General features: G+C 56.3%; 53 protein-coding genes and 2 tRNA genes (1 of these 55 running past the window's edge). 28 read left to right on the top strand and 27 right to left on the bottom strand.

The genetic code is table 11. The annotated features are described in order from the left end of the window. Positions 1-2490 carry the 5' portion of a preprotein translocase subunit SecA gene (gene secA / locus GOW48_RS17545; protein ID WP_170755467.1) on the bottom strand. Its footprint begins 228 nt before the window's first position, so 2490 of the gene's 2718 nt are visible here — the first part of the coding sequence; its start codon is at positions 2488-2490; the stop codon falls past the left edge of the window. A gap of 176 nt (positions 2491-2666) precedes the next feature. Between secA and GOW48_RS17540 the strand changes: the two genes are divergently transcribed. The 3 genes from GOW48_RS17540 to mutT are packed head-to-tail and all read left to right on the top strand — an operon-like array spanning position 2667 to position 5142. Next, positions 2667-3515 (top strand): peptidylprolyl isomerase, encoded by an 849-nt coding sequence (locus GOW48_RS17540; protein ID WP_170755466.1) that lies wholly within the window; start codon positions 2667-2669, stop codon positions 3513-3515. Positions 3516-3520: 5 nt separating this feature from the next. Further along, positions 3521-4747 carry a bifunctional glutamate N-acetyltransferase/amino-acid acetyltransferase ArgJ gene (gene argJ, locus GOW48_RS17535; protein ID WP_170755465.1) on the top strand — a complete coding sequence of 409 codons (1227 nt, stop codon included), beginning with the start codon at positions 3521-3523 and terminating at the stop codon, positions 4745-4747. After that, entirely contained in the window at positions 4744-5142 is a 399-nt protein-coding gene (gene mutT, locus GOW48_RS17530) for an 8-oxo-dGTP diphosphatase MutT (RefSeq protein ID WP_170755464.1), read from the top strand. The genes argJ and mutT overlap by 4 nt, the downstream gene beginning before the upstream one ends. A 94-nt stretch (positions 5143-5236) precedes the next feature. Here mutT and GOW48_RS17525 read toward each other — a convergent pair whose 3' ends face one another. Beyond that, complete coding sequence (locus tag GOW48_RS17525) at positions 5237-5647, bottom strand: ester cyclase (RefSeq protein ID WP_170755567.1); 411 nt, start codon at positions 5645-5647, stop codon at positions 5237-5239. A gap of 353 nt (positions 5648-6000) precedes the next feature. Between GOW48_RS17525 and GOW48_RS17520 the strand changes: the two genes are divergently transcribed. The 10 genes from GOW48_RS17520 to GOW48_RS17475 all read left to right on the top strand — a co-directional run bounded on the left by GOW48_RS17520 (position 6001) and on the right by GOW48_RS17475 (position 16909). After that, the gene (locus GOW48_RS17520; RefSeq protein ID WP_170755566.1) at positions 6001-7944 is read left to right on the top strand and encodes an AMP-binding protein; all 1944 of its coding nucleotides are present in this window, start codon (positions 6001-6003) and stop codon (positions 7942-7944) included. Positions 7945-8023: 79 nt separating this feature from the next. Further along, positions 8024-8842, top strand: coding sequence for an ABC transporter ATP-binding protein (locus GOW48_RS17515; protein ID WP_170355671.1), 819 nt, complete (start codon positions 8024-8026; stop codon positions 8840-8842). Positions 8843-8871: 29 nt separating this feature from the next. Beyond that, on the top strand, positions 8872-9858 hold the full coding sequence (locus GOW48_RS17510; RefSeq protein ID WP_170755463.1) for a branched-chain amino acid ABC transporter permease: 987 nt from the start codon (positions 8872-8874) through the stop codon (positions 9856-9858). A 3-nt stretch (positions 9859-9861) separates the two neighbouring features. Beyond that, positions 9862-10119, top strand: coding sequence for a hypothetical protein (locus GOW48_RS17505; RefSeq protein ID WP_170355673.1), 258 nt, complete (start codon positions 9862-9864; stop codon positions 10117-10119). A 3-nt stretch (positions 10120-10122) separates the two neighbouring features. Next, positions 10123-11199 (top strand): branched-chain amino acid ABC transporter permease, encoded by a 1077-nt coding sequence (locus GOW48_RS17500; protein ID WP_170355674.1) that lies wholly within the window; start codon positions 10123-10125, stop codon positions 11197-11199. A 75-nt stretch (positions 11200-11274) separates the two neighbouring features. Next, a complete protein-coding gene (locus GOW48_RS17495) occupies positions 11275-12555 on the top strand; it encodes an ABC transporter substrate-binding protein (RefSeq protein ID WP_170355675.1) in 1281 nt (426 codons plus the stop codon). A 73-nt stretch (positions 12556-12628) separates the two neighbouring features. Continuing rightward, positions 12629-13462 carry an ABC transporter ATP-binding protein gene (locus GOW48_RS17490; protein WP_170755462.1) on the top strand — a complete coding sequence of 278 codons (834 nt, stop codon included), beginning with the start codon at positions 12629-12631 and terminating at the stop codon, positions 13460-13462. 19 nt (positions 13463-13481) lie between these two features. Further along, complete coding sequence (locus GOW48_RS17485) at positions 13482-14699, top strand: phenylacetate--CoA ligase family protein (RefSeq protein WP_170755461.1); 1218 nt, start codon at positions 13482-13484, stop codon at positions 14697-14699. A 119-nt stretch (positions 14700-14818) separates the two neighbouring features. Then, entirely contained in the window at positions 14819-16486 is a 1668-nt protein-coding gene (locus GOW48_RS17480) for an ABC transporter permease (RefSeq protein ID WP_170355677.1), read from the top strand. A gap of 72 nt (positions 16487-16558) precedes the next feature. Then, positions 16559-16909 carry a DUF2794 domain-containing protein gene (locus tag GOW48_RS17475; protein ID WP_170355678.1) on the top strand — a complete coding sequence of 117 codons (351 nt, stop codon included), beginning with the start codon at positions 16559-16561 and terminating at the stop codon, positions 16907-16909. Here the strand turns inward: GOW48_RS17475 and GOW48_RS17470 are convergent. From GOW48_RS17470 to GOW48_RS17460, 3 genes are all read right to left on the bottom strand, one after another. After that, on the bottom strand, positions 16906-17643 hold the full coding sequence (locus GOW48_RS17470) for a C40 family peptidase (RefSeq protein WP_170755460.1): 738 nt from the start codon (positions 17641-17643) through the stop codon (positions 16906-16908). The genes GOW48_RS17475 and GOW48_RS17470 overlap by 4 nt on opposite strands. Beyond that, positions 17640-19022 (bottom strand): leucyl aminopeptidase family protein, encoded by a 1383-nt coding sequence (locus GOW48_RS17465; RefSeq protein ID WP_170755459.1) that lies wholly within the window; start codon positions 19020-19022, stop codon positions 17640-17642. The genes GOW48_RS17470 and GOW48_RS17465 overlap by 4 nt, the downstream gene beginning before the upstream one ends. 63 nt (positions 19023-19085) lie before the next feature. Further along, positions 19086-19466, bottom strand: a complete 381-nt coding sequence (locus GOW48_RS17460) for a hypothetical protein (protein WP_414478922.1) — start codon at positions 19464-19466, stop codon at positions 19086-19088. Positions 19467-19619: 153 nt separating this feature from the next. Here GOW48_RS17460 and GOW48_RS17455 point away from each other — a divergent pair, with 153 nt between their 5' ends. Continuing rightward, positions 19620-20270: a carbonic anhydrase gene (locus GOW48_RS17455; protein WP_170355681.1), complete on the top strand. Its 651-nt coding sequence runs from the start codon at positions 19620-19622 to the stop codon at positions 20268-20270. A 63-nt stretch (positions 20271-20333) separates the two neighbouring features. On the opposite strand, the gene GOW48_RS17450 is transcribed toward GOW48_RS17455, so the two are convergent. From GOW48_RS17450 to GOW48_RS17435, 4 genes are all read right to left on the bottom strand, one after another. Further along, positions 20334-21944 carry a DUF4139 domain-containing protein gene (locus GOW48_RS17450; RefSeq protein WP_170756367.1) on the bottom strand — a complete coding sequence of 537 codons (1611 nt, stop codon included), beginning with the start codon at positions 21942-21944 and terminating at the stop codon, positions 20334-20336. 123 nt (positions 21945-22067) lie between these two features. Further along, a complete protein-coding gene (locus tag GOW48_RS17445; RefSeq protein WP_170355683.1) occupies positions 22068-23090 on the bottom strand; it encodes an aspartate-semialdehyde dehydrogenase in 1023 nt (340 codons plus the stop codon). A 111-nt stretch (positions 23091-23201) separates the two neighbouring features. Continuing rightward, a complete protein-coding gene (locus tag GOW48_RS17440; protein ID WP_170755457.1) occupies positions 23202-24236 on the bottom strand; it encodes a glycosyltransferase family 4 protein in 1035 nt (344 codons plus the stop codon). Positions 24237-24258: 22 nt separating this feature from the next. Further along, on the bottom strand, positions 24259-25431 hold the full coding sequence (locus GOW48_RS17435; RefSeq protein WP_170724650.1) for an MFS transporter: 1173 nt from the start codon (positions 25429-25431) through the stop codon (positions 24259-24261). Positions 25432-25572: 141 nt separating this feature from the next. Here GOW48_RS17435 and GOW48_RS17430 point away from each other — a divergent pair, with 141 nt between their 5' ends. After that, positions 25573-26715: a DUF3095 domain-containing protein gene (locus GOW48_RS17430; RefSeq protein WP_170755456.1), complete on the top strand. Its 1143-nt coding sequence runs from the start codon at positions 25573-25575 to the stop codon at positions 26713-26715. A gap of 3 nt (positions 26716-26718) precedes the next feature. On the opposite strand, the gene GOW48_RS17425 is transcribed toward GOW48_RS17430, so the two are convergent. Further along, entirely contained in the window at positions 26719-27489 is a 771-nt protein-coding gene (locus tag GOW48_RS17425) for an HpcH/HpaI aldolase family protein (protein ID WP_170755455.1), read from the bottom strand. Between the two features lie 177 nt (positions 27490-27666). Here GOW48_RS17425 and hpaR point away from each other — a divergent pair, with 177 nt between their 5' ends. Together hpaR and GOW48_RS17415 are read left to right on the top strand one after the other, a co-directional pair. Beyond that, positions 27667-28101: a homoprotocatechuate degradation operon regulator HpaR gene (hpaR, locus tag GOW48_RS17420; protein ID WP_170355688.1), complete on the top strand. Its 435-nt coding sequence runs from the start codon at positions 27667-27669 to the stop codon at positions 28099-28101. Positions 28102-28512: 411 nt separating this feature from the next. After that, positions 28513-29211: a fumarylacetoacetate hydrolase family protein gene (locus GOW48_RS17415; protein ID WP_170755454.1), complete on the top strand. Its 699-nt coding sequence runs from the start codon at positions 28513-28515 to the stop codon at positions 29209-29211. Positions 29212-29214: 3 nt separating this feature from the next. Here the strand turns inward: GOW48_RS17415 and GOW48_RS17410 are convergent, their stop codons facing one another. Both GOW48_RS17410 and GOW48_RS17405 read right to left on the bottom strand, forming a co-directional pair. Next, positions 29215-30426 carry a winged helix-turn-helix domain-containing protein gene (locus tag GOW48_RS17410; RefSeq protein ID WP_170755453.1) on the bottom strand — a complete coding sequence of 404 codons (1212 nt, stop codon included), beginning with the start codon at positions 30424-30426 and terminating at the stop codon, positions 29215-29217. A gap of 4 nt (positions 30427-30430) precedes the next feature. After that, a complete protein-coding gene (locus tag GOW48_RS17405; protein WP_170755452.1) occupies positions 30431-31456 on the bottom strand; it encodes a LacI family DNA-binding transcriptional regulator in 1026 nt (341 codons plus the stop codon). A gap of 114 nt (positions 31457-31570) precedes the next feature. Here GOW48_RS17405 and GOW48_RS17400 point away from each other — a divergent pair. The 4 genes from GOW48_RS17400 (at position 31571) to gntH (ending at position 36033) form a co-directional block, all read left to right on the top strand. Next, a tRNA-Arg gene (locus GOW48_RS17400) sits at positions 31571-31647 on the top strand. 416 nt (positions 31648-32063) lie between these two features. Then, on the top strand, positions 32064-32729 hold the full coding sequence (locus GOW48_RS17395) for a hypothetical protein (protein ID WP_170755451.1): 666 nt from the start codon (positions 32064-32066) through the stop codon (positions 32727-32729). Continuing rightward, positions 32719-33834 (top strand): phosphoadenosine phosphosulfate reductase domain-containing protein, encoded by a 1116-nt coding sequence (locus tag GOW48_RS22800; protein WP_170755450.1) that lies wholly within the window; start codon positions 32719-32721, stop codon positions 33832-33834. Before GOW48_RS17395 ends, GOW48_RS22800 begins: the two co-directional genes overlap by 11 nt. Positions 33835-34779: 945 nt before the next feature. Then, the gene (gene gntH, locus GOW48_RS17385) at positions 34780-36033 is read left to right on the top strand and encodes a guanitoxin biosynthesis MBL fold metallo-hydrolase GntH (RefSeq protein WP_170755449.1); all 1254 of its coding nucleotides are present in this window, start codon (positions 34780-34782) and stop codon (positions 36031-36033) included. 530 nt (positions 36034-36563) lie between these two features. Here the strand turns inward: gntH and GOW48_RS17380 are convergent. The 5 genes from GOW48_RS17380 to GOW48_RS17360 all read right to left on the bottom strand — a co-directional run bounded on the left by GOW48_RS17380 (position 36564) and on the right by GOW48_RS17360 (position 42034). Continuing rightward, positions 36564-37112, bottom strand: coding sequence for a tyrosine-type recombinase/integrase (locus GOW48_RS17380; protein WP_170755448.1), 549 nt, complete (start codon positions 37110-37112; stop codon positions 36564-36566). Between the two features lie 584 nt (positions 37113-37696). After that, positions 37697-38824 (bottom strand): glycosyltransferase family 2 protein, encoded by a 1128-nt coding sequence (locus tag GOW48_RS17375; protein ID WP_170755447.1) that lies wholly within the window; start codon positions 38822-38824, stop codon positions 37697-37699. 49 nt (positions 38825-38873) lie between these two features. Continuing rightward, on the bottom strand, positions 38874-39686 hold the full coding sequence (locus GOW48_RS17370) for an FkbM family methyltransferase (protein ID WP_269149619.1): 813 nt from the start codon (positions 39684-39686) through the stop codon (positions 38874-38876). 45 nt (positions 39687-39731) lie between these two features. After that, the gene (locus GOW48_RS17365; RefSeq protein WP_170755445.1) at positions 39732-40097 is read right to left on the bottom strand and encodes a hypothetical protein; all 366 of its coding nucleotides are present in this window, start codon (positions 40095-40097) and stop codon (positions 39732-39734) included. Between the two features lie 143 nt (positions 40098-40240). After that, positions 40241-42034 (bottom strand): ABC transporter ATP-binding protein, encoded by a 1794-nt coding sequence (locus GOW48_RS17360; protein ID WP_170755444.1) that lies wholly within the window; start codon positions 42032-42034, stop codon positions 40241-40243. Between the two features lie 462 nt (positions 42035-42496). Here GOW48_RS17360 and GOW48_RS17355 point away from each other — a divergent pair, with 462 nt between their 5' ends. Genes GOW48_RS17355 through glf form a run of 3 tightly spaced genes read left to right on the top strand, consistent with a single transcriptional unit; the run spans position 42497 to position 45315 of the window. Continuing rightward, positions 42497-43270, top strand: coding sequence for a glycosyltransferase family 25 protein (locus GOW48_RS17355; RefSeq protein WP_170755443.1), 774 nt, complete (start codon positions 42497-42499; stop codon positions 43268-43270). Then, positions 43267-44157 (top strand): hypothetical protein, encoded by an 891-nt coding sequence (locus tag GOW48_RS17350; RefSeq protein WP_170755442.1) that lies wholly within the window; start codon positions 43267-43269, stop codon positions 44155-44157. The genes GOW48_RS17355 and GOW48_RS17350 overlap by 4 nt, the downstream gene beginning before the upstream one ends. Further along, positions 44158-45315: a UDP-galactopyranose mutase gene (glf, locus tag GOW48_RS17345; protein ID WP_214648674.1), complete on the top strand. Its 1158-nt coding sequence runs from the start codon at positions 44158-44160 to the stop codon at positions 45313-45315. Positions 45316-45317: 2 nt separating this feature from the next. Here glf and arsB read toward each other — a convergent pair whose 3' ends face one another. From arsB to GOW48_RS17325, 4 genes are read right to left on the bottom strand one after another with little or no spacing between them, the layout of a single operon-like run. Further along, the gene (arsB, locus tag GOW48_RS17340; RefSeq protein WP_170755441.1) at positions 45318-46340 is read right to left on the bottom strand and encodes an ACR3 family arsenite efflux transporter; all 1023 of its coding nucleotides are present in this window, start codon (positions 46338-46340) and stop codon (positions 45318-45320) included. Further along, positions 46337-47602, bottom strand: a complete 1266-nt coding sequence (gene arsJ, locus GOW48_RS17335) for an organoarsenical effux MFS transporter ArsJ (protein ID WP_170755440.1) — start codon at positions 47600-47602, stop codon at positions 46337-46339. The genes arsB and arsJ overlap by 4 nt, the downstream gene beginning before the upstream one ends. After that, a complete protein-coding gene (locus GOW48_RS17330) occupies positions 47599-48597 on the bottom strand; it encodes an ArsJ-associated glyceraldehyde-3-phosphate dehydrogenase (protein WP_170755439.1) in 999 nt (332 codons plus the stop codon). Before GOW48_RS17330 ends, arsJ begins: the two co-directional genes overlap by 4 nt. Next, positions 48594-49427 (bottom strand): arsenate reductase/protein-tyrosine-phosphatase family protein, encoded by an 834-nt coding sequence (locus GOW48_RS17325; RefSeq protein ID WP_170755438.1) that lies wholly within the window; start codon positions 49425-49427, stop codon positions 48594-48596. Before GOW48_RS17325 ends, GOW48_RS17330 begins: the two co-directional genes overlap by 4 nt. A 164-nt stretch (positions 49428-49591) precedes the next feature. On the opposite strand from GOW48_RS17325, the gene GOW48_RS17320 reads away from it, so the two are divergent. Continuing rightward, positions 49592-49667, top strand: a tRNA-Thr gene (locus tag GOW48_RS17320). A gap of 19 nt (positions 49668-49686) precedes the next feature. Here GOW48_RS17320 and dxs read toward each other — a convergent pair. The 6 genes from dxs to GOW48_RS17290 all read right to left on the bottom strand — a co-directional run bounded on the left by dxs (position 49687) and on the right by GOW48_RS17290 (position 54944). Next, positions 49687-51615, bottom strand: coding sequence for a 1-deoxy-D-xylulose-5-phosphate synthase (gene dxs / locus GOW48_RS17315; RefSeq protein ID WP_170527711.1), 1929 nt, complete (start codon positions 51613-51615; stop codon positions 49687-49689). Between the two features lie 16 nt (positions 51616-51631). Beyond that, a complete protein-coding gene (locus GOW48_RS17310; RefSeq protein WP_170755437.1) occupies positions 51632-52498 on the bottom strand; it encodes a polyprenyl synthetase family protein in 867 nt (288 codons plus the stop codon). Beyond that, the gene (locus GOW48_RS17305; RefSeq protein WP_170755436.1) at positions 52499-52741 is read right to left on the bottom strand and encodes an exodeoxyribonuclease VII small subunit; all 243 of its coding nucleotides are present in this window, start codon (positions 52739-52741) and stop codon (positions 52499-52501) included. It abuts the gene before it with no gap. Continuing rightward, on the bottom strand, positions 52738-53664 hold the full coding sequence (locus GOW48_RS17300; RefSeq protein ID WP_170755435.1) for a histone deacetylase family protein: 927 nt from the start codon (positions 53662-53664) through the stop codon (positions 52738-52740). Before GOW48_RS17300 ends, GOW48_RS17305 begins: the two co-directional genes overlap by 4 nt. A gap of 69 nt (positions 53665-53733) precedes the next feature. Further along, positions 53734-54435, bottom strand: a complete 702-nt coding sequence (locus tag GOW48_RS17295; protein ID WP_170355711.1) for a response regulator — start codon at positions 54433-54435, stop codon at positions 53734-53736. Further along, positions 54432-54944, bottom strand: coding sequence for a MarR family winged helix-turn-helix transcriptional regulator (locus GOW48_RS17290; RefSeq protein ID WP_170755434.1), 513 nt, complete (start codon positions 54942-54944; stop codon positions 54432-54434). The genes GOW48_RS17295 and GOW48_RS17290 overlap by 4 nt, the downstream gene beginning before the upstream one ends. Positions 54945-55104: 160 nt before the next feature. Here GOW48_RS17290 and GOW48_RS17285 point away from each other — a divergent pair, with 160 nt between their 5' ends. The 3 genes from GOW48_RS17285 to GOW48_RS17275 all read left to right on the top strand — a co-directional run bounded on the left by GOW48_RS17285 (position 55105) and on the right by GOW48_RS17275 (position 57511). Further along, positions 55105-55971 carry a branched-chain amino acid aminotransferase gene (locus GOW48_RS17285; RefSeq protein WP_170755433.1) on the top strand — a complete coding sequence of 289 codons (867 nt, stop codon included), beginning with the start codon at positions 55105-55107 and terminating at the stop codon, positions 55969-55971. A gap of 116 nt (positions 55972-56087) precedes the next feature. Next, complete coding sequence (locus GOW48_RS17280; protein WP_170755432.1) at positions 56088-57038, top strand: AraC family transcriptional regulator; 951 nt, start codon at positions 56088-56090, stop codon at positions 57036-57038. A gap of 107 nt (positions 57039-57145) precedes the next feature. Beyond that, entirely contained in the window at positions 57146-57511 is a 366-nt protein-coding gene (locus GOW48_RS17275) for an SPW repeat domain-containing protein (protein ID WP_170755431.1), read from the top strand. The last annotated feature ends 160 nt before the right edge of the window (positions 57512-57671 follow it).

Here is a 57671-nt window from a genome sequence, read left to right as displayed (position 1 = left end):
CTCTTCTTCGGTCAGCGGGCGCACGCGTGACAATTGTTGCGTCACGGTTTCGCGAAGACTGTCCAACATGCTTTCGAACAGCTGGAAGCTCTCGTTCTTGTATTCGTTCAGCGGATCACGCTGGGCATAGCCTCGGAACCCAACGACCGAGCGCAGATGTTCCAGTGTCAGCAGGTGCTCGCGCCATTTGCCGTCGATGGTGTTCAGCAGAACCTGCTTTTCGATGTTGCGCATGTTTTCGGGGCCAAAGGCGGCGGCCTTTTGCGCCATCATCTCATCGGCGGCATTGACCAGACGCTCGCGCACCTGTTCGTCGTCCACGCCTTCCTCGGCGGCCCAGTCCTGAACCGGCGCGTCGATGGTCAGCTTGTCCTTGATCGCCTCATGCAGACCGTCGGTGTCCCACTGATCGGCATAGGTTTTGGGCGGCATGTATTCGTCGATCAGGTCGTCGATTACCTGTTCGCGCATGTCCGAGACGATCTCGGAGAGGTCATCCGCAGACATGATCTCGCGTCGTTGGCTGAACACCACTTTCCGTTGGTCGTTCATCACGTCGTCAAACTTCAGGACGTTCTTGCGCATGTCAAAGTTGCGACCTTCGACCTTGGATTGCGCGCGCTCCAGCGATTTGTTGACCCAGGGGTGGACGATGGCCTCACCCTCTTTCATGCCCAGAGTGGTCAACACCTTGTCCAGCCGTTCCGAGCCAAAGATGCGCATCAGGTCGTCTTCGAGGCTTAGGTAGAACACGGTACGGCCCGGATCGCCCTGACGGCCCGACCGGCCGCGCAGCTGGTTGTCGATGCGGCGGCTTTCGTGGCGTTCGGACGCCATCACGTAAAGGCCACCGGCGGCCAGTACCTTTTCTTTTTCCTCAGCGTGGCGCGCCTCTTCGGCTGCACGCAGTTCGGCCGGGTCGGCCTCGGGGTTTTCGGCCAGGGCCTGCAAAACCTTCATCTCGACATTCCCGCCCAACTGGATGTCGGTTCCGCGACCGGCCATGTTGGTGGCGATGGTCACTGCACCCAGACGGCCCGCATCGGCGACGATCTGCGCCTCTTGTTCATGCTGGCGGGCGTTCAGAACGTTATGTTCGATGCCTTCTTTCTGCAGCATCTGGCTGAGAAGTTCGGATTTCTCGATCGAGGTAGTGCCCAGAAGAACTGGTTGCCCCTTCTCCTGCGCCTCTTTCGTCTGCTCGATCATGGCGCCGTATTTTTCCATCGCGGTGCGATAGACCTGATCATCTTCATCCACGCGGGCAATCGGCTTGTTGGTCGGCACTTCGACCACGCCCAGACCATAGATTTCTTGGAATTCTTCGGCCTCGGTCAGGGCGGTGCCGGTCATGCCGCCAAGCTTGTCATACAGGCGGAAATAGTTCTGGAAGGTCACGCTGGCCAGCGTCACGTTCTCGGGCTGGATCGGAACGCCTTCCTTGGCTTCGATGGCCTGATGCAAACCCTCGGACAGGCGGCGGCCCGCCATCATACGGCCGGTAAACTCGTCGATCAGGACCACGTTATTGTCACGAACAATATAATCCTTGTCGCGCTGAAACAGCTTATGCGCGCGCAGTCCCTGGTTCACATGGTGCACCACGGTCGTGCTTTCGGGATCATAAAGCGAATGGCCTTCGGGGATCAGCCCGTTGGCGATCAGTTGCTGTTCCAGAAACTCATTGCCCTCATCGGTGAAGGTCACGTTTCGCGATTTTTCGTCCAGCGTGAAATGATCATCGGCCAGCGAAGGGATCAGCGCGTCAATCGCGGTATACAGATCAGATCGGTCCTGCGACGGCCCTGAGATAATCAGCGGTGTCCGCGCTTCGTCGATCAGGATCGAGTCGACTTCGTCCACAATCGCGAAGTTGTGGTATTTCTGGTAGATCTCGGCAAGGTCCGATTTCATGTTGTCGCGCAGATAGTCAAAGCCCAACTCGTTGTTGGTGGCATAGGTGATATCGCACCCATAAGCGGCTTTTTTATCGGCGTCAGGTTGCCCCGACCAGATCACGCCGGTTGTCATGCCAACCGCGGCGAACACCTTGCCCATCCATTCCGAGTCGCGCTTGGCCAGGTATTCGTTCACCGTGACCACATGCACGCCCTTGCCGGTCAGTGCGTTCAGATAGGCTGGGAAAGTGGCGACCAGGGTTTTGCCCTCACCCGTCTTCATTTCCGAGATATTGCCTTGATGCAGGAAGGTGCCGCCCATCAACTGCACGTCAAACGCCCGCAGACCCAGCGCGCGCTTCGCGCCCTCGCGCACATTGGCAAAGGCTTCGGGCAGCAAATCGTCCAGGCTTTCACCGTCCAGCGCGCGTTTGCGCAGTTCGGCGGTCTTTTCGATCAGACCTTCATCGGTGAGCTTTTCGAACTCGGGCTCCAGTGCATTGATCTTTTCGATCAGGGGGCGGGTCGCCTTGATCTTGCGGTCGTTCGGTGTTCCGAACACCTTTTTGGCGAGCGTTCCGAGTCCCAGCATGTTCACTCCAGCGGATCTGTTCTTGTCTTGGTTGCGACAGGCTTGCCCACCTTGCGCGCAACCCATAGATACGGGGGGTGAAAGGCGGCCCTGTCCAAGGCTTCAAAGCGATGTAAGCGGCAGGTTCCACAGTGTCAACGCTGCGCCCCGTCGTGGCAAAGAAATAGGATGATTCCATGCCCAAAGGCCTCACTTTTCTGCCATCGCTGGCTCTGACTGCCGTGCTGGCCCTGCCGCTGGCCGCCGAAACCAAGCCTGACGCCAGCACCGTGGTCGCCCGCGTGAACGGAGATGAGATCACCTTGGGTCACGTTATCGCCACTGTTGCGACCCTTCCGGCGAACTATCAGCAGATTGAAGACGACGTCTTGTATGACTTCATCATCGAACAGTTGATCCAGCAGCAGCTATTGGGTCAGCAACAGGACGAGCTGACCAAGCTGAACGCATTGGCGCTGGCGAATGAAACCCGCTCGTTGCTGGCCGTTCAGACTGTGAACGCTTTGATCGGCGATCTGGTCACCGACGAGGCGATTCAGTCCGCCTACGACGCGCGGTTCGCCGAGTTCGAAGGTGAAGATGAGTTCAACGCCAGCCATATACTTGTCGAAACCGAAGAAGAAGCCAACGAGATCAAGTCGCAACTGGATGACGGTGCGGATTTCGCGGAACTCGCCAAAGAAAAATCGACCGGTCCCTCTGGCCCGAATGGGGGCGAGCTGGGTTGGTTCGGAAAAGGACGAATGGTTCCGGAATTCGAGACAGCCGTCATAGGATTGGACAAAGAACAAGTTTCTGATCCGGTGCAGACTCAGTTCGGTTGGCACGTGATCATCCTGAACGACAAACGCAAAACCGAGGCACCCGAGTTGGACGCTGTGCGGGAAGAACTGGCTCAGACCTTGCAGAACGAAGCGATTCAGGCCCGCATTGATGAGCTGACGCAAAGCGCTCAGATCGACCGCCCTGAAATCGAGGGCATGACGCCCGGTATCGTTCGTCAGCTGGACCTGATTCAGGAGTAAACCCGGTGGCCACGATTACCAAAGTGTCCCCGCTGGCTCCGGCGGCATTTCCCGATCTGCCCGCGATTGACGGCGTGCGCTTTGCCACCGTTGAGGCTGGCGTGCGCTACCAGGGCCGCACCGATGTGATGCTGGCGGTGCTGGACCCCGGCACCTCGGTAGCGGGTGTGTTTACGCGATCCGCTACCCGCGCCGCTCCAGTGCTGGATTGTCAGGACAAGATCGGTGGGGCCAGCGATGGCCCGGCGGCCATTCTTGTGAACTCGGGCAATGCCAATGCGTTCACCGGGCATTACGGTCAGACCTCGGTGGCCGAAGTGACGCAGGCCGTGTCCAAAGCCACCGGCGTCACGGTCGAGCGGGTCTTTACATCGTCCACCGGCGTGATCGGCGAACCGCTGCCCCATGATCGTATCGTATCGCAGCTTGAGACGCTTAAGGCCGGTCTCAGCCGTCACGCGATCGAGGACGCAGCGCGGGCGATCATGACCACCGATACCTTCCCCAAAGGGGCGTCGGCGCAGGTCGAGATTGATGGTAAAACAGTCTCAATTGCGGGGATTGCCAAGGGTTCCGGTATGATCGCGCCGGATATGGCGACGATGCTGGTTTATATCTTCACCGATGCGCAGGTCGAACAATCGGCGCTGCAGTCCATGCTGGGCGCGCAGACGGATCGTACGTTTAACTGCATCACGGTGGACAGCGATACCTCGACCTCGGATGGTTTGCTGCTGTGCGCCACCGGGGCCTCGGGCGTGGATGCTACTGGCAACGCAGCCTTCGCGCAGGCGCTTGAAACGGTGATGCTGGACCTTGCGCAGCAGGTGGTGCGCGACGGTGAAGGGGCCACGAAATTCGTAGAAATTCGTGTGACAGGCGCGGCCTCGGACGCGGACGCCAAGGTGCATGGGCTGGCGATTGCAAACTCACCACTGGTGAAAACGGCGATTGCGGGCGAAGACCCGAACTGGGGTCGTGTGGTCATGGCCATTGGCAAATCCGGAGCGGCTGCGGATCGCGACCTGCTGAGTATTTCTTTCGGCGATATTCTGGTGGCCGAGAAAGGCTGGGTCAGCCCCGATTACCGGGAGGAAGACGCGGCCGCCTATATGAAAGGTCAGGATCTGGTGATCGCGGTTGATCTGGGACTGGGTGAGGGCGCATCGACCGTTTGGACCTGCGACCTGACCCACGGCTATATCGAAATCAACGCGGATTATCGCTCGTGAAGACTGTATTAGTGTCTGCTGTCGCCCTGATCGACGTCGAAGGCCGGGTGTTGCTGGCGCAGCGCCCGGAGGGGAAGTCCATGGCCGGTCTGTGGGAATTCCCCGGCGGCAAGGTCGAACCCGGCGAAACCCCCGAGGTCGCCCTGATCCGCGAGCTGGAGGAAGAACTGGGCATCAACACCTGGGCCTCCTGCCTCGCACCGCTGACCTTTGCCAGCCACAGCTATGACGATTTCCACCTGTTGATGCCGCTGTTCGCTTGCCGGAAATGGGAGGGGATACCACAATCAAAAGAAGGTCAGGCGCTGAAATGGGTCCGCGCTAATGATCTGCGGAACTATCCTATGCCCGCAGCGGATGTGCCGTTGATCCCGATTCTGCGGGATTGGTTGTAGTGTCGCGGCAGGGCGCATGCCCCCTGTGGCCAAAAGAGAGCACGCGGTGGCCGGAATTGCGTGATCTGTGACCTGTGCCCCTGTTCCGAAAGTTTTAGGCCCAGCCGAGCTGTTTCAAGGAATGCGCATCATTCCATATCTTGGTCATGTGTTTGATTTTGTCACCGTCAAACTCAATGGCATAGACGTATTCCGCGGCCAGAGTTTTTCCCGTAGCAGGCACTGGGCCATCCACGGAATGAGTTCCATGGAACACGGCAAATATGCTTGCAATTCCACGCTCTTCATCAACAGAAAATGATTTGAGCTCATAATGACCATCCGGGATCGGAGTCAGCAGGTTTTTCATCCAGTCTGCGTAACCTTCCAGGGAAGTGACGTCGGCCAATGCGTCGGCTTGTGCTGAAAACGTCGCGCCCTCATGGCAATAGTTTTTGCAGGCGTCCCAGCCTTTGCCTGTATCGCAGGCCTCAAAGAATTCTCTTGCGGCTTTTTGGATAGACATGTGTTTTCCCCCTACGAAACTGTGGCCAACCGTGTTGGCCATCAACTGAAGCAGTAAGAAACAGGGTACGCTGAAATAGCTCATTATCAAAATGCGCAGAAATATCGTGGCGTGGTGACGACATTGTGACTGATGTGCTCCGGCGATCCATCCAATCCATCAGCCTTCCACCACTGTTACAATTCGTAAGGATTGAGAAAACATCAGGCAAAACTTGACGCTGATCGTTCTCATGTCTCTTAATCGGGGCATTGGCGTCCGGGCACCAACCCGGACCCGCCAGTTCCGGCCCGGGGAGGGGTCGGATGGGGAGGAGAAAAAGATTGGCTCAGATGCAGTCGGGCGCGGAGGGGATGGTATCTCTTCCGGCGCTGTTACATCGCAATGCGACGCAGTTCGGGGATGCCCCGGCCTACCGGGAAAAGGAATTCGGCATCTGGCAATGCTGGTCCTGGGCCGAGGCCGCCGCTGAAATCCGCAAGCTGGCGTTGGGGTTTCTGGAAATCGGCGTTGAGAAGGGCGACCATATCGCCGTCATAGGCCGCAACCGCCCGGCGCATTACTGGTCGATGGTCGCCGCGCAGATGGTGGGGGCGGTGCCGGTGCCGCTGTATCAGGACTCGGTCGCGGAAGAGATGGCCTATGTTCTGGAACACTGTGGTGCGAAGTTCGTCGTCTGTGGCGATCAGGAGCAGGTCGACAAGGTCATCGAGATTCAGCAGGGGCTGCATCAGGTCAAGCATATCCTCTACACCGACAAGCGGGGGATGCGGAAATACGACCACTCCCAAATGAACGCTTTGGACGACATCATGGCCGAGGGCAGCGCCGGTCACGCGCGGTTCGATGCAGAACTGGACAAACGTATCGCGGCGATCACCTACGACGATACTTGCGTGATGCTCTATACCTCGGGCACGACGGGAAAGCCCAAGGGTGTGGTTCTGTCGAACCGCAACGTTATCGAAAGCGCCAAGAACTCGGCCGAGTTCGACCATCTGACCCGCAACGAAGATATTCTGTCCTACCTGCCGATGGCTTGGGTGGGCGATTTCATCTTCTCGATCGGTCAGGCCTATTGGTGCGGGTTCTGCGTGAACTGCCCTGAAAGCGCCGACACAATGATGACCGACCTGCGCGAGATAGGCCCGACCTATTTCTTTGCCCCGCCGCGCGTGTTTGAGACGCAGCTGACCAACGTGATGATCCGGATGGAGGATGCGGGCAAGCTGAAGAAGCGCATGTTCCGTCACTTCATGGATCACGCCAAGAAGGTGGGCGGTCTGTTGCTGGATGGCAAGCCGGTTGGGTTTGGCGACAAGGTGAAATACGCGCTGGGCAATATGCTTGTTTACGGACCGCTCAAAGATACTCTGGGCTATGGCCGGTTCCGCGTCGGCTATACGGCGGGTGAGGCGATTGGGCCTGAGATTTTTGATTTCTACCGCTCGCTGGGTATCAATCTGAAGCAGCTATATGGTCAGACCGAGGCTACCGTTTTCATCACTGTGCAGCCTGATGGCGAGGTGCGCGCGGATACGGTTGGTGTGCCCGCGCCGGATGTCGAGTTGAAGATCGACGACAAGGGCGAGATTCACTATCGCTCGCCGGGTGTGTTTGTCGAGTATTACAATAACCCGGACTCTACCGCCTCGACCAAGGATGCCGAGGGTTGGGTGGCTACAGGTGATGCAGGGTTCATCGAGGAAGGGTCCGGCCATCTGCGGATCATCGACCGTGCCAAGGACGTGGGCAAAATGGCCGACGGGTCGATGTTTGCTCCGAAATATGTCGAGAACAAGCTGAAGTTTTATCCCGATATTCTAGAAGTCGTGCTGTTTGGTAATGGCAAGGATCGCTGCGTGGCCTTTATCAATATTGACCTGACGGCGGTTGGAAACTGGGCTGAGCGCAACAATGTGGCTTATGGGTCCTATCAGGAACTGACCAGTCATCCCCGCGTGTTAGAGACGATCAAGTCGCATGTGGAAGAGGTCAACAAGTCGGTTGCGGCAGATGAGATGCTGTCGGGCTGCCAGGTGCATCGCTTTGTGGTTCTGCACAAGGAACTGGATGCGGATGATGGTGAGATGACCCGGACTCGTAAAGTGCGGCGCGGTTTTGTGGAAGAGAAATTTCACGACATCATTGATGCGCTTTATGACGGTTCATCTAGCGTTTCGACTACGACTGAAGTGACCTATGAGGACGGGCGGAAGGGGTCGATCTCGGCCACGCTGGAAATCGTCGACGCGCCGGTTGTTGCTGCGGCTTCGCACAAGGTTGCGGCGGAATGAGGGCCGTTCGAGCGCCGCTCGACCTTGCGGTCATCGCCCCGCCCGCCGTCCCGTTTTTTCGCAGCTCAGGGAGGATCTGATGCTGGATAGTTCCGAAGGATATGTCACCGAAGACGGCCGCAAGATCGGTGGTGTGGTGATGGAGATGAAGAACATCACCCTGCGTTTTGGCGGTGTGGTTGCAATCAAGGATATCTCGTTCGACATTCGCGAGGGTGAGATCCGGGCCATCATCGGACCGAACGGTGCGGGTAAGTCCTCGATGCTGAACGTGATTTCCGGGTTCTATGTGCCGCAGGAAGGTGAGGTTTGGTTTCACGGATCAAAACGCCCGCAGATGCGACCCTTTGAGGTGGCGCAGCAGGGGATTGCACGGACGTTCCAGAATATCGCTCTGTTCGAGGGGATGAGCGTTTTGGATAACGTCATGACAGGGCGTTTGGGCTTCATGAAGACGAATATTATCCAACAGGCCTTGTGGAAGGGTAAAGCCGAGGCGGAAGAGACGGAAAACCGCGAGGCGGTCGAAAAGATCATCGATTTCTTGGAAATCCAGCACATCCGCAAAACACCTGTGTCTCGCCTGCCCTACGGGCTGAAGAAACGGGTCGAACTGGCGCGAGCCTTGGCGGCGGAGCCAAAGCTGCTGCTGCTGGATGAGCCGATGGCGGGCATGAATGTGGAGGAAAAAGAGGACATGAGCCGCTTTATCCTGGATGTGAATGATGAGTTCGGCACCACAATCGCGCTGATCGAACACGACATGGGCGTTGTGATGGACCTGAGCGACCGCGTGGTGGTGATGGACTATGGCCGCAAGATCGGTGACGGCACACCCGATGAGGTGCGCAACAATCAGGAAGTCATCGACGCCTATCTGGGGGTGAGCCATGACTAAACATCTGACAGACATGAGAGGGGGCGGACATGCCTGATCAGTTGGTATTCGCGATGGAGGTCATCCTGAATGGCCTGATGGCCGGGGTCCTATATGCTTTGGTCGCGCTGGGCTTTGTGCTGATCTACAAGGCCTCGGGGATTTTTAACTATGCACAAGGGGTTATGGCGCTGTTTGCGGCGATGACTCTGGTGGGGATCATGAAAGGTCAGGTGCCGTTTGCGCATCTGATCAACGCCACCTTCGGCACGCATATCCACTATTTTGGCTGGAACGTGCCTGCGCTGCTGGCGATTATTCTGACCATGGCGGTGATGGTTCTGCTGGCTTGGGCGGTACAGCGCTTTGTGATGCGTCATCTGGTGGGGCAGGAGCCGATCATTCTGTTCATGGCAACGATTGGTCTGGCCTATCTGCTTGAGGGTGTTGCAGACCTGATGTGGGGGTCCGAAATCAAGACGCTGGACGTGGGCCTTCCGCAAGGCATCAACCTTTGGATCGACGAGAGCACGTTCAACATCTTTGGCTACGGCTTCTTCATCGACAATCTGGACATTGTTGCAACAGTGATAGCGGCATTGCTGGTGGCGGCGCTGGTGGCGTTCAGCCAGTACACCAAACAAGGGCGTGCGATGCGCGCGGTGGCCGATGATCATCAGGCTGCGCTGTCAGTCGGGATCTCGTTGAACTTCATCTGGGTGATGGTCTGGTCAGTGGCCGGTTTTGTGGCCCTTGTCGCGGGCATTATGTGGGGCACGAAATCGGGCGTTCAATTCTCGCTGAGCCTGATCGCGCTCAAGGCGCTGCCGGTTCTGATGTTGGGCGGCTTCACCTCGATCCCCGGCGCTATTGTCGGTGGCCTTATCATTGGTGTGGGCGAAAAACTGTTTGAGTTTGCCATCGGTCCGATGGTGGGCGGGGCGACTGAGAACTGGTTTGCCTATGTACTGGCGCTGATCTTCCTGGTTTTCCGGCCGCAGGGTCTGTTCGGCGAAAAGATCATCGAGAGGGTGTAGGGCATGACCAAACTGATCGCCATCACCAATGTCATTGCCTGGGCCGGGTTCTGGGCGTTTGGATATATCGCTCTGACGTCGGACGACCTGTCGGACGGGCAAGTGACAATCGCAGCCATTCTGGCTTTTGCCGGTCTGGTCATGGGTGTTCTGGCCTATTTGAAACTTGTGCGCGCGTCCGAAGCGAGCGGCTACGCCAAGGGATCGAACCAACTGGATGCTGCGGCCCGGAACCGGGCGCAGGAACAATGGGGAAAGTAAGACATGTTCTATCGTGAAGCAGGGGACTTCAAAGTCTCTTACGTGGATGACAGCCAGACCTTCCCGATCAAGTTCGACCGGTATCGGTACTATGTGGTGCTGGCGGTGGCATTTGGGATCATCCCGTTCATCATCAACGACTACTGGGCGAACGCTTTGCTTTTGCCTTTCCTGATCTACGCGATTGCAGCGATCGGGTTGAATATCCTTGTGGGTTATTGCGGTCAGGTCTCGTTGGGGACAGGCGGATTCATGGCTGTGGGGGCCTACGCTTGCTATAAGCTGATGACGGCCTTCCCTGATGTCAGCATGTTTATCCATGTTATCCTTGCAGGTGGCATTACCGCGCTGGTGGGTGTTTTGTTTGGTTTGCCAAGCCTTAGGATCAAGGGCTTCTATCTGGCCGTGGCGACACTGGCGGCGCAATTCTTCCTGGTTTGGCTGTTTAACCGCGTGCCGTGGTTCTACAACTACTCAGCCTCGGGTCAGATCAACGCGCCTGAACGGGAAGTATTTGGTATCATCATCACAGGTCCGAATGCACCAGCCTGGGCCACCTACCTGTTTTGCCTGATCTTCCTGACAGTCTGTGCCGTGATTGCCCGCAACCTGACGCGCGGAACGACCGGGCGAAAATGGATGGCGATCCGCGATATGGACATCGCTGCAGAGATCATCGGCGTTAACCCCCTGCGGGCAAAGTTGACGGCCTTTGCCGTCAGTTCGTTCTTTGTGGGCGTCTCGGGTGCGCTGTTCTTTGCGGTCTATCTGGGCGCGGTCGAGGTCGGCGAAGTGTTTGGCATCCAGAAGTCGTTCCTGGTGCTGTTCATGATCATTATCGGCGGGCTGGGCTCGATCTTCGGGTCTTTCGCGGGGGCTGCGTTCCTTGTTCTGCTGCCAGTCGTGCTGAAGGTCGTCGGTGCGGACATGCTGGGTTGGCCCACCGATATCGTGGCGCATTTGAATCTCGTCATCGTCGGCGGACTGATCATCATGTTCCTGATCCTTGAACCACATGGTCTGGCGCAACTGTGGCGCGTGGCGAAAGAAAAGCTGAGACTCTGGCCATTCCCGCACTAGCGGGTCGGCCCAATCACATAACGGGTGGTACACGCCCGAGCTCACCATCGGACAAACCAAGGGAGGAGACACCCGATGAAATTGAAACTGGCAACCATGGCGCTGGGCGCTGTAATGGCGGCAGGTCCGGTTATGGCCGACCTCGTCTTTCCGTCGCTTAGTTATCGTACGGGGCCATATGCGGCGGGCGGTATCCCGTTTGCGGATGGCTATGCCGACTATTTCACACTGCTGAATGAACGCGATGGCGGGATCGGAGGAGTTCCGACCAGGGTGATCGAATGCGAAACCGGCTATAACACTGAAAAAGGTGTGGAATGCTATGAATCGACCAAGGGCGAAGGCTCGTTGGTGTATCAGCCGCTTTCGACCGGCATTACCTATCAGCTGATCCCCAAGACCACCGCAGATGGCATTCCGATGCACACGATGGGTTATGGGCGTACTTCGGCCAAGAACGGTGACGTGTTCAGCCATACCTTCAACTATCCTGCGAACTACTGGGATGGGGCCTCGGGTGCGATCAACTATCTGTTGGAGTCGAACAACGGCGACCTCAGCGGTAAGAAAATCGCGCTGGTCTATCACAACTCGGCCTACGGCAAGGAGCCGATCCGCACACTCGAAGAGCTGTCGGCAAAGCATGGCTTTGAGCTCGTTGCGCTGCCCGTTGATCACCCAGGTCAGGAGCAGAAATCCCAATGGCTGCAAATTCGCCGCGATCGTCCCGACTTCGTCCTGATGTGGGGCTGGGGTGTGATGAACCAGGTCGCTGTTCAGGAAGCTGCCAACATCCGCTACCCGATGGAAAACTTCATCGGTATCTGGTGGTCGGGTTCCGAGAATGACGTGCTGCCTGCGGGTGAAGCCGCCAACGGCTACAAGGCACTGACCTTCCACAACGTGGGCACCGATTTCCCGGTCTTTGACGACCTGCAGAAATATGTGGTCGACGCCGGTAAGGCTGCCGGTGCGGGCGATCAGGTAGGTACGGTTCTGTATAACCGCGGTCTCTATGCCGCCATGTTGGCTGCCGAAGCTGCCAAGAAAGCGCAGGAAATCCACGGCACCGACGACATCACCCCTGCGATGATGCGCGATGGTATGGAAGCGCTGGAAATCACCGAAGCCAAGATGACCGAACTGGGTCTGCCCAACTTTGGTCCAGCCTTCTCGGTCTCGTGCGAAAACCACGGCGGGGACGCTTTGGTTGGCGTGACCCAATGGGACGCGGCCAGCAAGACCTGGAGCTTGATTTCAGAGTTCAAGGCCACCGATGGCGACGTGATCGGCCCGCTGATCAACGAAGACTCGAGCGCTTATGCGACCGAGAATAAAATCGACGGACGTTGCTGATCCGATCTTCTGAAAAACGGGGTGGCGCATTGACGCCGCCCCGACCCCAACACAAGCCTGAGGACACGCACTGATGCTGGATGCGGCTCAAAACACCGAAGTGCAGGCTGAAACCCTGCTTGAGGTCAACAATATCGAGGTGATCTACAACCACGTGATCCTCGTTTTGAAGGGCGTCAGCCTGACCGTGCCCAAGGGCGGGATAACCGCTTTGCTGGGTGGCAATGGGGCGGGCAAGACGACAACGCTCAAGGCGGTTTCGAACCTGCTGCATTCGGAACGGGGCGAGGTCACGAAAGGGACGATCAAGTATCGCGGGACCAGCGTGCATGAAAGCGATCCGGCGGATTTGGTTGAAAAGGGCGTCATCCAGGTTATGGAAGGCCGCCATTGTTTCGAACACCTGACGGTCGAGGAGAACCTGCTGACCGGTGCCTATACCCGCAAGGATGGCGCGGCAGCGATTCAGAAAGACCTTGAGCTTGTCTATTCCTATTTCCCGCGGCTGGCCGAACGCCGCAAATCCCAAGCCGGATATACCTCGGGTGGTGAGCAACAGATGGTCGCCATGGGGCGCGCATTGATGTCGCGGCCCGAGACGATCCTGTTGGACGAGCCTTCGATGGGTCTGGCGCCGCAGCTGGTCGAAGAGATTTTTGGCATCGTGAAAGACCTGAACGAGAAAGAGGGTGTGTCCTTCCTGTTGGCCGAACAGAACACCAACGTAGCGCTGCGGTTTGCGCATTACGGCTACATCTTGGAATCGGGTCGTGTGGTGATGGATGGTCCAGCGGCGGAGCTGCGCGAAAACCCGGACGTGAAGGAATTCTACCTCGGTATGTCTGATGAGGGCCGCAAAAGCTTCCGCGATGTGCGGTCCTATCGCCGCCGCAAGAGGTGGCTGTAAGCGGATGGAGGATCTGGCGATGACCTATTTCGACGCACTCGAAACCCGATCAGCCGATAAACGCGCAGCGGATCAGTCCGAAGCGCTGCAAAAACAACTTGTGCGGGCTCTGTCTGCGCCGGGTTTCCAAACGCATCTGGCGGATGTGGAGACAGATGGTGTCGCATCGGTTGAGGACTTGCCCAAACTACCGGTTCTGCGCAAATCAGACTTGGCGCGGGCACAGGCTGCACGTCCTCCGTTTGGAGGGTTCACCGTCAAACCCGCACGGCATTTCCACCATGTGTTTCAATCTCCGGGCCCGATCTACGAACCGGGCAGCACCGATCCCGACTGGTGGCGCATGGGCCGATTCCTGCACGCTGCTGGTGTGGGGCCGGGCGATATCGTTCAGAATTGCTTTGGCTATCACCTGACGCCCGCGGGTATGATCTTTGAAAGCGGCGCGCGCGCGGTCGGGGCAGCTGTTCTGCCCGCAGGCACCGGCCAGACCGAATTGCAAGTGACTGCTGCCCGCGATGTGGGCTGCACTGCCTATGCCGGGACGCCGGATTACCTGAAGGTCATACTGGACAAGGCGGATGAGATGGGCGTCCAGCTTCATTTCACCACCGCCGTTGTAGGGGGCGGGGCCTTGTTCCCGTCACTGCGGCAAGAATACGCGGATCGTGGAATCTCGTGCCTGCAATGCTATGCGACCGCCGATCTGGGTAACATCGCCTACGAAAGCCCCGCCATGGAGGGGATGATCATCGACGAACATGTCATTGTCGAGATCGTGACCCCCGGCACCGGTACCCCGGTGGCAGAGGGTGAAGTGGGTGAGGTCGTTGTGACCTCATTGAACCCCGACTATCCGCTGATCCGTTTCGCGACAGGCGATCTATCGGCGATCATGCCCGGCCAGTCATCTTGCGGGCGCACCAATGCACGGATCAAGGGCTGGATGGGCCGCGCCGATCAGACCACCAAGATCAAGGGTATGTTTGTACGCCCCGAACAGGTGGCCGCGCTGGTCGATAAACATGCCGAGATCGTCAAAGCCCGCGTCATTGCCGCCCGACAGGGTGAGATGGACATGATGACTGTTCAGATCGAAAGCCCCGGTGGCGATGACATGGCCTACGCTAAATCGGTTGTCGAGCTGCTGAAACTGAAGGGCGCGATCGAGGTCGTCGCGCCGGGATCGCTGCCCAAGGACGGGTTGGTGATCGAGGATCAGCGCGTTTACGAATGACGCCAAGCAGGTCTGCGGCAGTATGTGCCGCAGATTTGTATCCCTGCCCACTGGTGTTTCTGACCGTTTTGGTCGATTAAAGACGAAACCTGCGCCTTAGCCAGTAACAAGCCGGGATCATGGCCGACGTCGAATTCTCAGAACACGGAACGCGCAATCGGGGCGCGTTGGGCACCCGGTTGGTGGCGACCGTGGCCTGTCTGGTGGCGGCGGCCTGTCTGCTTCCTATGCTGGCCGTCGTTCTGGCGGCGGTGACAGGCGGTACGGACACGATCTCTCACCTAATGGAAACGGTCTTGCCGGGCTATGCGCTGACCACTGCGGTGCTGGTTGTTTTGGTGGCGATAGGGACGTTTTCCATTGGTGTCGGTGCGGCGTGGCTGGTGACGATGACCCGTTTTCCCGGCGTGAGGTTTCTGGAAATCGCGCTGGTGCTGCCGCTGGCCTTTCCGGCCTATGTTCTGGCCTATGCCTATACGTTCATTCTGGACCACCCAGGTATCGTTCAGACCACCCTGCGCGACATAACCGGCTGGGGTCCGCGTGATTATTGGTTCCCCGAGATCCGCTCGACCGAGGGTGCAGCGGCAATGCTGATCCTCGTGCTTTATCCTTATGTCTATCTGCTGGCCCGCGCGGCATTTCTGCAGCAAAGCGCCAGTGCGTTTCTGGCTGCGCGCGCGCTGGGCAAAAGCCCGTGGCTGGCCTTCTGGCACGTTTCGTTGCCAATGGCGCGCCCGGCGATTGCCGGGGGTGTGTTGCTGGCCATCATGGAGACCATCGCCGATTTCGGCACCGTCGCCTATTTCGGCGTGCAGACCTTTGCCACCGGGATCTACACCAGCTGGTTTTCCATCGGAGATCGTGCTGCCGCCGCGCAACTCGCGTTGTGCCTTCTGGGTTTTGCACTGCTGATGGCCGTGGCTGAACGGATGCAACGCGGCAAAGCGAAATATTACCAGGCGGGCAAGAGCCACGCATCGCTGCCCTCGGCCCAACTGAAAGGATGGCAGGCGGCGGCGGCGTTTACGCTATGCGCCATTCCGGTACTGTTGGGCTTTTTGCTGCCGGTATTCATTCTGGTTCAGATGGGGATGGAATCAGAGCAGAACCTGCTGTCGCGGCGCTATATCGGCTTCATCCAGAACTCGCTGACTTTGGCGGGGACGGCTGCAGTCGTCACAGTTTTTGCTGCGATCTGTGTCGGGTTCTTTCAGCGTCTGCGCCCTGGTCGGGTATCCTCGGGCGCTGGCTATATGGCGCGGCTGGGCTATGCGGTGCCGGGCGGAGTTATCGCCGTCGGCTTGATCGTGCCCTTTGCAAGTTTCGACAATGCTCTGGACGCGTGGATGCGGCAGACCTTCGATATCTCGACCGGGTTGCTTGTAACCGGCTCGATCTGGCTGCTGGTTGCGGCCTATATGGTCCGGTTCCTGGCCGCTGCGCTCAGCGCTTATGAGGGCGGTCAAAGCACGGTACACGCCAATATGGACGCGGCCTCTCGGTCCTTGGGACAAAGCCCGCTGGGCACGCTGCGCCGCGTGCACCTGCCGATTCTGACACCATCGCTGCTGACCGCGCTGCTGATCGTGTTTGTGGACGTGATGAAAGAGCTGCCCGCGACCCTGATCATGCGCCCGTTCAACTTTGACACACTGGCGGTGCAAGCCTATCGGCTGGCCTCGGACGAACGGCTTGAGGGGGCTGCGGTGCCGTCGCTGGTTATTCTGGCTGTGGGGCTGTTGCCGGTTATTCTGATCTGCCGGCAAGTGGGGCGCAGACGCTAGGTCGCTTCAAAATTACCACACCTTGCGTTGGGTGGGCTTGATTCAGACGCGTTTTCCGGCAAGGCTTGACATATGAACATGCAGCCTCCTAGCCGGTTCTCTGGCAACTCGGCCCAGATGCCCGTCGCCTTCAACCGCCACGAGATGTCGCATATCTTGTCCGTCTATGGCCGGATGGTCGCCGCCGGAGAGTGGCGGGACTACGGCATTTCCAACCTGCGCGAAATGGCAGTGTTTTCCATCTTTCGCCGCACGGCTGAACATCCGATCTATCGGGTCGAAAAGCACCCTCGCCTGCGGCAAAAACAGGGGATGTATTCGGTGGTGGGCATGGATGGCCGTATCCTGAAGCGCGGCCATGATCTGCGCACTGTGCTGCGGGTATTGGAACGCAAGCTGATCCGTTCGGTTGACCTTGATTAGAGCCTTTTATGGTTGGTCACTGGCCCGTCACCCTGATCCTTGATACGCGCGATCGCCTGCGTCATCGGCTCGAACGTCACATCCATGTGGAAGGCGTTGGCATGTAGAAGCATGTCCTCAGCGTAAACCCATGCAACATGGCCTTTCCAGAATAAAAGATCGCCACGTTGGGGCGGTGTACCGTCGGGCAGCGTTCTGCCAACTTCACGCTCTTGGTCCCCGCTATCGCCAGGACAGGGCATTCCGCAGGCCAGCATTCCGGCCTGCACCAGGCCCGAGCAATCCAACCCAAACCGGCTGTTGCCACCCCATAAGTACGGTGTGCCCAAAAACAGTTCGGCAACGGCGACCGGATCGGTCAGGGTGACGCCGACAGGTTTGGCGTGAACAGCGGGAATAAACCCAAGACCAGTTTCCAGAAACCCATTTTTCTCGGAACTGGCGGTTATCTTGCTGCCGAAACTCAGCGACGCGGAATCCGGGCTTTTCATGTCCGGCTGCGCGTAGATATGCGTCGCCGGTGCAGTGATCCAATGGGTAGCAGGAACGTGCAGACCAAGCTGGTTCGAGCGGACCCAACCACGGTATCCATCCTTGTCCGCTTTGATCTGCTTCCATCCATCTGCGGTATCGGTCACCGCGACAGTGTCCCCGTATAAAAGCTGTCGATCCCGAGGGCCATCGGGCGCGCGCATCAAATTGACGACCGGTTTGATGATGCTATGTCGCGTCATAGGTTCAGCATCTCGGGCAAGGCGGCCAGCAGGGCGCGTGGACCTTGTCCCAAACCGCCTTTGCTGCGCCCCGGTTCCTTGCTGCGCTGCCACGAGAAGATATCGAAATGCATATAACGGTTGTCACCCACAAAGCGGCGCAGGAACAGAGCGGCGGTGATTGACCCGGCAAAGCCACCAGCCGGCGCATTGTCCAGATCGGCGATGCCAGGTTCTATCATCCCTTCATATGGCTCGTGAAAGGGCATTCGCCAGACCGGATCGGCTGCTTGACGCGCGCCGCGGGCCAAGGCATCCGCCACGCCGTCATCATTGGTGTAAAACGGCGCAAGATCGGTTCCTACCGCCACGCGTGCTGCGCCGGTCAATGTCGCCATCGAAATCACAAGGTCTGGTTGCCCCTCATCCGCCAGCGTCAGCGCGTCTGCCAGAACAAGACGCCCTTCGGCATCGGTATTATTGATCTCGACCGTAAGGCCCTTGCGCGAGGTCAGGATATCGCCGGGTCGGAACGCGTTTCCGGCCACCGAATTCTCAACCGCTGGGATCAGGACACGCAGTTGCAACGGCAGGTTCAGTGCCATGATCATCCGCGCCAGACCCAGAACATTGGCCGCCCCGCCCATATCCTTTTTCATCAACCCCATCGAGGCACCGGGTTTCAGGTTCAACCCGCCAGTATCGAAACAGACACCCTTACCGACCAGAGTCAGTTTCGGTCCTGCGTTGCCCCAGTTCATCTCGATCAGGCGAGGAGCCTGCGCGGCGGCACGACCCACAGTGTGGATCATGGGAAAATTCTGATCCAACAGATCATCGCCCGCAATTACTGAACAGGATGCGCCGAATTCCTGCGCCAGCGCTTCAGATGCGGCCTGCAACTGGTCCGGCCCCATATCCGAGGCGGGGTTGTTGACCAAATCTCGGATCAACGCCTCGGCCTTGGCTAGAACCTCTAGTCGGGTGGCATTCACGCCATCCGGTGCGACGAGGCGCGCTTTGGCAGCGGATTGACTGGCATAGCGGTCGAAACTGTATCCGGTCAGCAACCATCCCAGACATTCGGTCTCAACCACGTCGTCTGGTAGGCCCGAAGCGATGTGATACGTGCCCTTGGGCAAAGCTTCGGCAGCGGCGGCCAGCGGGAACCGTTTGCGTGCGCGACCCGCTGGCTTGCCATAGCCCGCCAGCGCCATGGACGGCGCACCGTCTGCATTGGGAATCAACAGGGTTTGACCCAAACCAGCGGTAAAGCCGCTGTTTTCAACCCAAGCCCTCACAGCGTCCGACTGATCCGCCAGCCAGCTTTCGAGCTGGGGTTGCGCGATCACGTGCAATGGCAGGGACGGGTTAGAGGCGGAGGCAAAGGACAGGGTCATGGGGATCTCAACTGGTTCGGTTTGCGCCCAGCCTATCCGTCCACGATCCGTCCGCAAGCCCCGTCAGACCGAAAGATCCTGCTGGTCCCAAATAACGGTCAGCGATTTCTCACCCACGCGGATCAGGCGCGACAGTGTTGCGCCGGTGGCGACGGCATCGCCGACATCCACGTTATGCGCCACATCACCCGCTACGCGCGCCAGCGCAGTCATGCCGACCTGTTCGGAAATCGCCACCAGGGACCGCGCACATTTGCGCAAGCTGGTCCAATCACGCCGCCGCCAGTAGCGTTCGCAATTCGACAAGCGCACGGCCAATTCCTCGACTGTGCGGCATAGCACGTCCAGTGCGTTCTGATCACCCAGTTGCCCGCAAAGACCATTCAACTGGTCCGGATCCAGACGGACGGATTCCTTGTGTTCAAGTGTGACTATCTTTTCCACCACATTTACCCCAATTCTAAACGCCCCCACGGCGTGGATTGACTGTTGCGCGGAATTCCTTTGCAAAACCTTGCAGCGCACAGGGATAATGGCTCGAATTTTCGGCGAATTCAGGTTACAGCACTCGTCAGACACAAGACTAAGGACATAAAAATGGATCGCGCCAAACCTTTGCCGAACTATCTGGTCAAGCGATATCACGGCTGGAAAGCTACGACGTATTCGGAAAATCAGGTCTGGTACCGGCGTCTTGCCACCGAAGGACAGCGCCCGCGCGCCATGGTCATTTCCTGCTGTGACAGCCGGGTGCACGTGACTTCGATTTTCGGAGCCGATCAGGGTGAGTTTTTCATTCACCGAAATATTGCCAACCTGGTTCCACCCTATGCCCCGGACGGAGACCACCACGGCACTAGCGCAGCAATCGAATACGCTGTAACTGCGCTGAAAGTGGCGCATCTGATCGTTCTGGGTCATTCGCAATGTGGCGGTGTTCAGGGCTGTATCGACATGTGCAAAGGACAGGCCCCGCAGCTTGAAGCGAAAGACAGCTTTGTGGGGCGTTGGATGGATATCCTAAAGCCGAAATACGATCTGGTAGCGGATATCGAGGACAGCACGGACCAGGCGCGCCAGTTTGAGCGCCACGCGGTTGTCGCGTCGCTGGAAAACCTGCTGACTTTCCCCTTCATCGCCTCGGCGGTCGAGGACGGATCACTGAGCCTGCACGGGCTGTGGACCGATATCGGAGAGGGCGGGCTGCAATGCTATGACCCGCATGAAAAGAAGTTCGTGGTTGTTTGACCATAAGTAAGTTCGCTGCGATCGGAAGGGCCGATCAGGCCCTTCTTGAAACGCAGTTACTCATCACCTCAGAACCATTCCTTCGGGCCAGCTGAGCTTGGTTTCGATCTCAACGGTTTCGGATTGGCCGGGCGCAAGCTCCATTTCCCATGCCAGAATACCGCGCCGGTTGTCGACATTCTCGTCGGTTGGCTTGGGGGTCGCGGTCCATTCGATCTTAAGATCATCCTGTTCGGAATATGGAACACTGTCGAGCAACCGCAGGGGCCACGTCTCATCCGAGAGGTTTTCAACACGAATTTGCGCACGTTCGGCGCGTTCGTTCGAGAGTGCAATCAAACCGACATCACCACTGCGCCGTCCCAGAACCTGCCGCTGCAAGGTGAGCGCATATAGGGGGCCAAATCCCAGCTCTACCTCTTCGCCGGGGCTGATATCAGGGCTGGAGTCGACCGCGACCAGAACACCGTCGACCTGCCACCGGGCGTAGTCAGATGAAAACAGGTTTTGCGAATAAGGGTTCGTAAACCGCGCGGTCCGATAGGCTGTGGTATCCCGGCTGGGATTTGCCAGGGCAAACACCTCTGCAGGTTGGGACATGCTGTCCAGTTCCAGATCGGCGGCCCCATATCCGCTGGAAATCGAGATCGGCACAGGCAGTGTATAGGTCGTGCCTGTTCCTTGAATTGACGTGGCGCTCGGTCTCCATCTTTGAGTTACTTCGAAAACGGGCGCCTCTACAACCGGTTCTTCCAGCGCTTTGGGTTTTTCACGAATGGAGCGGCGTTTGTCTCTAATCCTTGACGCGGCGCTTTGATCGTTGGGCTGTAGTGTGGAAATGCTGAGGGTGATGTCGTTCCAGTCCTCGCCGGTCATTTGACCCACCAGAACGCTACGACTGATCTGTACCTCCGGGACACTTCCGGTCTTCAGATCAAATACATAAGCCGGCTGCCAAGTTGCGGTTTCATAACTGAGATATGACAGCGATAATGTTCCTTCTGTGTCTTCTTCGGCAACAACATCTACGGCGATAAGGATACGTTCATTCGTTTCGGGCAAAAGGGCGGCCAGATCAGCGCGGGCGGCGTCCAACTCGGTCTCAAGCTCGGTCAGTTGGGTTTCTGTTTCGCGGGCCTCAAGCTCTGCCGCCAGCGCAGTGTTTTCGGCTTCAAGGGCTTCGTTTCCAACCATGCGGGCAATGTTGCGCAGGTTTTCGGGATCCGATCCGGCCAAACCTACGTTACGCCCCAGATTGGACAGGAACGTAATCGTATGATCGGCAGCTTGGGCTTTCAATCGGGCGGTTTCGGCCTGATCTTGTACCGATTGAATTCGCGTTTCTATGTCTTTGATGCGGTCTTCTACCTGTTTGACGGCGTCGCCGACATAGTCACGCCAGGGCACGTCTTCGAAACGTGAAACAAGAGCTGTTTGGGTTAACCCATCGGCGCGGAACTGCATGGTCGCGATTTGGTGGCCTAAATCGTCGTTCTCTGGGGTGCCCAGCAGGATCAGGCGATGAGCGCCCGCCGGAACGTCGAACTCAGCAGTTCGGGTAATCAGGGCGCTGTCCGGGTAAACGGTCACGGCGCTGATATCTGTATCAAGGGTAAAGGTTTCGGCGGACAGAATGGTCGGCACAAGGGCCAACAAATAGAACACTGGCTTCATAATCACTCGCGGAAATAAAATTTCAAACTACCGTATTGGTTGCAATTGAACTGCAATACATCAAGTCAAAATAAAAAGAGCCGCCCAAAAGGCGGCCCTTCATATTGGTTCAGGTAAGCGATTTCAGCCCTTTTTCAGAACCTCACGGCCCAACAGTTCGGCGATCTGCACCGCGTTAAGGGCGGCGCCTTTGCGCAGGTTGTCGGACACGCACCACAGGTTGATGCCGTTTTCCACGGTCGAGTCCTGACGGATGCGGCTGATGAAAGTCGCGAAATCGCCCGCGCATTCGATGGGAGAGACGTAGCCACCAGCCTCGCGCTTGTCGATCACCATGATGCCCGGTGCTTCGCGCAGGATATCGCGAGCTTCGTCTTCGTCCAGGAATTCCTCGAACTCGATATTAACGGCCTCGGAATGGCCGACGAATACGGGAACGCGGACGCAGGTGGCTGTGACCTTGATCGACGGGTCGACGATCTTTTTGGTCTCGACCACCATCTTCCATTCTTCCTTGGTCGAGCCGTCTTCCATGAAGACGTCGATCTGCGGGATGACGTTGAAGGCGATCTGCTTCTGGAACTTCTTGGGTTCAACCTCGGTTGTGGGGTTATAGACCGCTTTGGTCTGATCCCATAGCTCATCCATGCCCTCTTTGCCCGCGCCCGAGACCGACTGATAGGTCGAGACGACAACGCGCTTGATCTTGGCGCGGTCATGCAGCGGCTTCAGAGCGACAACCATCTGCGCGGTCGAGCAGTTGGGGTTGGCGATGATGTTCTTGTTTTTATAGTCGTGGATCGCCTGCGGGTTACATTCCGGCACGATCAGCGGAATGTCGGGGTCGTAGCGATAGAGCGACGAGTTATCGATCACCACACAACCCGCCGCAGCCGCCTTGGGCGCGTAAACCTTGGTTGCGTCCGAGCCGATGGCGAACAGCGCCATGTCCCAGCCGGTGAAGTCGAAGGTATCGATGTCCTGGGTGGTCAGTGTCTTGTCGCCAAAGCTAACTTCTGTACCCAGCGAACGACGGCTCGCCAGCACGGCAAGTTCATCGACGGGGAACTGGCGTTCTGCCAGAATGTTCAGCATTTCGCGGCCCACGTTACCCGTGGCGCCGGCGACAACGACGCGATAGCCCATTTCATGTCTCCAAAGTTAAGGACGCGCGTTCATAGCTGCGTTGCGGCAAAGAAAAAAGGGTTTTCGGGTCAGATTCCGCCCGATGACACCGATTTGACGCGGCGCATCGCCTCAGGTGTCGGTCAAAAGCCGTTCGTAGAGGGCGACAAGGGTCTTTGCTTCGCCGTTGATGTCGAAATTCTGCTCGACATGGGTACGGGCGGCGCGGCCGGATTGCGCTAGGGAATCGCGGTTTTCCAGCATCCGGGCTGCGGCATCGGCCAAGGCCGGGATATTGCCTGGCTCCACCAAATGGCCCAATGACGGGTCAGTAACGATCTCAGAGAACGCACCGACATCGGTGGCCACGACGGGTACGCCGCAGGCCATTGCCTCCAACGGGGTCAGGCCGAAGCCTTCCCACCGCTGGGGTGCGATGAAGAGGTCCAGAACCTGATACCATTCGGCGATCTGGTCGACTGTAACCTCGGGCATGAAGAGGATGCGGTCGGACAGGCCCGCCACCGCGACCTTGTCTTTCAATTCGGACAGAAAGGTGGTGTGTTGTTCCGTGGTGCGGCCCATGACGATGCCATGCGCATCGTCAAAGCGGCCACATAGCTCGATCATTGCATCCACAAAGGCGTCAGTACCCTTCTGGTGGCGGATGCGGCCATAGCAGCCCAGCAGCAGGCCATCAGGCAGGGCCAACCGGGCGCGAACGGCCGTTTTATCCTCGGGGGGGGTAAAATCCTGCAGGTTGATGCCGTGCATGATCACCTCTGCATCCCGATCCAGATACCCGGCGGTTTTGCGCGAGGTGGCGACCACGGCGTCCATCTTGTCGATCAGCCATTTGGTATAGCCCGTATGCGCCCGCTGCGACGCGCTGGTGAACAGCAGTTTCAGTCGCAGCCGCAGGATGTTGCGCAGGAACAGACCCAACAGCATCTCGGTATTGCGGCGGGCGTGCCAGACGCGCAGGGTTTTGCGCGACAGAAAGGGCAGGCGGCCAAGCGGGATATGCGGGATATCGGCAGGCAGGCCCGGACCAGTGGCTGCAATGTCGATCCATTGCACCTGCAACGGCACCAACCGCGCAATCGTTGCCGTCACGCCCGAAAGCCTGCGTTTGAGATTGGGGGCAATGACGCGTGGGTCAGACATGGGCTCTCCTGACGGGTTAGCGTCAGTCGACGCTGTCCCGGCTGAATAGATAGATCACGCAGCCAATGGCAAGCGAGATGGCAAAAAAGCCGAATATCGCTGTGTAAGGTGCAGAGGGGCTGATGTCTACCGTCGCTGCATGGACGCGGCCGGTGACGAATTGGGCAAGGCCGACGCCTCCGATCCCGAACAGGTTCAACAGGGTCACGCCTCGGCCCACTAGGTGTGGAGGAACAAAGGCACGACCGTGGGCCATGATGACAGGAAAGCTGGCCCCGGTGAACCCGATGACCGAGATTAGAACCACCGACAACCAGACCGCATTGTCGATCCACAGGCACAACAGGGTCAGGGCGACCACGCCCAGCGCGTTACCACCAAAGATCACCCATTTCCGCGTTCCCAATATCCGGTCAAGCGGGCCATAGGCGAAGGTGCCCGCAATCATCGACGCGCCCATGATCAGAGTGGCGGTTCCGATCTGCGTGGTGCTGAGTGCGAAGATATCGCTTAGATAAGGTCCGGCCCAAAGGCCGCGGGTTGCAGCCGATGGCGCATAGGCCACCAACATCAGCGGCAGGATGGCCCAGAGTGCGGGTTGCTTCAGCAGATCCAGAACCGATCCCTTGTGGTCGGTTTCAACGCGTTTGGGATCATGAACTGTGAACAGGATGCCGATGGCGATCACGCCCGAAAACAGGGCCAAAGTGACCATTGTGGCGCGCCAACCCATCAGCTCAACGGCCAGCGCAGTGGGGTAGGAGGCGACCAAATTTCCGACCGACCCAACACCCAGCATCAGGGCGGCCAGCGTGGCGAAACGGGCCGGGGGGTATTCGCGGGCGAAGATAAAGTAAGACGCCATCAGGATCGGCGAGCATCCCACTCCGATCAGCCCCATGGCCAGGGCGACATGAAAAGGCGTGCTGGCCACGGCAAAGATCAGTGCGCCGCCTGCGCCACCGACCAGCAACAAAACAGTCGAGGTCAGCCGCGGCCCGACCCGATCCAGCGCCCAGCCCACCGGCAGTTGCATGGCGGCAAAGACCAAAAACCAAAGACCCGATGCAAAGGCGAGGTCCTCTGGCGTGGCGCCGATATCCCGGCCTAGATCGACGCTGAGTACGGCTAAAAACGCGCGAAAAAACTGGCTGAGCACATAGCCCAGGCACAACACGACCAAACCTGCTTTCATGAAATGACACTCTCCCCCGCGGCTAACCGGCTATGCTTGGCACGGCAGGACTCCGCACACAAGCATGTGTGTAATGACGATTTCGCGGGACAGGTGCCACAATCGGTCTATGTTCAGGAATAATTTCGACAAGAGGTTATTATGAAGGACGCTCAGGTCGCGTTTTACGACAGCCTGCCCTTGCTGCGGGACTTTACCCGTTTGGCCGACCCTCAGCGGTTTTCGGCCATTCCCAATGACTGGGTTGTCGGTGTTGCGGACATTGTCGACTCGACCGGGCAGATCGCGCAGGGACGCTACAAAACGGTCAATACTGTCGGGGCAGCGGTTATTTCAGCGATGATCAACGCCATGAGCGGGCGCGAGTTTCCGTATGTGTTCGGTGGTGACGGCGCAGGCTTTGCCGTGCCCGCCAGTGCGGCCGAAGCGGCCCGCGAGGTTCTGGCCGCCATGAGGCGCTGGGCGCAGGAAGAGTTTTCCATTCCGCTGCGCGCAGCATTGGTGACGGTGGCCGAAATCCGCAAGGCGGGCAAAGACCTGCGCGTCGCCCGTTTCGCACCATCGGACGGGGTCGACTATGCGATGTTCTCGGGCGGGGGGCTTGCTTGGGCGGAAACACAGATGAAGGCCGGTCACTTTATGGTGCCCGAGGCCGACCCCGGTGCGCGCCCTGATCTAACCGGTCTTTCATGTCGGTGGTCCAACGTTAGGGCGCAGCATGGGCAGATCGTTTCGCTGGTCGTGGAACCCACGCCGCACGCCACCGAGGCGGATTTTGCCGACCTCGCCCAATCGGTTCTGTCTGCAGCCGAAGGGTTGGAGCGCGCGGGTCACCCGGTACCGGAAAACGGCCCACCGATCGGATGGCCACCACCTGGTCTGAGCATTGATGCCCATGTCTCGCGCGCCGGCGGCAGCCTTGTTGGTCAAACGCTCAAACTGTTGGTACAGAATTTGCTGATCGCATTGCTGTTTCGGTCCGGCAAACGGCTGGGTAACTTTGAGCCGGATCACTATAAACGCATGGTTAGTCGGAATGCGGATTATCGAAAGTTCGACGACGGGCTTAAAATGACGCTGGATTGCGATCCTGCGACGTTGGCGCAAATTCAGATGATGCTGGAACAAGCGCGCGGGCGCGGCAAGGTGCGTTACGGCTTGCACGCACAGGACGAGGCGATGATGACCTGTTTTGTGCCTTCAGCTACCCGCGATGACCACGTGCATTTCGTTGATGGCGCGTCAGGTGGATATGCGCAGGCCGCTGCGGCGATGCAGAGCTGATCGTTACCGGGTCTTCCACTTCGTCGCCAATGCGCGCGCCGCCTGCGTCAGGATCATGACGTCGATTCCAACAGCCAGAAATTGTGCGCCCATCTCAAGGTAGCTTTGTGTCGCCTCTTCATGAGTGCCCAGAATTCCGGGAGCCTTGCCGGCTTTTTTGATTCGGCTGATTGCGTCGGCAATCGTTTCGCGAACCTCCGGCGCCGCGCTGTTGCCCTGGTATCCCATATCCGTCGACAAGTCCGCTGGACCGATAAAAACGCCTTCGACGCCATCGACTTTCAAAATATCATCAAGCGCGGTGATACCGGCACGGTTTTCGACCTGAACCAATAGGCAGACTTGCGCATCTGCTGTCTGGATGTAATCGGAGAAAGATCCATACCCGGTCGCCCGCGCGGCGCCGGCACCGACGCCGCGGACCCCTTCTGGTGGATAGCGACACGCGCGCACCAACTCGCGCGCTTGATCGGCGCTGTTGACCATGGGAACCAAAATTGTTTGGGCACCGGCGTCCAATACCATTTTGATCAGCGCGGTGTCTCCGACGGGCACCCGAACAACCGGATGTGTGGCACTGGCCGACAAGGCCATTAGCTGGTCACGAACCGAGCGGATATCGTTGGGCGCATGCTCTCCGTCGATTACCAGCCAGTCGAAGCCAGCGGTTCCCATGATTTCGGCGGTGACGCTTTCGGCGAAGCTGGTCCAACAACCGATCAAGCGATCCCCATTGGCCAGAGCTTCTTTGAATGTGTTTACAGGGGCTGGCATCACGGAGCCTCCAAGGCGGTGGTGGAAACGCCTGACAGTGATGGCCATTCGGGGGAAAAGGTCAATCAGATTTGGCATTGGGTCCGAAGGTGCTGCGGGCAAATCTGGGCAACAAGGCTCTGAATAAGGGGTTTTCCGCGCTGTTGCAGTCTTATTGGATTTCGGTCAAGATTCCGTATGACCAAAGACCTGCCATCGACATCCCGCTCGTTGCCGATTGCGTTGCTTCGGGCCCGCGAACGGGTCATGGGCCCTATTCGGAAGATGTTGGCAGACGCCGGCGTAACCGAGCAGCAATGGCGTGTGTTGCGTGTTCTGAACGAGGAAGGTCCACAAGAGCCCACGGTGATTGCTGACCGGGCGTGTCTGTTGTTGCCCAGCCTGACACGGATTTTGCAAAAGCTCGAGGTTAAGGGACTGATCCGGCGCAGTGCCCATCCAATCGACAAGCGCCGACAGATTGTCGAGATCATGCCAACGGGTGAGCAGATCATCCGCGACAATATCGACGTCACAGTCCGGCTGGCGGATGAGATAAAGTCGCAATTGGGCCCCAAAAGGCATGAGACGCTGCTGGACCTTCTGAACGATCTTTATGATCTCAAAACCTGAGAGGTAACTCTGCGCCCCGCCAGAGGCGGTGATTGGTGTCCCCTGGCGGGAGAGTCGGACTTAGACTTGTGTTTTGTGTCCGACCGACGCTTCAGAGGACCAGCCAACCTGAAATGAGGCGACATTGCGAAAGTTGCGACCCTTGGGGGGGCGGGCCACGACCGCGGTTCTCTGAAACAGGTGCACCCGGTCTTTTGTGCAATCTGCCCTATCTTGGGGCTTTGGGCGGGCAAGAATGGTCTGGGTGCAATTCAACGTCTGTTTGTTGTCTTCAACCTTTGATTTAGTGCTTCGGTCTGTCATTCCAAGATGTAGGGCTACAAAGTAACCCGGGTCAGGACGTCGCTTTGGCTTGTTCAGACCGGGTGTATCCTTAGGATGCGCCCAGTGCGTTGCAAGAAGGGGCCAAAGATGTCTGATACGTTGTTTTCCTTGCCAGACCCGATCGAGGTACCGATCCACGGGGAGTCGTCCTTTTACCCCGTCGGTCGCATTTTCTGTGTCGGACGCAATTATGCAGCCCATGCCGCGGAAATGGGCCACGAGGTTGACCGCGAAGCGCCGTTCTATTTCACCAAATCGGCAGCCAATGCCGTTCTGTCCAGTGCGACCGTGCCGTTTCCGTCCGGAACCCAGAATTTTCATCATGAGATGGAATTGGCAGTCGCGCTCGGAAAGCCCGTTTTCAAGGCCAAACCTGCCGAGGCCGCAGATGCAGTCTACGCCTATGGCTGTGCTCTGGACATGACCCGTCGGGATTTGCAGATCCGCGAGCGTAACAAGCAACGCCCTTGGGATCTGGGCAAAGACCTTGAAAATGGCACCGTTCTTGCCCCGCTGACGCGCGCCTCGGGCTGGATGCCCGAGGATGACAAACGCATTTTTCTCAGCGTGAATGGCGACGTTCGGCAAGATGCGACCCTGCACGAACTGATCTGGAAGATTGATGAGATCATCAGTCACCTTTCCGGGTATTACCATCTGCGACCCGGAGACATAATCCTGACCGGTACACCGGCCGGAGTGGGGGCGCTTGCGCCCGGAGACGTTCTTGAGGGTGGAATAGATGGGCTGCAGCCAATCTCTCTGACGCTGTCAGATCCTGAATAGCCTCTATTTAGGCTCTTTCAGCCAGTCCGTAGAAAACTCCACGCGATCCAGTCCTGCGAACCTGCGGACCCGGTCCAACTCCGAGGTTAAACGACCTGTCCGCGCCGTGGACCATTTGACTGAGCGTTCTGGCCACACCGCACTGACTTGCAGAACGCCCCGATCGCGATGAGCCTTCATGTCGATCCGGCCAATAAGCCGGTCGCCTTCAAGCAGCGGGAAGACGTAGTACCCATAGGTACGCTTCGCTTCGGGGACGAAGACTTCGATACGATAGTGAAATCCGAACAATCGCTCGGCCCGGTTTCGATCACGCAGCATGGGGTCAAATGGGCTGAGCACGCGAATGCGACCTGGCGGGGCAGCCTGGGGCTTGGTGTCGGCCAAGACCGGTTTTGAAACCAATTTGCGGGTCTGCCCATCCGCACATGTGATTTCGACTTCCTCAATTTCTCCCCGTCTTAGAGCCTGCTTTACCCATTCTCGCGCCTCTGTTGCGCTGACTGTGTCCCAGAATGCTGCCAGCTCACCGGACGTGGCGAACCCCAACCTGTCCAGGGCTGCGTTACAAAGCCAATTCACTGTTTCCGGCGCGTCAATATCTGCACCGCCGGGGCAAAGATGCGTGTCGATCACCCGTTCCGTCAGGTCGTATCGTTTTTGGAACCCGCGCCGTCCGACAACTGTCAACGCGCCAGATCGCCAGAGAAATTCAAGCGCGGTTTTTGAAGGGTGCCAGTCCCACCACCCACCCGAGCCCTTCTTTTCGTCCTTCCCGACATCGGACGACGAGACAGGGCCATGATCACGAATATGGTTCAGAACGGTCTGGAACTGCTGTTCGAAGCCATCGCGTCGCCAATTCTTCCACCGGGATTTCAGCAGTTCAGCATCGCGTTGAAAGCGCAGATGCCAGTGTCGGTAGAATTCCATCGGAATAACGGCGGCATCATGGGTCCAGTGTTCGAACAGCGCGCGGTCGCGTTCATAAAGGCGCTTTAGGTTTTGCGCGCGATAGCTGGGCCTGCGTGAGAACAGGATCATATCATGGGCTCGCGCGACCGTGTTGATACTGTCCAGTTGAACAAAACCCAGCCGATGGATCAGATCCAGCAGCTCCGCCCCTTTGCCCCCCCCTGAAGGCTGTTCTGCCAATGCATGACGGTCCATGAACAGCAATCGGGCTGTGCGATTGTCCAGCTTTTGAATAGCCACGGCGTCAGCGCCGTTTCAGCGTGTCACCATAGCTGATTTTCGGCGTCAGGGTAACGCGAGACTCTAATTCAGCCTCGGGATCGGCCAGTTGGGCGGCTATGATCTCGGCGGCTTTGCGTCCGATCTCAAGGCGACAGGCATCCATCGTGGCCAGCTTGCGCGGCAGGCCCTGCAACAGTTCAACGTTGTTGAACCCGGCAAGACCAATCTGTCCGGGCACGTCAATACCTTGCTCCAACAGGTACAGCAGCCCTCCGGCACCAATCATATCATTGGAATAATACAGAAAATCCAGATCCGGAGAGCGTTCCAGCATGGCCTGCGTCATCTCACGCCCCTTGGCCAGGGCTGACCCGCCGGAATAGAACTCGCGGTCTTCAATTTCGACCCCGTGTTTGCCCAGCACTTCGGTGAAGCCTTCGAACCGTTTGCGGGCGCGGTGATCCAGCGGCATTTTGGTGCCCATAAACCCGATATGCTCGTACCCCGCCTTCAGGATTGCCTGCGCCATCTCGCGTCCGGCGCGGCGGTGCGAAATGCCAACCATTGCATCCACGGGTTTGCCATCAGTATCCATTATCTCGACCACTGGAATCCCCGAGGAGTCCAGCATGGCACGCGCGGCCTCAGTATGTTCCAGCCCCGCGATGATCACACCTGATGGCCGCCACGAGAGCATCTCGTACAGTACCTTTTCCTCTTTCTCGGGAAGGTAGTCGGTAACGCCGACCACGGGCTGCAATTCGGTATCTTCCAATACTTGGTTGATGCCGGTCAGCACCTCGGGGAAAACCATGTTCGAAAGTGAAGGGATGATCACCGCGACCAGATTCACCCGGCTTGAGGCCAGCGCGCCAGCGATCTTGTTGGGCACATATCCCAGTTCTTTTGCTGCGGCCAAAACGCGGGTGCGGGTGGCGTCCGACACGTCACCCCGGTTGCGCAGGACGCGGCTGACCGTCATCTCGGACACCCCCGAGGCCTCAGAGACATCCCGAAGAGTGAGCGGGCGTTTGGTTTCTGTTGTCACGATGGCACCTGCGTCGTTGTTTTAAGGGATGGTAGCGTGAACAGGACGCATTTTACAACTGCCCATCAAAGGTCATGACAAGCTGAAAAATCCGGGGTACAGAGAGCCTTGCGCGGCCCCGTGGCTCAACTGGATAGAGCAGCCCCCTCCTAAGGGGCAGGTTGCAGGTTCGAATCCTGCCGGGGTCGCCATAACCAATTGAAAAATATTGATAATTATGGAAATTATGTGAATTCGACATGCGCAACGATTGCACGTTATTTATTGTTGTGCACAATCAGGCGTGAATAGACCGGTATAACAATCACGCAAAAGACAAAAATGGCACAAAATTGACACAGCGGTTTTGCGTTGTTGTAAAGGTTGTAAACTAGCCGGATGTGTCCAAATTTGAACTCGCATGCGAAAAGTTAGTTGTAGAGCACGCCTAACTTGCAATGCCCTTTTAAATGGGCGATTGCACGTCCCTGAAGTACCACAATTGGCAGAGTTGCAGGTGCAAAATTCCGTTTCCATTGCAGTCGATTAGGCGGTATCAGAAGGTGATCTTGGCTACGAGTTAGGCGCTAGCGCCGTACTCTGTATAAATGGAGACCCAGTCGACGGCATGAGCAATACTACGCAAAAGTATCTCAGGTTCTTGATTCCGGGGATGTTAGGTTACTTCGCACTGTATTTTGTTTGTCAGGCTTGCGATTTTTGCAGTATCGGCTGGCCAACAAGCTTTGACGAAGTCATGAAGCTTACGGCCGTGCTGTTGATTGCGTTCTTTTATGATTTTCTACGGTTGCGAAAACTGTCCAACAGCTTTCCGCAATTCCAAGTGAACGCAGGGATAATGGACCATCTGAAAGGACCTTTCGTAGACCAAGATCAGCGGATATCCGGTATTACTTGGCGCAGGTTCAAAGACGTGTACTACCCGATAATAGATAACGATGAGACGTTGAAGCTACGTTCAGAGAACATCAGGTTTAACGGGGTGCTGTGGAGTAGTGCCGCAGATCTTAGAGCAATCGCCGCACTCGGTTTCTTAGTGATATTTGTATTTTATTTTGCTCAAAAGATGGGAATTTACGATGGTTTCGTGGGTGGCGAGCTGATGAAATCAGGAGTTATCTTCCTAGTATTGTTTGTTGTTTCGTTTCCGGTTTCGTGGGTTTTGACAAACAAGCACCGCGAGATGGTATTGGATCAATGCGACTACATGTTGCTGCACAAACGCGGCGAACTTGAAAAAGGATTTAAGAACATTGTCGACGGTGAAAACTGAACATGAACGTCGTGTCGATCAAATATGTGACCTAATTAGAGACATTCAAACACCAATTTCAATTGGGTTTAGCGGTGGAAAGGACAGTAGCGCCGTAGTTAAACTGCTTTGGTCATGTGCGTTACAGCTTAGGTCAGAATGTCCCCCGCTGAAGGTCGTCTACTGCGACACCGAAGTAGAGAACCCCATTATCGACGCGCACGTAAAATCTACCCTTGGCAAGATACAATCCGAAGCTCAACAAGCAGGCATTAACCTGCAGTGCAAAGTAATAAAGCCTTCAACACATCAAGCTTTCTTTGTTCGAATTATTGGTAGAGGATACCCCACCCCGACAAATAGCTTCCGTTGGTGCACAAAAGACATTCGGATTAGGCCGTTCCAAGCCTACCTCAAGAGTAGCAACACCCCACCTCTTGTAGCTATCGGAACTAGATTTGGAGAAAGTGCGCAACGAGATAGGTCTCTAAGGAAGCACTCGGAGGAAAACGCAGCAAGCGCGTTCATTCAACGCCAAAGAGAAGGTAGTAAAGAAACCCAGTTGCTAACCCCGATCATTGACTATGACACTGCTGACGTTTGGGACTTACTGTGCGAATTCGATGGTCCGAAATCAATCGATGTGACTGCCCTTTCTAAACTCTACAAAGATGGAAGTGGAGAGTGTCCAGCCATTCGGGACTTTAAAGATAAGCCTTGCAGCAAGGCGAGATTTGGTTGTTGGACCTGTACAGTCGTTCGCCGCGACAGATCGGCTGAACACATGATTGAATCCGGATATGAAGAGCTGCGACCGTATTTCGAACTTCGAAGCTGGTTGTCTGAATTCCGAAACGATCCCAAGAACCGCTGCACAAGTAGAAGAAATGGTAGAGTGGGGCCTGGGCCGTTTACTGTTGCCGCTCGGCACGAAATTCTGGAACGTGTACTAAACCTCGAAGCGAGGGTGGGGCGCCAAATCATTTCGGAGGTACAAATGAGAGAGATCAGGAGGCTCATTGAGTCCGACTTGGGCGATCCCGAATATGTTGTCAGTGATAGTTCCTTGAAGGACCCGTACTCATTCCCGTTGTTTGAAAAAAATGCTGAAAGTTGGGCGGTATAGAAGGAAAGGCCTTTAGCCAGCTAACAGCAACGGTTGATTCCGACCCGAAGTTAACTTCCGTCGATGACAGCTTGTGCTTTGATCGGAAGAATACCGCTTTGATCTGCGGCACCTGAGCTTACAGCACTATGACGTGTTTTTTTTAGCACGGTTTATCGTGCAGTGCCTTAGCAAGATAAGTAGTTGTTTGGTGCCGCAATCCTGAATCCTGATCATTCTAAACGCGAAGAGGAAAGAAACTTGCGAGAGCTGAGTTCGCCACATCATCTGGCGTCAAAGAAAACGTGACACAAATCTGACACACAGAACAAGAAAAAATCTTTAAAATATTGAAAAACAACATTAATATTGATGATCCTTTTCCCCTCCTAAGGGGCAGGTTGCAGGTTCGAATCCTGCCGGGGTCGCCATAAGATTTAGAAATAATTAGTAAATTTTGTAAATCACGAAGTAGAAGCGGTTTGTGCAATGCGTCAGGATTTAGCGCGGTGCCCATTATACTTGACGATGCACGATTGAAATTTCAACTAAGATCAAAAACTTGCACAAAACTTGCACAGAAAACGCGATTTTGTTCGGGCGGCTGTGAGGATTGTAAATGTTTCGGATTTACCAGCCAGTCTCCCGCTTTGTCTCCAACCAAAGATTTCCAATAGTGCCCAAAATAATTGAGTTATGCACGGTGGAGCGATCAGGGTAAGGACTCTAACAGTCCTAAACAGCACCCAAGAAATCGAACGCTTTAGCTTCCTGAGGCCTGAATTCATAGCTCACTCAAATTGATTGATTGAACTTAGAAAGTGATTGCCGTTTAGCTTTCGGTTTCTCAGTGAAACGGGCTCTTTGTAACAAGACTTGCCAGCTACATTCAATAATTGCGATCCTTTAGTATGACGAATCTTAGCAGGTGTATTTTTGCCAGGTTCTTTTGGGGGGAGATTGTCGATGGCTTTTTTGAAACCTTTCATGCGTGCAATAGCGCTCAGTTTTGGTATTTTTGTTGCATTCGCAAACACCGGGATTGCGGAAAACCAAGCCCCAACCGAATGGTCTAGGACCGAACCTTTCCCCAACCAAACTGTTTATTATCCTGGCACTGAAGCACTTGGTCCAGACGAAATGCGAGTTATCGCGTGCGGAACCGGCATGCCCCAACCACGTCTAAAACAAGCTGCTGCGTGTTTCCTAGTTGAGCTAGGGAATGGTGAAAAATTCATATTTGATATGGGTGAGGGATCTTACGAACGGATCATGGCGCTTGGAATTCCATTGGATCAGCTCGACAAGGTTTTCCTGGGCCATCTACACCTCGATCATGCCGGCGATTTTCCTGCCTTTTACTTTACTGGCCCTGTGAACAATCGCCTTACGCCTGTACGTCTTTGGGGACCCGAGGGGATTAAACCTGAATGGGGAACCAAATCATGGGCAAATCACATGAAGCGGATGTGGGCGTGGGAAGAAGCGACACGGGGTGCAGCCGTCGACCCAAGAGGGCTCCAACTTGAGGTCAACGAATTCGACTGGAAAGCAGTGAACAACGTTATTTTTGACGAAAACGGGGTTCAGGTTAGAACACTTCCGGCAATTCATGGTGAACAGGCCGTGAGTTTCGTGCTCGAATGGAATGGCCTTAAGTTTGCTTTTTCTTCCGATACGCTTCCGACTCGTTGGTGGCGCGAACACGCTGCTGGGGCTGATCTTGCCATTCACGAATGCTTCACGCCGCCTGAGTTCATGATTGAGAAATACGGATTTGCACCTTCGGAGGCCATTTTCGTGGGCTCACAGGGGCACACTTCCGCGCAGGCATTCGGGAAGATAATGTCCGAGACGGAACCGCGGTTGGCGGTTTGCTATCATTTCCAAAACGATCATGACATCGCACTGGCTGTCTATTCGGCAATTCGGGAAACCTATGATGGTCCCTTGGACCTCGCTGCCGACTTCATGACATGGAACGTGACGAAAGACGAAATTCGCACGCGCCAGGGCGTACCGAATGAAGAGTCTTTTCCAGCACCCGTTCAAATGGCCAAGCAACCGCCAGATTCCGCTGCTGAGTTTCCTTTCTCGGAATTCGATCTTGAGAGTATGGACCTAGGCGCTGCGGAAGCGACGAATGAAATGATCGAAGCTTTCAACGCGCGTTCGGGGAACAACGAAGTAGGCGCTTACACTAGTCTCCCATTCAAGTAATGTGACAATTGCGGCTTTTGGCCAGTTTCGACTTAGGCCGCATACTGTTCTCTTCGCGTCGACGGCAGCTAGGACAAATGCGCTAGCGGTCAGGCAACTTTGGTAACGAATTGAGCGATGGAGTTCTCAAGCTGAAAAAACCTTGGGGTTCGCCATCGTACGCAATAGGCGCAAATCTGCGCACGAACGAACGTGCGTTGCACAAGACCTTATCGCTCCACACGTCGAGCTGACGAGCTTTCAAATAACAGTTTCTGGATTAAACAAGTGGCGAACAAGCGGGTGCAAATGGCGAATTCAAATGCCCAAAACAATAGAAAATTTGCACAAAACCCGCACAACAGCACAGCTGGTTTCCATTAAGAATTTGAAAAAGATAACTAAATCAAGCTGACCTGTTCCCCTCCTAAGGGGCAGGTTTCAGGTTCGAATCCAGCCGGGGTCGCCATTCACTGAACTGCACGAATTTTTCTCATATTTTACAGTTGGTTGTGCGGATGTGTCCCGTTCTTGGGTGGGCGTGTCCCATTTTAGACAACCCCCATCAGTAATTTCGCCATACTCTCCCGATCCGCCGCGCGAGTGTATCGTTCGACTTCGGAAAGGCTCATATGACCGGCCATTGCTGCGATTTGATGCGTCGTCGCTTCCTTTTCTGACCAATAGACGCTGAACGCCTTTCGCAGCCCACGCAGTCGGGCGTCCATGCCAGCCGAGCGCGCCGCATCGCCGAATTTGTTGCCCAGGCTTTCGGCCTTAAAGGGCTTGCCCTTCTCGGTCAGGATGAAGGCAGTAGCAATTTCTGGGGTGCGGTCGATCACAGCGCGCAACTCTGGGGTTAACGGCACCCGGGCTTTGACGCCGCTTTTTTGGCGCTCATAGATCAGCAGGTCACCTTTGATGTTCTTTCGCCCCAGCTTGGCCAAATCTGCACGGGCAGCGCCGATGTAGAGCGCAAGGTCAAAGATCAGGCGTTCGCGGGTTCCGACTGCCCAGCGATCCTGGAGTGCTTTGATGTCTTCAGATTCGGCAACAGCGAATCCTTTGATCATTGGCTTGTCGAGCTCGATCCCTTTCATAGGATTTTTGCGAATGAAACCGAGGCGCCGCAAGTGCTCAAAAACAGTTTTTAGAACCTCATATTCGTTCACTGCCCCATGTCCGCCCTTGGCGCATAGGGCGCGCTCAATCGCTTCTGACGTAATTGTCTTGACTGGCCGCACACCCTGAGATTTGCGATATCGCGAAAAGATGGCCGTGCGTGATTTGCGGGTGCCTTCGGCATAACCCGCCCATTCGGTGTTACCTGACGTGTAGAGGTTCAGAGCCCACGCAAATGTGCCTGCGTGGGCAATTCAGTGTCTGGTGGCACGTCCTGCCAGCGCGCGTGTTCAGCAGCCCATGCGGCCAACACCTTATGGTCGCTAGGATGCAGGCCGTGAACACCTAATGATCGCTCTACACCGTTTCTGCGGTAGGTGTGGAACCACCGTCCCCGGCGCTGTTTTGAGCGAAGGTAAGGGATCTTTTTCATTATTCGTCACACTAGAAGGGTTTGCCTTCCCATTCTTGGCTTGCCCCATCATGGTCAGGATAGTCGAAGGTTACGCCACCAGGCCCAACGCCCTTGATGCGCGCACCAGGGCACAATTCGAGTGCAGTTTTATAGGCATCCTCGATTTGGCGCTTGGTCGGCATGGAAGAGGTGGCGAGGCGAGGCATGGTTAGCTGCCGTCCTCCGGGTAGGCTTTGCGATCAACCGCGCAGTTTCCTTGTCGGACAACGCCAGTTTCCGGACCCATTTCTTGGGAAACTTTCTGTGAAGGCTGGGTTGGGCAGCCAAAAACTTGTGGCGCAGTTGAACCGCAATAGACTGCCGACACCAATTTATGATGCTCATGTAACCGGCAAGCAGGTTGCGACCGCACTCATCGTTCAGGTCTAGGATCGCAGGATGATCCAGAGCGTCCGAGACGTTGCTCAGGACGTCAAGCCGCCCTTCGCTTTTGCTTTGCGTAATCGCCCCTGAGCGTCCTTCGCGATAAAGCAGCCCGATTTCGTTGATGATCCCTACGCGCCCGCCAATTGCCAGTGCTACCGAGTGGATTCCAACGTCTTCGAACAGACGTCCTTCTGGGAAAGTAAGATCATGTTCCTCGACATACGCACGTTTCCAGATCCGCGCGCATGTCTTTGGTTCTGTGCGGAATACTCTTGGTTCAATCAGCGGGCAAAACTGTCTATGCTGCAGACCGCCCAGAATGCTGTCCCAGATTTCGCTGTCGTAAAAGGGACGAACAGCCAAAGTTGTGTCGGAAAACACAACCGAGCGGGAAAAGACCTGAGCACAATCAAATTTTTCCGCATAGCGAACCATTCGTTCGTAGGCTCTGGGGGCCATCAGATCGTCGCCGTCAAGATAGGCGATGTAGGGAGCAGTCGCTACTTCGCGGCCTGTGTTTCTAGCGGCGGACAGGCCTCCGTTTGGGCGACTCAGAACCATCCAACTTGTGTTGCATTCGGAAAGTATTGCGCCTGCGATATCTGCGGTTTCATCTGAGCTGCCGTCATTGACGACAATCACTTCGATTGTCAGTTTTCCTGTGGCAGCAAGAACTGAACGCAGCGTTTCTGGCAAAGTGGCCGCACAGTTATACGAGGGAATAATGACACTAAGTTCGGGGCTCGGACCGGACTTGTGGTTGAGAACGTCTATTTTGAATTGGTTTCGGTCAGCGGCACTAATTCCGCTGATTTTCTTGTCCGAGCAGTCAGTGATCGAGAATTCCATGTGGACACTTTTCTTGTAAGCTGGATTCTGTTTGTGGAATACGGGAATACTATGGCAGCAATCCACGGAGGCGAGATTTATTCCGAGTATACATTCCTATTTTGGCATGAATATCTATCCAACCGGTGTTTTCTGGATTCTGTGCTCTTAGATTGTCGATTTCACGCTGAATACTTTTTTTAGAAACCCATTTGCCAGGAGTTTCCTCTCCGAATGGTCCGCTCGACGGGCCAAGAAATGTGTACTTCACAGTCTTGCCCTCGCGCGCGGGCTCAAGGGCGGAGCTGCCGGAGACTTTCATCTGATCGACCACCTTAAAGCTGCTATAGCCAGCTCGGGACAATGTAGCTACGCGATCTGGCCAGTCGTCAAACCTGGATTCAAAGCTGACATATGTTGGTTTTTCAACCAGGTCGCCGATCGAGTCGATCACAGCGCCGTCGAATCCTTCGATGTCGATCTTGGCGTAATAGGGCACACCGAAACTTGGCCAGATATGTGCTGGATTCACGGTTTTGATCTCACATGATTCGACTGGCCCCAACCGCAAGGCCATGTCTTTGTCGAATGAACTCTGTTCCGAGTTCACCAACGACACGTGAAAAAGCAACAATCCGTTTTCTTCAGCAACGCCCAAGTTTAACAAGACGAGGCGCCCGTCGTTGATTTCCTCAGCAAACCGGGTTGCGTTGCGTTCGGCGATCTGGGGGTTGGCTTCGATTGCGACCACACGAAACCCCTTAGCAAGATAGAATTCAGTATCGCTTCCCGAATGCATCCCAAAATCGTAGATCAGATCATCCTGACGCTGTGTGAGATGGCTTTCGGGAAATTCAGCGACTTCGCGAACGACACACTGCAAAGCTGTTGTGACCAGCTTTGACGTGGCTTCTTCGAAACTGAAATTTCAAATTTCTCCGGATCCGCAGACTTTACCAACCTTGGACAAATCGACAGGAATCTCAACTGAACCGGCGATATCGTCACCCAACAGCTTGAGGCCCTCTGGGGTGCGTTGCAATTGGATCGTAGTACTGTCTTTGCCTTTAAACTTGATCGAATTGATCAAATTCACCCCGTTCCCGCCGTCTTGTTGCTGCGAAACAGAAAACTTGTCGTTCTCAACCTTTATCGTAGCGGCGGCAGTTTCGTTTTTTCGCTGAAAAGTAATGAGTGTACCGTCGTTCTTCATGGAAAGCGAGAAAGTGGTGTTGAGACGGATTTCTCCACTTGCCAGCCACAGTTCTCTCCAACCTGTAAAAGCGTTATTCATGCCAGAATCCTGAATTCGAAGTGTTCTTCTATGTATCCGCCACACAGCGTTTGGTATTGGGGGTATTGCAGCACAGTCCGTCGGTCCACTGGATATTTGCGGGCACCGTCAAAAGCCTTCTCTCGTGTGGTAGCTCGTGTTTTTCAAGATTCTACTTCGCTTTTTTGTTTTTCTGTTTCGTGCGTTTTGAATTGTTGATCGAATAGGCTGCGGAAGCTGCCGTTCTTTTCCATCAACTGTTCAAGATTTCCTTGTTCGATCACCGCTCCATCCTGAATAACCATGATTTTGTCCGCCTCAAGAATCGTAGAGAGCCGGTGTGCGATCACAACAACGGTCACGTCTTCGGTCAGCGAATCCAAAGCGGCTTTAACCAATGACTCAGATTCTGCATCCAGTGCGCTTGTTGCTTCATCCAAAAGCAGAATCTCGGCTTTGCGCAGTATTGCGCGAGCAATCGCGATACGCTGCTTTTGACCTCCGGACAAGAAGGTCCCGTTTTCCCCAACCTGCGTATCATACCCGTCAGGCAATTCGGCAATAAACCCGTGTGCATGGGCGGCTTTGGCTGCAGCAATCACCTCTTCATCGGTCGCCTCGGGTGACGAACATCGCAGATTTTCCATTACCGTTGCGGAAAACAGGAAAGTATCCTGACCTACATACGAAATCTTGCGTCGCAGCGAAGCATAACTGACATGGCGCAAGTCCTGGCCGTCTATTTCAATGCTGCCATCTTCGGGATCATAGAACCGCATGATCAGGCCGAAAATTGTTGACTTCCCACCCCCGGATTGCCCGACCAATGCTGTTGTCTTTTTGGCCTCGAAATTGATGTTCATATCTTCGATCACCGGCATGGCACCGCTGTAGCCAAAAGTTACATTCCGCAAGGAAATCTCTCCAGGACCATCCAAAAGGTCATGAGCGTTCGGGCTTTCCTTCATTGTATCTTCTTGGTCTAGCAATCCGAACAACAGACCGACGCCCACCATGCAAGTTTCAATCTGGACGCGCATCTTGGATAGGCGTTTGGCGGGTTCGTATGCCATCAACAAAGCCGTAATGAATGACATCAGCTGCCCTGCCGTAGGCGTTTCGCTGCCGGCAATCCCCATTGTGCTGACCACCAGAACACCTGCGACAGCAAGACCGGCCAAGAACTCCATCAGTGGGCTGGCGATAGACTGCAGCCTTGCGATATCGTTGGCTCGTTGCTCTACACTGCGAATTGCTGTGTCCATCCGCGTGATCATTCGATCCTCAAGAGCGAATACCTTGATTACCTTGATGCCGGTGGACGTTTCCTGAAGGACGCGTATGATCTCGGCCAGCGATTTGAATTCCGCCTGCATGATCGCACGAACACTTTTAAGAAGGTACCGCACCCCAAAAAGTGCCACCGGGCCGACAACGAAGAACATGATCGACAGAACGGGTTGTTGATACACCATAACAATGACCAAACCGACGAGAGTAAGTGCGTCGCGTACAAAGCCGGTAACTATTACGTCGATCAGCTTCCTGGCCGCCTGAGCGCCGTGAGTCGTGCGCATCAACAAATCCGAAGATTCATGTGCCGCAAAGAAAGAGACTCCGTGCCGAAGGAGTTTGCGATAGACGCGGTCCTGTTGAGTGGCGACGATCCTGTTGCCGGCTCGGGCCAGGAAAATGGATTGGATATAGGAGGCAACGGCTTTCGTTAGAAATAGCGCGATGACGCCCAATGCGATTAAATGCACCCAGCTGCGCATTTCAGGGTTTGTCATGGCATCCACGATGTATTCCATCATGTAGGCCGACCCGGCAGTCGTAGCGGCGACCGCGATCATCGCGACTATAGCTACAGCGTACAATCCGCCCTGTGCGAAGAAGCTTTCGCTGATGAGGCGACCCATATAGCCAGCTCGCCAATTGTCCCAGGCACGCTTAATCATTGCGTTCTCCAGATCGTAAAACCATGCGCTCGCTCAGATAACCTATATTCTGTCCTGTCAAAAGGGCGGACTGTGAGGCGTGACAACTTGATAGAGGGTAGGTGTGTCGAGAAAGCCGTCGCCACATAGTAATGGTTTGGCTGATCGGCAAGTGAATGGCGGAAAACGTCCAATTTGGGCGTGATGTTGCGCAAATAGAACACGCTTTGATCGGGATCAGTTTAAAAGTGTTAATATTGTGATACAGTTATGTGTTAGTAAGCACAAACCGGTATTGAGGCGCGTTGCTCACAATTCGCGTAAAGAGTGTTGTGGTAGGCGGATATTTGCCAGAGGCTGGCTGTTCTGATCCTTCTGCCGAATCTGCTACTTTAAGTAGTTGTTGTTACAGCTTGCGGCCACTAACAATGCCGCGCATTTGAGTGGAAAAGAACCGTGTCTATAAGAGCTGTTGTTCTCAGTTTGCCGAAAGAGGTTCAACGTAGACGCTTCTGCGAAGCGGAGCTTGCGAAGTTTGGCGTCACGTTTGAGTTTTCAGATGCTATCCCCGGACATAAGCTCGATACGCCAAATCTGCATCAGATTTACGACACGAATGAAAATCGTACAAAATTCAAGCGCCCGCTCAGCTTGAACGAAGTTGCCTGCACGCTGGGCCACCGTCAGATCTGGCAAAAACTGGTAGATTCTGGTGACCCTGTTTGGCTGGTGCTCGAAGATGACGCGACATTTGTGAAAGATCCTAGATCGTTTCTGGATGCGATGCACGATTGTTCTGAGTGCTTCGAAAGCGTGATGATAAAACTGGACGGAGTTCCGGGGAAGAACGTGCAAGTCCTTAAGGAATTTGCGGACCAAGATCTGGTCCTATCAGATCGCCTGCCACCTCGAACAACGGGGTATATCATCGGTCGCAGAGCCGCGGCGCAGCTGCTTGAAATTGATGCTCCGATTGCCCGGCCTGTTGATATCGATCTGAAGTTCTACTGGGAACACCGGGTACCGATACTTACGCTGGCCGCTCCGATGATCTCTGAGCGCGAAGCACTCGGTAGTTCGATCGACCATGGCCGTAAAGAAATGAAACCGGGATCGCCTCTGCTCAGGTTCGCGCGCAACCTCGTTTATCAGGCCAAATATACTCACGGCAGGCTAAGCCACCCTTTGAATCCTGACAGAATCGAAGGGTTAGGCCCATTGTTGCGCGCCGGGAATAAGGTCCGAAGCCACGTATGAAGAAAAGCCTCGTCGTTGTCCGCGCGGGCAGCAAGTCATTGCACCACCGTTGGTGCGAAATCCCATATGAAGATCGCGACTATGACCTGATCGTCAGTTTCTTTTCCGACGAAGCCTATAACAGCTTTGTCGCAGAGGACGGGGTTGAGGCGGTCCTGCTTAAAGGTGGCAAGTGGGACGGTTTGTACCAAACACTTATTGACCGGAACCTTGAGGGTTACGACTATTTCTGGTTGCCTGATGACGATCTGGACATCAGTGCGCAGGACGTCAATGCCATGTTCGCGTCGATGCGGCATTATGGTCTTCGCATTGCTCAGCCATCGTTGAGTTCAGAAAGCTATTTTTCGCATTTCGTATTCAGCCAGTGCCCGGGCTTTGTTCTGAGATACACAAACTACATCGAGATTATGGCCCCTTGTATGCACCGCGATGTGCTGCAGAAGGCTCTGCCCCTGTTTCAGAGCACCATGAGCGGCTACGGGCTGGACTATATCTGGTGTCGTTGGGCCGAGGCCGGTGCATTCAGGACAGCCATTCTGGACGAGATCGCAATGCATCACACCCGCCCCGTCGGGAAAAACCTGAAGGCGGCTATGGCGGCTTCTGGTAATCTCAGTTCAGAAGAAGAAGAGGCCGTTCTGAAAGAGATGTTCGATTTGTCACGACGTACGGTTCCGATCGTGTTTGCGGGTATCTTGCAGGGCGGACAACCCATCTCGGGGCGGTTGAAGTTGGGTTGGTGGATGTGCCGTGGCTGGATGTCCGTGTTGAACGCCTTTCGCAGCAAGGCCGAGGCACGGTCAGGCATACTCAAAATCGCTAGGCGACAGTTGATCAAGCCGCTCGACATGAGCACGATTTCACCGAAGCACGAAGGTAAATAGATGAACAAAGGTCGATTTCTGATGGTAGGGGCCGGGCTTTCTGGCGCGGTGATTGGACGTGAACTTGCCGAACAAGGGCATGAAATCACAATCATCGACAGTCGCGCCCACATAGGGGGCAACTGCCACACCGAGCGCGATGCGGACACAGGCGTGATGGTACACGTCTACGGCCCGCACATCTTTCACACGGACGACGAAGAAGTGTGGAACTACGTCAACAGCTACGCCAATTTCCTGCCCTACAAGAACCGGGTCAAGACGACCTCGAAGGGTCAGGTGTTTTCGCTGCCGGTGAATCTGCATACGATCAACCAGTTCTTTGGCAAGACGATGCGCCCGGACGAAGCACATAAGTTCATTACCGAAGAACAAGCGGACACTTCGATCACCGACCCTCAGAGCTTTGAAGAACAGGCGATGCGGTTTGTTGGCCAGGACCTCTATGAGGCGTTCTTCAAGGGCTACACCATCAAGCAGTGGGGCTGTCACCCGTCCGAACTGCCCGCATCGATCCTGAAACGCTTGCCTGTTCGCTTCAACTACGACGACAACTACTTTTTCCACAAGTTCCAGGGCATGCCGGAAAACGGATACACCGATATGATTGCGGGTATTCTGGATCATCCCTCGATCACTGTGAAGCTGGGCACGACATTCGACCGCAGTATGGGCGATGACTTTGACCACGTTTTCTATTCGGGGCCGCTGGACGGGTATTTCGACTATGAGCTGGGCCGGCTGGGGTATCGTACGCTGGATTTCGAACGCTTCACGTATGATGGTGACTACCAGGGGTGTGCTGTCATGAACTACGGCGAGGAAGAGGTCCCATATACCCGTATTACCGAGCACAAGCATTTCGCGCCGTGGGAAACGCATGACGGTTCCGTGTGTTACCGCGAATTCTCGCGTGCGGCCGAACCGGACGACATTCCCTATTATCCTATCCGTCAGGTCAAGGAAAAGGCGCTGCTGGGTGATTATGTCGAGCTGGCCAACAAGGCGGAAAATGTCACGTTTGTCGGTCGCCTCGGCACCTATCGCTATCTGGATATGGACGTCACTATCCGCGAGTCTCTGGATACAGCCAAATCGGCGTTGTCCGCGATTGCGGCAGGAGAGAAACTAAAGCCGTTCTTTTTGACGGTTCTCTGAACTCAGGACGGTGTAAGTTCGGGGAACCGGGAGCGGGTTCTGTTCGCGAAGGCAACAAGCGACAGCATCACTGGGACCTCGACCAAAACGCCAACAACGGTCGCAAGCGCCGCCCCTGAATTCAGGCCAAACAGGCTGATGGCGACGGCGACGGCCAGTTCGAAGAAATTGGATGTGCCGATCATGGCGCACGGGGCGGCTATACGATGCGGAACCCTCAGCGCGTAAGCTGCGCCATAGGCCAGGGCGAATATGCCATAGCTCTGGATCAGGATCGGTACTGCAATCAGGACAATCACAAGCGGCTTGGCCAGGATCGTCTGTCCTTGCAGGCCGAACAGGATGACGACCGTGGCAATCAACCCCAGGACGGACCACGGCTTAACGCGGGCCGAGAACGCCTCAATCGCTTGTTTAGAGCCTAGTTTGCGTCGTGTGATCAACCCTGCGATCAAGGGCAAAACAACATAGAGCACCGTCGCCAGAACCAGTGTTTGCCAGGGAACCGCGATATCAGTGACCCCCAACAGAAACGCCACAATAGGGGCAAACGCCACCACCATGATCAGGTCGTTGACCGAGACCTGCACCAGCGTATAGGTCGCGTCCCCTTTGGTCAGTTGCGACCAGACAAACACCATCGCCGTACAGGGCGCTGCACCCAGCAGGATCAGACCGGCGGTGTATTGTGCGGCGTCCTCGGGGCGTATCCACGGGGCGAAAACGTAGTCAAAAAACAGTACAGCCAACACGGCCATGGTGAAGGGTTTGATCAACCAGTTCACCACGAGGGTCACGATCAGTCCCTTGGGTTGGCGGGCAACGCCGGCTACGGCTCCGAAGTCGACTCCGACCATCATTGGGTAGACCATGGCCCAAATCAGCACCGCGACGACCAGATTGACGCTTGCCACCTCGGCCGAGGCGACCAGGCTCACCAACCCGGGCGCGGCGAGTCCGATCAAGACGCCGCCGATCATCGCCAGCGCAACCCAGATGGTCAGGTATCTTTCAAAGACGCTCATGCATGTGCCTCGTGGGTTTGGTCGGTCAGTTTTCCGGATGTCAGCGCGGCAAGCGCGACCATTGCGGCGGCTGTACCCAGGACCAAAGGTAAGCCTCCGACTTGGTAGGTAAGGCCGGATAGGACGGTGCCCACAAGGCGTCCTGTGGCATTGGCCATATAGTAAAAGCCGACGTCCATGGTGACCCGCTCGGATTTGGTGAAGGCCAAAATCAAGTAGGAATGCAGTGACGAGTTCACTGCAAAGATCGCTCCGAAAACCAAAAGACCCAAAACCAGCGTCACGGTTAGCCATGTTTGCGGTCCGTCCGAGATCAGTACCGCTACCGTCAGCGTCGCAGGAATGCAGAACAGGACAGCAGCCCAAGTGCGGGCGGCTTTTATCAAGTCGCCCTCGGTACGGTCCGCGGCCCGCAGGATTTTCGGCGCGCTGGCTTGGACCGCGCCGTACAGTATGACCCAGACGGCCATGAACGTACCGATCATGAAAAAGGCCGCGCGGTTGCCTTCTTCCGTGCCATCCGACAGGACGGCGTAAAAGTATATCGGTATGCCGACCACAAACCACACATCGCGTGCGCCAAACAGAAAAACCCGCGCCGCCGATAGCCAGTTGACGTTGGGCGATTTCGAGAAGACCTCGGAGAACTTGGCTCCTTTGCGCCCTTTGGGTAGGCCGGGCGGCATAAAGCGAATGACGGCGAACAGGATCACGGCCAGAACAGCGGCCATGACAAAGATCGCTGTCATAAAGCCCATTGTGACCAGCATGATCGCGCCAAGCAAAAAGCCCACTCCTTTGACCGCGTTTTTAGATCCGGTGAGAATAGCAACCCAGCGAAACAACCCTCCTCCTGTCGTGGGGGCCAGCAGTTTGACGGCGGATTTCGAAGACATTTTGGCCAGATCCTTGGCCACGCCGCTGGCACCCTGTACAGCCATCACGAAGGCGACCGAGGTGGCGACGCTCCAATGCGGGTCCAGAAACGTCATTGTCAGCAATGCTGCAATCTGTATCCCCAGACCGGCATAAAGCGTCGAGGTCAGCCCGAACCGCGCAGCGATCCAACCCGCTGACAGATTGGTCACCATCCCGGCGACTTCGTACAGAACAAACAGATAAGCCAACTGAACCGGCGAGAACCCTATGGTATGAAAGTGCAACAGCACCAACATCCGCAGGGCTCCGTCGGTCAGCATAAAGGCCCAATAGGCCGCCGTGACCGCGATATAGGCCGACAGTCCCTCGGGCCGGTCGCTCACAGCGCGTTCCCCACCATCAGCGCCACATCCACCAGACGGTGCGCATAGCCCATTTCGTTGTCATACCACGCATAGATCTTTATCTGCGTCCCGTTCACCACCATGGTCGAAGGCGCATCGACAATCGAAGATCGTTCGTCATTGGTGTAATCCGTCGAAACCAATGGCCGGGTCTCATAGCCCAGAATACCTTTCAGCTCACCCTCGGCGGCGGCTTTGAAGAAGGCGTTGACCTCTTCGACGGTGGTTTCACGTTCCACCTCGAACACGCAATCGGTCAGCGAGGCGTTCAGCAGGGGCACCCGCACCGCGTGGCCGTTCAGGCGGCCTTTCAATTCGGGGTAAATCAGCGTGATCGCCGTGGCCGAGCCAGTCGTGGTCGGGATCAGCGAGTTCAATGCCGACCGCGCACGCCGCAGGTCTTTGGCGGGGCGGTCCACGATGGTTTGCGTGTTGGTCACATCGTGGATCGTGGTCATCGAGCCATGACGGATACCCAGATTCTCATGAATGACCTTAACCACCGGGGCCAGACAATTGGTGGTGCAAGACGCCGCGGTCACGATGTGATGGGCCGCGGGGTCATAAGTGCCTTCATTCACGCCCATCACGATATTGGCCGTGGGGCCGTCCTTGACCGGGGCCGAGACGACAACCTTCTTCACCCCCGCCTCGAAATACGGTGCCAGCTTAGCCTCGGTCTTGAACACGCCAGTGCAGTCGATAACCACATCCACGCCGTCCAGAGGCAGGTCGGACAGGTCTTTGGTGCCAACGAACGGCAAGCGCGTGCCATCGATCGTTACGCTGTCGGCATCATGGGTAAACTCCGCATCCCAGCGGCCATGGACCGTGTCGAATTCCAGCAGGTGCGCGTGCATCTCGGGGTCGCCGACGCCATCATTGATCCAAGCGATCTTGGCGCCCTTCTCGATTAGAGGTTTCAGGGCCAGTTTGCCCATCCGGCCAAGGCCGTTTACCGCGTAAGTGGTCATTTCATATCCTCAACGGGGGTTCTGCCGATATCATCGACGGCGGTTTGCAAAGCGATCCGGTCCAGGCTTTCGACCGGCAATGACGTAAACGCCTCGATCCGTCGTTTCAGCGCGCCATAGGCGTTCTGGAAGGCCAGACTTTTCTCGGCGTCCGTGCCTGTGGCTTTGACCGGGTCGACCATGCCCCAATGACCGCTGATTGGCCGGCCTTCCCAAGCGGGACACTCCTCATTGGCGGCCTGATTGCAAACGGTGAAGACAAAATCCATCTCGGGCGCGCCATCGGCTGCAAATTCAGACATATGCTTAGACCGCAGAACTGAGGTGTCGTGCCCTTTGTCGCTCAGTACCTGAACGGCAAATGGGTTGAGCTGCGATGTGGGCTGCGTTCCGGCCGAGTAGACGTTGAAGCGATCCTCTCCCAACGTGCGCAGAATGGATTCGGCAAAGATCGAGCGGGCGGAATTGCCCACGCATAAAAACAAAACGTTGTATTTGCGATCCGGCATAGTCTCGGGTCCTTGTGAAAACGGCATACAGATATCGGGCCGGCCCCTGCAGCAATCGTTCAGCAAGAAGTCCAGCATGTGCTGCACATTCGTCATCTCGATCGAATAGAGCAGCGACGTCCCTGACCGTTCTTGCCGCACCAGCCCCGCGCGTTGCAGCGCGTTCAGGTAATTCGACAGGGTGCTGGGTTTGATACCCAGCTCGGATGCAAGCTCACCCGCTGGAACAGTGTCAGGATATCGTCGCATGAGCATGCGAAACACCATCAAGCGTTGCGGGTGACCCAGGGTGGCCAGTTTGTCGGTTGTTTCATTTATCATATTTCATGAAATATCGAAATAATAGAAAAACGGCAACCGGCGATCAGCAGTGTCGTAAAAATTTCACAAAACTGACCGGGGTTTTGGGCGCTGTAAGCACGCCTAAAAGCCCTGCCGAACAAGTCTTGCACGTTAGGGCGAGACGGTTTAAACGGTCCCCCGCTGCCTCAATAGCTCAGCTGGTAGAGCAGGTCCTTCGTAAGGACAAGGTCGGGGGTTCGAGTCCCTCTTGAGGCACCATTTTCCGCAAAAACAAAGATTAGGCGCGTTTTTCGCCGATTGTCGCCACGCCCAGAACCGAGAGCACTTTGGCCTCGATCTGCTCGGCATTCATCCCGGCCACCGTGTACATATCAGCAGGGCTGGCCTGATCGATGAAGATATCGGGCAGTACCATTGAACGGTATTTCAGGCCGTCATCAAACACGCCCTCATCAGCCAGCAGCTGCGCCACATGGCTTCCGAACCCGCCGATTGCGCCTTCTTCGATGGTGATCAGTGCCTCGTGATTGGCGGCCAGATCCAGAATCAGGCCGTGGTCCAGTGGCTTGGCAAATCGCGCATCAGCAATGGTCGGCGCTATGCCTTTGGCGGCAAGCGCCTCGGCCGCTTTTTGAACTTCGGCCAGACGGGTACCGAAGGATAGCAGCGCGACGCGCGCGCCGGACTGGATAATGCGGCCTTTGCCGATTTCCAAAACCTCACCGCGTTCGGGCAGGTCTACGCCCACGCCCTCGCCACGCGGATACCTGAAGGCGATGGGGCCGTCGTTATGCGCGGCGGCGGTGGCGACCATGTGCATCAGCTCGGCTTCATCGGCAGCGGCCATCACCACCATGCCCGGCAGGTTGGACAGATAAGCGATGTCGAACGATCCCGCATGCGTCGCGCCATCGGCCCCCACAAGGCCCGCGCGGTCGATGGCGAACCGAACCGGCAGGCGCTGAATGGCCACGTCATGCACAACCTGATCATAACCGCGCTGCAGGAAAGTCGAATACATGGCGCAGAACGGCTTCATCCCGCCTGCGGCCAGTGCGGCAGCAAAGGTCACGCCGTGCTGTTCGGCAATCGCCACGTCGAAACAGCGTGAAGGGTAGCGTTCGGCAAACAGGTTGAGCCCGGTGCCATCCGGCATCGCAGCGGTCACAGCTACGATCTTGTCGTCGCGACCAGCCTCCTCCACCAGCGTCTTGCCAAAAACCGAGGTATAGGACGGCGCGTTCGAAGGCGCTTTGTGCTGTTTGCCGGTCACCACGTCGAATTTCGCGGTTGCATGCCCCTTGTCGCGGGCTTGCTCGGCGGGGGCATAGCCCTTGCCTTTCTTGGTCAGCACATGGATCAGGATCGGCCCGGTTGCCCGCGCCTTGACCGTGCGCAGAACCGGCAGCAACTGGTCCATGTCATGCCCGTCGATGGGACCGATATAGGAAAAGCCAAGTTCTTCGAAAAACGTGCCGCCCATGGCCATGCCCTTAAGCATCTCTTTGGCGCGTTTCGCCCCTTCGCGGAAGGGTTCCGGCAGCAGGGACACCGCGCCTTTGGCGGCGGCTTTCAGATCGTGGAACGGGGCCTCGGTATAAATCCGCGACAGATAGCTGGACAGCGCACCAACCGGGGGCGCAATGCTCATCTCATTGTCGTTCAGGATCACAACGAGGCGTTTCTTCAGGTGGCCCGCGTTGTTCATCGCCTCGAACGCCATGCCTGCGGACATCGACCCATCGCCGATCACGGCAATCGCATCACCCAAGCCTTCAGGCGTGACACCGCCCAAATCGCGCGCGACGGAAAACCCAAGCGCCGCAGAGATTGAGGTGCTGGAATGCGCGGCCCCAAACGGGTCATAGGGGCTTTCGCTGCGTTTGGTAAAGCCACTGAGGCCGTCTTTCATGCGCAGGGTGCGAATGCGGTCACGCCGCTCGGTCAGGATTTTGTGCGGGTAACATTGATGCCCAACATCCCAGATGATCTTGTCGCGCGGCGTGTCAAAGACGGCATGCAGCGCCGTGGTCAGTTCGACCACACCCAGCCCCGCGCCCAGATGTCCCCCGGTGACAGACACGGCCGAGATGGTCTCGGCCCGCAGCTCATCCGCGACCTGTCGCAATTGCGAGTCCGAGAACTGCTTGAGGTCCGCAGGGCGGTTCACAAGGTCCAGCAGAGGCGTATTGGGGCGGTCAGACATATGGCGCATTCCTGGCTTAGCTGTCCCGGGCAATAACGAAGCGGGCGGCGTCCTTCAAGGTTTCAGCGGCAGGCCCATAGCCATCCAGCGCAGCACTGGCCTGATCCACCAGCTCCGCCGCGCGGGCCTTGGCGGCCTCCAACCCAAGCAGCGACACAAAGGTGGCCTTGCCCGCCTGTGCATCCTTCTGAAGGCGCTTCCCGGCCTTTTCGGCATCGCCCTCAATATCCAAAATGTCATCCGCGATCTGAAAGGCAAGCCCCAGGGCGCGAGCATAGTGGCGCAGCGGGTCCGCATCCGCCTGCGCCAACTGCGCGCCCGCACAGGCCGACCATTCGATCAGAGCCCCTGTTTTGCCCGCCTGCAGCCCCGTGATCTGATCCAGCGTCAGCGGGCTGGCCGCTGTTTCCGCCGCGATATCCAGCGCCTGACCCAGAACCATCCCCTGCGCACCGCTGGCTTTGGCCAATGTTAGGGTCAAATCTGCGCGAATTGCGGCTTCACCCACCTCGGCACGCGCGCACAACTCAAAGGCAAGCGTCTGCAGAGCATCCCCGGCCAGAACGGCGGTGCCTTCATCCCATTTCACATGAACCGTGGGCCGCCCCCGGCGCAGATCATCATCATCCATGCAAGGCAGATCATCATGGACCAGCGAATACGCATGCAGCGCCTCGATCGCCGTAGCTGGCCAAATCGCGCGATTGGCGTCGACCCCGTGCAACCGCGCGCTTTCCAATACCAGAAATCCGCGCAGCCTTTTCCCTCCCTCGGTGGCATAAGCCATCGCCCGGGTCACATCCAGATCGTCCAGCGCCCCCAAAACCGTATTGAAATGGTCCTGGATAAACGCCGCATCCTGCGCCAATCTGTCTCGAAACATTTACTGACCTTCGACAGGCGTAGTCCCGGTCGGCTGACCATTGGTGTCCAGCGTGATCGCGGCCACTTTTTCCTCGGCTCGCTTCAACTCATCCTCGCAGCGCTTTTTCAGCGCCGCTCCGCGTTCGTACAGCGCGATGGACTGGTCCAATGCAACATCGCCACGTTCCAGCTGGCCGACCACGGTCTCCAGCTCTTTCATGGCCTGTTCGAATGTCATCTGGTCGACGGGTGTCTCGGTCATTGGGCTGCCTTCATCAATTCTTCCACATGAGCACGGGTGGCTTCGGACAGTGCTCTCAGATCATACCCGCCCTCCAGAGTCGAGACGATACGACCGCCGCATACTTCGCCCGCAATTTTGCAAAGTTCGGAGGTGATCCATGCGAAATCATCTGTGGACCAGTTCAACTCTGCCAGCGGATCGTCCTGATGCGCGTCAAACCCGGCCGAGATGATTATCAGCTCGGGCCGAAACTCTCTGAGACGCGGAAAGGCCAGCGCGCGATAAGCTGCCCGCATCACCACCCCGCTTGAGCCCGGAGGCAAGGGAATGTTCAAAACGGTATCAAATGTTCCTGTCTCGTCGGGTCGGCCCGAACCCGGCCACAGGGGCATTTGTTGGCTGGTGATGACCAGAGCACGTTTTTCGTCCCACAACAGGTCCTGCGTGCCGTTACCGTGATGGACGTCGAAATCGAAAACGGCGACCCGTTTCAATCCGTGATGGTCCAGCGCATGTTTAGCCGCCAGCGCTGCATTACCGAAAACACAAAACCCCATTGCGGTGTCCGTTTCCGCGTGGTGGCCGGGCGGCCTAACCGCACAAAACGCATTTGGGGCCTCACCACCAAGCACCAAATCCACCGCACGAACAGCCGCGCCCGCCGCGCGGTAGGCGGCACTGACCGAGCCTGGGCACAGAAACGTATCGCCATCAACCTGACGGAACCCCTCGGTCGGAGCGGCACGGCGAATATCCTGAATATAGCTTTCGGGATGAATACGCAGCAAATCATCATCCGCTGCCAAGGGCGCAGTCTTGCGTTCCAAATCCAATGGTTCCAAAGCGTGCAGAATATGCTCTAACCGCGCGACCCGTTCAGGATGGCCCTCGGGTGTTACATGTCCAAGGCAATCCGCATGAGTCAAAAGCGCAGTCTTCATCGGGATCCCATCTTCATCTGGCTACAAATATCCTCGCCGAAGGCATGAAATCACCGCGCAGCGGCTCATTCAGTCCGGAGCCAACATGTAACCCGCGCCGCGTACAGTTTGCAAATACCGCGGCTGTTTGGGGTCTTGTTCGATTTTGCGCCGCAGCCGGGTGATCTGGACATCCACCGCGCGTTCCTGTGCCTGACCCTTGTCGCGGCCCAGATCTTCAACCAGTTTCGACCGGCTGATCGGCTCGCCAGGCTGGGCCGAGAAAATCTTCATCAACTGGCTTTCCGTTGCGGTCAGGCGAACAGGTTCTTCACCTTGCCACATCTCACCTTTTTCGACGTCGTACCGGATCGGACCCAGGGTTAGGATTTTGCTGACAGTCTCTTGTGCTGGCGTTTCGGGCATGCGCCGCAGAATGGCATTGATGCGCAGCAGTAGTTCCTTGGGCTCAAACGGCTTGGCCAGATAATCGTCTGCCCCCGCCTCAAGCCCTGCAATTCGATGCTCGGTCTCGCCGCGGGCTGTCAACAACAGGATGGGCGTCGCATGGGTTTCGCGCAGCGCCTTCGTCAGGCTGACACCATCTTCCCCTGGCATCATCACATCCAGCACGATCATGTCGAAATCCAACCCCGACAAAACCCGACGTGCATGGGCCGCATCCCGCGCCGCCGTAACCAAAAATCCGTTCCGCATCAAAAATTTCTTGAGCAAATCCCGGATACGTTCGTCATCGTCAACGATCAGCAGATGGGCGTCCATATCGCTCATGAGGTTGTATCCCGCAATTTCTTGTATGCATGACGCATATCAGCATCCATCATGGCTTCAAGTACTTTACGAAACCCTGACACGGCCTCAGGGCCTGCATCTTTGTAAGCGGCACGCATTCGAACGCGCTGGGCTTCTGATAGTTTCGCTTCCAGAGCTTCGCCTTCATGGGTTAGAAATAGGTGCCGTTCGCGTTTGTCCACTGTTCCAACGCGACTTTCGACCAAACCGTCCTCGATCAACGTGCGCAAAACCCGGTTCAGAGACTGTTTTGTCACCCCCAATATGGCCAGCAGGTTGTTAACCGTTGTCCCTGGCGCGCGGTTGATGAAGTGGATCGCGCGATGATGTGCGCGGCCATAGGCAAGGTCCGACAGAATGCGATCAGGATCCGCCGTGAACCCGCGATAGGCAAAAAACATCGCTTCGATCCCTTGCCGCAGTTGTTCATCTGTCAGAAACAACAGGCTTTCTCCACCGAAAACCTGGGCGGGACGGGTGTCGGACATATCATGCCTCATGCGTTACTTCTGCCCGAGTTTATGTCAGCGTTATTGACATTCCAAGAGGAGACAGGTATCGAATCGCAGTTTTTGCGCAACTTTATGTCCGCTTCGGACTTAACTGGCGCAATAATCGAAAATTTCGACCCGGTTCAGGAGGTTTCGCATGGCGGGGTATGATGATCGTGATGGTGTCATCTGGTTGGATGGCAAGCTGGTTCCCTGGCGCGAAGCCAATGTCCATATCCTAACACACGCAATGCATTATGCGTCCTCGGTCTTTGAAGGCGAGCGCGCTTACAATGGCAAGATTTTCAAAAGCCGCGAACATTCCGAGCGCCTGATCGCCTCGGCCGAGGCGCTGGATATGCCGATGCCTTACACGTTGGACGAAATCGAAACCGCCAAGGAAGAGACTCTGAAAGCCAGCGGGCTGCAGGACGCTTATGTGCGCGTTCTGGTCTGGCGCGGCTCGGGTGAGGATATGGGTGTCGCGTCGGCTAAAAACCCTGTGCGGATGGCTGTGGCAGTCTGGCCCTGGGGCGCGTATTACGGCGACGCCAAGATGCAGGGTGCCAAGCTGGACATCGCGGAATGGAAACGCCCCAGCCCTGAAACCATCCCCGTCCACGCCAAGGCGGCGGGTCTTTACATGATCTGCACCATCTCAAAGCATAAGGCCGAGGCTAAGGGCTGCTCGGACGCATTGTTCATGGATTACCGCGGTTATGTGGCCGAGGCGACCGGTGCGAACGTGTTTTTCGTCAAGGATGGTGAGGTTCACACCCCGCTGGCCGACTGTTTCCTGAACGGCATCACCCGCCAGACTGTGATTGGTATGCTGAAAGACAAAGGTCTGAATGTGATCGAACGTCACATCATGCCGGAAGAAATGGCCGATTTTGAGCAATGCTGGCTGACCGGCACCGCAGCCGAGGTCACTCCGGTCGGGCAAATCGGCGACTACACGTTCGAAGTGGGCGACATCACCCGCGAGATCGCTGCCGCATACGAGGCGCTGGTCCGCGCCTGATTCACAAGGAATCACACCCCCGCTTTGGCGGGGGTTTTTCTTTGCCCAGCGTTCAAGAGATTGTGCAGATCGTCCGGGCTGCTGGATGTTTTGGCAGACGATTGTACGTTAGGTCTATGTTGGACCTTCTCAGCGATATCCTCACCCGCCTGTCTTTGCGCGGTACGTTTTATTTCCGAACTTCGTTCACGCCCCCTTTTGGCATTCAGGTACCGGCCTTTGAAAACGTAGCCCGGTTTCACTTTGTGCAGCGCGGTGAACTGAAGGTTCATGTCTCTAACACAGGGGAAATCCTGCGTCTGAAGCAGGGCGATCTGATCCTGATCCCGCATGGATCAGCCCATGCGCTGCTGTGCAACGAGGTCAAACCGCTGGATGCGCTGCCGCTGGAACAGGTGCTGCAGGATGCAGGCTATCAGGGTGATGGCGTGCTGATCTATGGCGGCGAGGACAAGACCCGCGATACACAACTGATCTGCGGGCATTTCTCTTTCACTGGGCCACCCGGGCGGCAGGGTACCGGACATATTCTGATCGACCGGCTGCCCCCTTATATCCTGATCGAGAATTACGGCGAGGAAGCCGGGGCCTGGATCGAGTCTACCCTGCGGATGATTGGGTCCGAGATTGGTGGAACGCGGATTGGCGGCGATTTAATCGCGCTAAAACTGTCCGAAGTTCTGTTTGCGCAGGCCATCCGCGCTCATCTGGAACATCAAAGCCCCAGCGAATCCGCGCTGGCCGGGTTTGCTGACCCGCGTGTGTCCCGCGCGCTGACAGCGTTTCATCAGGCGCCCGCGCAGGACTGGAGTGTTGAGAGCTTAGCGCGCGAGGCTGGAATGTCCCGCACCGCATTTGCGCAACTGTTTTCCGAGAAGATGGGGACAACTCCGATGCAATATCTGACCGATTGGCGGATGCAGATCGCTTGCCACGGTCTGACTGAAAACCGGTGGAATGTGGCAGATGCGGCGGCCGAAGTAGGATATGCATCCGAGGCAGCCTTTTCCCGCGTCTTCAAGAAACAGGTCGGCCTGTCGCCGGCAGCATATCGATCAATGCATTGATGCCCTGATTTCTGGACGATCTGCAATTTTTTGCGGACGATCCGGACTGAAACGTACAGGCTTTCCGACCTACCTTGGAGCCATACCAAGCAAGGAAAGGAAATATAATGTCTGTTCGTTTCGTTACGCGCAATATCCATGCCTATCTGGACTATCCCGTCGCTATCGCCCTGATGACGCTGCCTTTTCTTTTGGGGCTGGGTCAATCCAATCCGTTGGCGCTGTGGTTGTCGGTCGTCACTGGCGTTGCCGCTTTTGTGCTTACCGTTCTGACCGACCATCACCTGGGGATCTGGCGCGTCTTACCCTATAAATTTCATCTGGCCGTGGATCTTCTGGTCGGAGTGACGTTTCTGGCTGCGCCTAGCCTGTTTGGGTTTTCGGGCGTGGATGCGGTATTCTACTGGTTAAACGGCGCTGCGGTGGTCGCCGTCATCTCGCTCAGCACGCCGGAAGAGGGAGTGACAGCGTGAATGCGTTATCCACAAGTGTCACAATATCATCGTGATACTTTCAAAAATCTGAGCCGCTTGTTTTACAAACAGGCGGCTCACTGCCGCTCACCAATCTCGTGGTCCCTAGGTTCTGGACCTATTAATTTGGTTGCCGTCGACTTTGCTGCGTGATTCAAGC

The organism is Ruegeria lacuscaerulensis (assembly GCF_013033355.1).
GTDB classification, from domain to species: Bacteria; Pseudomonadota; Alphaproteobacteria; order Rhodobacterales; family Rhodobacteraceae; genus Ruegeria; species Ruegeria lacuscaerulensis_A.
This window is presented reverse-complemented; position numbering and strand designations above follow the sequence as displayed.

Excerpts from the sequence above, each read along its gene's own strand:
- GOW48_RS17540 (WP_170755466.1), top strand. The coding sequence starts at position 2,667 with ATGCCCAAAGGCCTCACTTTTCTGCCATCGCTGGCTCTGACTGCCGTG.
- GOW48_RS17525 (WP_170755567.1), bottom strand. The coding sequence starts at position 5,647 with ATGTCTATCCAAAAAGCCGCAAGAGAATTCTTTGAGGCCTGCGATACA.
- GOW48_RS17520 (WP_170755566.1), top strand. The coding sequence starts at position 6,001 with ATGGTATCTCTTCCGGCGCTGTTACATCGCAATGCGACGCAGTTCGGG.
- GOW48_RS17515 (WP_170355671.1), top strand. The coding sequence starts at position 8,024 with ATGCTGGATAGTTCCGAAGGATATGTCACCGAAGACGGCCGCAAGATC.
- GOW48_RS17510 (WP_170755463.1), top strand. The coding sequence starts at position 8,872 with ATGCCTGATCAGTTGGTATTCGCGATGGAGGTCATCCTGAATGGCCTG.
- GOW48_RS17505 (WP_170355673.1), top strand. The coding sequence starts at position 9,862 with ATGACCAAACTGATCGCCATCACCAATGTCATTGCCTGGGCCGGGTTC.
- GOW48_RS17500 (WP_170355674.1), top strand. The coding sequence starts at position 10,123 with ATGTTCTATCGTGAAGCAGGGGACTTCAAAGTCTCTTACGTGGATGAC.
- GOW48_RS17495 (WP_170355675.1), top strand. The coding sequence starts at position 11,275 with ATGAAATTGAAACTGGCAACCATGGCGCTGGGCGCTGTAATGGCGGCA.
- GOW48_RS17490 (WP_170755462.1), top strand. The coding sequence starts at position 12,629 with ATGCTGGATGCGGCTCAAAACACCGAAGTGCAGGCTGAAACCCTGCTT.
- GOW48_RS17485 (WP_170755461.1), top strand. The coding sequence starts at position 13,482 with ATGACCTATTTCGACGCACTCGAAACCCGATCAGCCGATAAACGCGCA.
- GOW48_RS17480 (WP_170355677.1), top strand. The coding sequence starts at position 14,819 with ATGGCCGACGTCGAATTCTCAGAACACGGAACGCGCAATCGGGGCGCG.
- GOW48_RS17475 (WP_170355678.1), top strand. The coding sequence starts at position 16,559 with ATGAACATGCAGCCTCCTAGCCGGTTCTCTGGCAACTCGGCCCAGATG.
- GOW48_RS17470 (WP_170755460.1), bottom strand. The coding sequence starts at position 17,643 with ATGACGCGACATAGCATCATCAAACCGGTCGTCAATTTGATGCGCGCG.
- GOW48_RS17465 (WP_170755459.1), bottom strand. The coding sequence starts at position 19,022 with ATGACCCTGTCCTTTGCCTCCGCCTCTAACCCGTCCCTGCCATTGCAC.
- GOW48_RS17455 (WP_170355681.1), top strand. The coding sequence starts at position 19,620 with ATGGATCGCGCCAAACCTTTGCCGAACTATCTGGTCAAGCGATATCAC.
- GOW48_RS17450 (WP_170756367.1), bottom strand. The coding sequence starts at position 21,944 with ATGAAGCCAGTGTTCTATTTGTTGGCCCTTGTGCCGACCATTCTGTCC.
- GOW48_RS17445 (WP_170355683.1), bottom strand. The coding sequence starts at position 23,090 with ATGGGCTATCGCGTCGTTGTCGCCGGCGCCACGGGTAACGTGGGCCGC.
- GOW48_RS17440 (WP_170755457.1), bottom strand. The coding sequence starts at position 24,236 with ATGTCTGACCCACGCGTCATTGCCCCCAATCTCAAACGCAGGCTTTCG.
- GOW48_RS17435 (WP_170724650.1), bottom strand. The coding sequence starts at position 25,431 with ATGAAAGCAGGTTTGGTCGTGTTGTGCCTGGGCTATGTGCTCAGCCAG.
- GOW48_RS17430 (WP_170755456.1), top strand. The coding sequence starts at position 25,573 with ATGAAGGACGCTCAGGTCGCGTTTTACGACAGCCTGCCCTTGCTGCGG.
- GOW48_RS17425 (WP_170755455.1), bottom strand. The coding sequence starts at position 27,489 with ATGCCAGCCCCTGTAAACACATTCAAAGAAGCTCTGGCCAATGGGGAT.
- hpaR (WP_170355688.1), top strand. The coding sequence starts at position 27,667 with ATGACCAAAGACCTGCCATCGACATCCCGCTCGTTGCCGATTGCGTTG.
- GOW48_RS17415 (WP_170755454.1), top strand. The coding sequence starts at position 28,513 with ATGTCTGATACGTTGTTTTCCTTGCCAGACCCGATCGAGGTACCGATC.
- GOW48_RS17395 (WP_170755451.1), top strand. The coding sequence starts at position 32,064 with ATGAGCAATACTACGCAAAAGTATCTCAGGTTCTTGATTCCGGGGATG.
- gntH (WP_170755449.1), top strand. The coding sequence starts at position 34,780 with ATGGCTTTTTTGAAACCTTTCATGCGTGCAATAGCGCTCAGTTTTGGT.
- GOW48_RS17380 (WP_170755448.1), bottom strand. The coding sequence starts at position 37,112 with ATGAAAGGGATCGAGCTCGACAAGCCAATGATCAAAGGATTCGCTGTT.
- GOW48_RS17375 (WP_170755447.1), bottom strand. The coding sequence starts at position 38,824 with ATGGAATTCTCGATCACTGACTGCTCGGACAAGAAAATCAGCGGAATT.
- GOW48_RS17365 (WP_170755445.1), bottom strand. The coding sequence starts at position 40,097 with ATGAATAACGCTTTTACAGGTTGGAGAGAACTGTGGCTGGCAAGTGGA.
- GOW48_RS17360 (WP_170755444.1), bottom strand. The coding sequence starts at position 42,034 with ATGATTAAGCGTGCCTGGGACAATTGGCGAGCTGGCTATATGGGTCGC.
- GOW48_RS17350 (WP_170755442.1), top strand. The coding sequence starts at position 43,267 with ATGAAGAAAAGCCTCGTCGTTGTCCGCGCGGGCAGCAAGTCATTGCAC.
- glf (WP_214648674.1), top strand. The coding sequence starts at position 44,158 with ATGAACAAAGGTCGATTTCTGATGGTAGGGGCCGGGCTTTCTGGCGCG.
- arsB (WP_170755441.1), bottom strand. The coding sequence starts at position 46,340 with ATGAGCGTCTTTGAAAGATACCTGACCATCTGGGTTGCGCTGGCGATG.
- GOW48_RS17330 (WP_170755439.1), bottom strand. The coding sequence starts at position 48,597 with ATGACCACTTACGCGGTAAACGGCCTTGGCCGGATGGGCAAACTGGCC.
- GOW48_RS17325 (WP_170755438.1), bottom strand. The coding sequence starts at position 49,427 with ATGATAAATGAAACAACCGACAAACTGGCCACCCTGGGTCACCCGCAA.
- dxs (WP_170527711.1), bottom strand. The coding sequence starts at position 51,615 with ATGTCTGACCGCCCCAATACGCCTCTGCTGGACCTTGTGAACCGCCCT.
- GOW48_RS17310 (WP_170755437.1), bottom strand. The coding sequence starts at position 52,498 with ATGTTTCGAGACAGATTGGCGCAGGATGCGGCGTTTATCCAGGACCAT.
- GOW48_RS17305 (WP_170755436.1), bottom strand. The coding sequence starts at position 52,741 with ATGACCGAGACACCCGTCGACCAGATGACATTCGAACAGGCCATGAAA.
- GOW48_RS17300 (WP_170755435.1), bottom strand. The coding sequence starts at position 53,664 with ATGAAGACTGCGCTTTTGACTCATGCGGATTGCCTTGGACATGTAACA.
- GOW48_RS17295 (WP_170355711.1), bottom strand. The coding sequence starts at position 54,435 with ATGAGCGATATGGACGCCCATCTGCTGATCGTTGACGATGACGAACGT.
- GOW48_RS17290 (WP_170755434.1), bottom strand. The coding sequence starts at position 54,944 with ATGTCCGACACCCGTCCCGCCCAGGTTTTCGGTGGAGAAAGCCTGTTG.
- GOW48_RS17285 (WP_170755433.1), top strand. The coding sequence starts at position 55,105 with ATGGCGGGGTATGATGATCGTGATGGTGTCATCTGGTTGGATGGCAAG.
- GOW48_RS17280 (WP_170755432.1), top strand. The coding sequence starts at position 56,088 with ATGTTGGACCTTCTCAGCGATATCCTCACCCGCCTGTCTTTGCGCGGT.
- GOW48_RS17275 (WP_170755431.1), top strand. The coding sequence starts at position 57,146 with ATGTCTGTTCGTTTCGTTACGCGCAATATCCATGCCTATCTGGACTAT.